The 54863-nt window shown below is 39.3% G+C and carries 45 protein-coding genes, 2 tRNA genes, 2 rRNA genes and 1 pseudogene; 26 read left to right on the top strand and 24 right to left on the bottom strand.

Features of this window, described 5'->3' with window-relative positions; translation table 11 throughout:
• Positions 1-185: 185 nt before the first annotated feature.
• From F886_RS17405 to F886_RS17380, 6 genes are all read right to left on the bottom strand, one after another.
• Positions 186-3078, bottom strand: a 23S ribosomal RNA gene (locus tag F886_RS17405).
• A 352-nt stretch (positions 3079-3430) separates the two neighbouring features.
• Positions 3431-3506 (bottom strand) — tRNA-Ala (locus F886_RS17400).
• A 55-nt stretch (positions 3507-3561) separates the two neighbouring features.
• Positions 3562-3638, bottom strand: a tRNA-Ile gene (locus F886_RS17395).
• A gap of 59 nt (positions 3639-3697) precedes the next feature.
• A 16S ribosomal RNA gene (locus F886_RS17390) occupies positions 3698-5235 on the bottom strand.
• Together the 16S and 23S rRNA genes with 2 tRNA genes alongside form the textbook arrangement of a ribosomal RNA operon.
• Positions 5236-5654: 419 nt before the next feature.
• Positions 5655-6206 (bottom strand): peptidylprolyl isomerase, encoded by a 552-nt coding sequence (locus F886_RS17385; RefSeq protein ID WP_005308437.1) that lies wholly within the window; start codon positions 6204-6206, stop codon positions 5655-5657.
• Between the two features lie 149 nt (positions 6207-6355).
• A complete protein-coding gene (locus tag F886_RS17380; RefSeq protein WP_034591530.1) occupies positions 6356-7426 on the bottom strand; it encodes an alpha/beta hydrolase in 1071 nt (356 codons plus the stop codon).
• Between the two features lie 211 nt (positions 7427-7637).
• On the opposite strand from F886_RS17380, the gene F886_RS17375 reads away from it, so the two are divergent.
• Complete coding sequence (locus F886_RS17375) at positions 7638-8006, top strand: hypothetical protein (protein ID WP_005308431.1); 369 nt, start codon at positions 7638-7640, stop codon at positions 8004-8006.
• Positions 8007-8172: 166 nt separating this feature from the next.
• Here F886_RS17375 and F886_RS17370 read toward each other — a convergent pair whose 3' ends face one another.
• Positions 8173-8403, bottom strand: coding sequence for a hypothetical protein (locus F886_RS17370; RefSeq protein WP_000733015.1), 231 nt, complete (start codon positions 8401-8403; stop codon positions 8173-8175).
• Between the two features lie 391 nt (positions 8404-8794).
• Positions 8795-9661 carry an MBL fold metallo-hydrolase gene (locus tag F886_RS17365; protein ID WP_005308428.1) on the bottom strand — a complete coding sequence of 289 codons (867 nt, stop codon included), beginning with the start codon at positions 9659-9661 and terminating at the stop codon, positions 8795-8797.
• A gap of 107 nt (positions 9662-9768) precedes the next feature.
• Here F886_RS17365 and F886_RS17360 point away from each other — a divergent pair, with 107 nt between their 5' ends.
• The 6 genes and pseudogenes from F886_RS17360 (at position 9769) to F886_RS17335 (ending at position 16254) form a co-directional block, all read left to right on the top strand.
• A complete protein-coding gene (locus tag F886_RS17360; RefSeq protein ID WP_005308426.1) occupies positions 9769-10662 on the top strand; it encodes a LysR family transcriptional regulator in 894 nt (297 codons plus the stop codon).
• Between the two features lie 162 nt (positions 10663-10824).
• Positions 10825-11379 carry a nucleotide exchange factor GrpE gene (gene grpE / locus F886_RS17355; protein WP_004795539.1) on the top strand — a complete coding sequence of 185 codons (555 nt, stop codon included), beginning with the start codon at positions 10825-10827 and terminating at the stop codon, positions 11377-11379.
• A gap of 118 nt (positions 11380-11497) precedes the next feature.
• Positions 11498-13438: a molecular chaperone DnaK gene (dnaK, locus tag F886_RS17350; protein WP_004795542.1), complete on the top strand. Its 1941-nt coding sequence runs from the start codon at positions 11498-11500 to the stop codon at positions 13436-13438.
• A gap of 330 nt (positions 13439-13768) precedes the next feature.
• Positions 13769-14686: a matrixin family metalloprotease gene (locus tag F886_RS17345; RefSeq protein ID WP_005308420.1), complete on the top strand. Its 918-nt coding sequence runs from the start codon at positions 13769-13771 to the stop codon at positions 14684-14686.
• Positions 14687-14797: 111 nt separating this feature from the next.
• Positions 14798-15778: pseudogene (locus F886_RS17340) on the top strand (M57 family metalloprotease).
• Between the two features lie 101 nt (positions 15779-15879).
• Positions 15880-16254, top strand: a complete 375-nt coding sequence (locus F886_RS17335; protein WP_003656007.1) for a hypothetical protein — start codon at positions 15880-15882, stop codon at positions 16252-16254.
• A gap of 61 nt (positions 16255-16315) precedes the next feature.
• On the opposite strand, the gene F886_RS17330 is transcribed toward F886_RS17335, so the two are convergent.
• The 4 genes from F886_RS17330 to F886_RS17315 form a co-directional block, all read right to left on the bottom strand.
• The gene (locus tag F886_RS17330) at positions 16316-17608 is read right to left on the bottom strand and encodes a lytic murein transglycosylase (protein WP_005308415.1); all 1293 of its coding nucleotides are present in this window, start codon (positions 17606-17608) and stop codon (positions 16316-16318) included.
• A gap of 701 nt (positions 17609-18309) precedes the next feature.
• Complete coding sequence (locus F886_RS17325) at positions 18310-19431, bottom strand: 5-(carboxyamino)imidazole ribonucleotide synthase (protein WP_004795549.1); 1122 nt, start codon at positions 19429-19431, stop codon at positions 18310-18312.
• A gap of 9 nt (positions 19432-19440) precedes the next feature.
• Positions 19441-19956: a 5-(carboxyamino)imidazole ribonucleotide mutase gene (purE, locus tag F886_RS17320; RefSeq protein WP_002115451.1), complete on the bottom strand. Its 516-nt coding sequence runs from the start codon at positions 19954-19956 to the stop codon at positions 19441-19443.
• Positions 19957-20242: 286 nt separating this feature from the next.
• On the bottom strand, positions 20243-20605 hold the full coding sequence (locus F886_RS17315; RefSeq protein WP_014207671.1) for a DMT family protein: 363 nt from the start codon (positions 20603-20605) through the stop codon (positions 20243-20245).
• Positions 20606-20845: 240 nt separating this feature from the next.
• Between F886_RS17315 and mpl the strand changes: the two genes are divergently transcribed.
• Positions 20846-22219 (top strand): UDP-N-acetylmuramate:L-alanyl-gamma-D-glutamyl-meso-diaminopimelate ligase, encoded by a 1374-nt coding sequence (gene mpl / locus F886_RS17310; protein ID WP_005308409.1) that lies wholly within the window; start codon positions 20846-20848, stop codon positions 22217-22219.
• Positions 22220-22289: 70 nt separating this feature from the next.
• Here mpl and F886_RS17305 read toward each other — a convergent pair whose 3' ends face one another.
• On the bottom strand, positions 22290-23540 hold the full coding sequence (locus tag F886_RS17305; protein WP_005308406.1) for a low temperature requirement protein A: 1251 nt from the start codon (positions 23538-23540) through the stop codon (positions 22290-22292).
• A 135-nt stretch (positions 23541-23675) separates the two neighbouring features.
• Between F886_RS17305 and F886_RS17300 the strand changes: the two genes are divergently transcribed.
• A complete protein-coding gene (locus tag F886_RS17300) occupies positions 23676-24272 on the top strand; it encodes a phosphatase PAP2 family protein (protein WP_005308403.1) in 597 nt (198 codons plus the stop codon).
• A 320-nt stretch (positions 24273-24592) separates the two neighbouring features.
• A complete protein-coding gene (locus tag F886_RS17295) occupies positions 24593-25546 on the top strand; it encodes a TerC family protein (protein WP_005308400.1) in 954 nt (317 codons plus the stop codon).
• Positions 25547-25597: 51 nt separating this feature from the next.
• On the opposite strand, the gene F886_RS17290 is transcribed toward F886_RS17295, so the two are convergent.
• Complete coding sequence (locus F886_RS17290) at positions 25598-26221, bottom strand: nucleotidyltransferase family protein (protein ID WP_005308397.1); 624 nt, start codon at positions 26219-26221, stop codon at positions 25598-25600.
• A 334-nt stretch (positions 26222-26555) separates the two neighbouring features.
• On the opposite strand from F886_RS17290, the gene F886_RS17285 reads away from it, so the two are divergent.
• The 4 genes from F886_RS17285 to F886_RS17270 all read left to right on the top strand — a co-directional run bounded on the left by F886_RS17285 (position 26556) and on the right by F886_RS17270 (position 30158).
• A complete protein-coding gene (locus tag F886_RS17285) occupies positions 26556-27611 on the top strand; it encodes an aromatic ring-hydroxylating oxygenase subunit alpha (protein WP_005308394.1) in 1056 nt (351 codons plus the stop codon).
• 56 nt (positions 27612-27667) lie between these two features.
• Complete coding sequence (guaD, locus tag F886_RS17280) at positions 27668-28990, top strand: guanine deaminase (RefSeq protein ID WP_005308391.1); 1323 nt, start codon at positions 27668-27670, stop codon at positions 28988-28990.
• A gap of 216 nt (positions 28991-29206) precedes the next feature.
• The gene (gene hpt, locus F886_RS17275; protein ID WP_004795560.1) at positions 29207-29734 is read left to right on the top strand and encodes a hypoxanthine phosphoribosyltransferase; all 528 of its coding nucleotides are present in this window, start codon (positions 29207-29209) and stop codon (positions 29732-29734) included.
• 172 nt (positions 29735-29906) lie between these two features.
• A complete protein-coding gene (locus F886_RS17270) occupies positions 29907-30158 on the top strand; it encodes a GlsB/YeaQ/YmgE family stress response membrane protein (RefSeq protein WP_000269732.1) in 252 nt (83 codons plus the stop codon).
• 50 nt (positions 30159-30208) lie between these two features.
• Here the strand turns inward: F886_RS17270 and F886_RS17265 are convergent, their stop codons facing one another.
• Both F886_RS17265 and dmeF read right to left on the bottom strand, forming a co-directional pair.
• On the bottom strand, positions 30209-30907 hold the full coding sequence (locus F886_RS17265) for a DsbC family protein (RefSeq protein WP_005308385.1): 699 nt from the start codon (positions 30905-30907) through the stop codon (positions 30209-30211).
• Between the two features lie 95 nt (positions 30908-31002).
• Entirely contained in the window at positions 31003-32010 is a 1008-nt protein-coding gene (gene dmeF / locus F886_RS17260) for a CDF family Co(II)/Ni(II) efflux transporter DmeF (protein ID WP_005308382.1), read from the bottom strand.
• A gap of 57 nt (positions 32011-32067) precedes the next feature.
• On the opposite strand from dmeF, the gene F886_RS17255 reads away from it, so the two are divergent.
• Positions 32068-32331, top strand: coding sequence for a metal/formaldehyde-sensitive transcriptional repressor (locus tag F886_RS17255; RefSeq protein WP_004795563.1), 264 nt, complete (start codon positions 32068-32070; stop codon positions 32329-32331).
• A 49-nt stretch (positions 32332-32380) separates the two neighbouring features.
• On the opposite strand, the gene mnmE is transcribed toward F886_RS17255, so the two are convergent.
• The 5 genes from mnmE to rpmH form a co-directional block, all read right to left on the bottom strand.
• Positions 32381-33736 (bottom strand): tRNA uridine-5-carboxymethylaminomethyl(34) synthesis GTPase MnmE, encoded by a 1356-nt coding sequence (gene mnmE / locus F886_RS17250; RefSeq protein ID WP_005308379.1) that lies wholly within the window; start codon positions 33734-33736, stop codon positions 32381-32383.
• Between the two features lie 90 nt (positions 33737-33826).
• Complete coding sequence (yidC, locus tag F886_RS17245; protein WP_004795565.1) at positions 33827-35587, bottom strand: membrane protein insertase YidC; 1761 nt, start codon at positions 35585-35587, stop codon at positions 33827-33829.
• 5 nt (positions 35588-35592) lie between these two features.
• The gene (gene yidD, locus F886_RS17240; RefSeq protein ID WP_003656027.1) at positions 35593-35913 is read right to left on the bottom strand and encodes a membrane protein insertion efficiency factor YidD; all 321 of its coding nucleotides are present in this window, start codon (positions 35911-35913) and stop codon (positions 35593-35595) included.
• 10 nt (positions 35914-35923) lie between these two features.
• Positions 35924-36316, bottom strand: coding sequence for a ribonuclease P protein component (rnpA, locus tag F886_RS17235; protein WP_005308375.1), 393 nt, complete (start codon positions 36314-36316; stop codon positions 35924-35926).
• A 29-nt stretch (positions 36317-36345) separates the two neighbouring features.
• On the bottom strand, positions 36346-36480 hold the full coding sequence (gene rpmH / locus F886_RS17230; protein ID WP_000831329.1) for a 50S ribosomal protein L34: 135 nt from the start codon (positions 36478-36480) through the stop codon (positions 36346-36348).
• 681 nt (positions 36481-37161) lie between these two features.
• On the opposite strand from rpmH, the gene dnaA reads away from it, so the two are divergent.
• The 6 genes from dnaA (at position 37162) to F886_RS17200 (ending at position 44924) form a co-directional block, all read left to right on the top strand.
• Positions 37162-38568, top strand: coding sequence for a chromosomal replication initiator protein DnaA (dnaA, locus tag F886_RS17225; RefSeq protein WP_005308372.1), 1407 nt, complete (start codon positions 37162-37164; stop codon positions 38566-38568).
• Positions 38569-38665: 97 nt separating this feature from the next.
• The gene (gene dnaN, locus F886_RS20630; RefSeq protein ID WP_005308370.1) at positions 38666-39814 is read left to right on the top strand and encodes a DNA polymerase III subunit beta; all 1149 of its coding nucleotides are present in this window, start codon (positions 38666-38668) and stop codon (positions 39812-39814) included.
• 14 nt (positions 39815-39828) lie between these two features.
• On the top strand, positions 39829-40911 hold the full coding sequence (recF, locus tag F886_RS17215; RefSeq protein WP_005308367.1) for a DNA replication/repair protein RecF: 1083 nt from the start codon (positions 39829-39831) through the stop codon (positions 40909-40911).
• Positions 40912-40963: 52 nt separating this feature from the next.
• The gene (gyrB, locus tag F886_RS17210; RefSeq protein WP_004795574.1) at positions 40964-43432 is read left to right on the top strand and encodes a DNA topoisomerase (ATP-hydrolyzing) subunit B; all 2469 of its coding nucleotides are present in this window, start codon (positions 40964-40966) and stop codon (positions 43430-43432) included.
• Positions 43433-43469: 37 nt separating this feature from the next.
• A complete protein-coding gene (cybC, locus tag F886_RS17205) occupies positions 43470-43862 on the top strand; it encodes a cytochrome b562 (protein WP_005308364.1) in 393 nt (130 codons plus the stop codon).
• A gap of 135 nt (positions 43863-43997) precedes the next feature.
• Positions 43998-44924: a TolB-like translocation protein gene (locus tag F886_RS17200; RefSeq protein ID WP_005308361.1), complete on the top strand. Its 927-nt coding sequence runs from the start codon at positions 43998-44000 to the stop codon at positions 44922-44924.
• 50 nt (positions 44925-44974) lie between these two features.
• Here F886_RS17200 and F886_RS17195 read toward each other — a convergent pair whose 3' ends face one another.
• Positions 44975-46906 (bottom strand): ATP-binding cassette domain-containing protein, encoded by a 1932-nt coding sequence (locus tag F886_RS17195; RefSeq protein WP_005308358.1) that lies wholly within the window; start codon positions 46904-46906, stop codon positions 44975-44977.
• A 253-nt stretch (positions 46907-47159) separates the two neighbouring features.
• Here F886_RS17195 and F886_RS17190 point away from each other — a divergent pair, with 253 nt between their 5' ends.
• From F886_RS17190 to erpA, 4 genes are all read left to right on the top strand, one after another.
• Complete coding sequence (locus F886_RS17190; RefSeq protein ID WP_005308355.1) at positions 47160-48164, top strand: putative solute-binding protein; 1005 nt, start codon at positions 47160-47162, stop codon at positions 48162-48164.
• Positions 48165-48419: 255 nt separating this feature from the next.
• Positions 48420-49427 (top strand): putative solute-binding protein, encoded by a 1008-nt coding sequence (locus F886_RS20295; protein WP_003656045.1) that lies wholly within the window; start codon positions 48420-48422, stop codon positions 49425-49427.
• Between the two features lie 352 nt (positions 49428-49779).
• Positions 49780-50784 carry a putative solute-binding protein gene (locus F886_RS17180; protein ID WP_005308352.1) on the top strand — a complete coding sequence of 335 codons (1005 nt, stop codon included), beginning with the start codon at positions 49780-49782 and terminating at the stop codon, positions 50782-50784.
• Positions 50785-50908: 124 nt separating this feature from the next.
• Entirely contained in the window at positions 50909-51244 is a 336-nt protein-coding gene (gene erpA, locus F886_RS17175; protein ID WP_003656048.1) for an iron-sulfur cluster insertion protein ErpA, read from the top strand.
• Positions 51245-51305: 61 nt separating this feature from the next.
• Here the strand turns inward: erpA and F886_RS17170 are convergent, their stop codons facing one another.
• On the bottom strand, positions 51306-52148 hold the full coding sequence (locus tag F886_RS17170) for an alpha/beta fold hydrolase (RefSeq protein WP_005308349.1): 843 nt from the start codon (positions 52146-52148) through the stop codon (positions 51306-51308).
• 128 nt (positions 52149-52276) lie between these two features.
• Positions 52277-53404, bottom strand: coding sequence for an anhydro-N-acetylmuramic acid kinase (locus F886_RS17165; RefSeq protein ID WP_004795587.1), 1128 nt, complete (start codon positions 53402-53404; stop codon positions 52277-52279).
• Between the two features lie 61 nt (positions 53405-53465).
• Between F886_RS17165 and tyrS the strand changes: the two genes are divergently transcribed.
• Complete coding sequence (gene tyrS / locus F886_RS17160) at positions 53466-54698, top strand: tyrosine--tRNA ligase (protein WP_081402302.1); 1233 nt, start codon at positions 53466-53468, stop codon at positions 54696-54698.
• Positions 54699-54863: the final 165 nt, after the last annotated feature.

Below are 54863 nucleotides of genomic sequence, written 5' to 3'. Positions count from 1 at the left end.
GCCAGCACAACTGGTATGGATACTTGCATTGGTCTTAATGTGCCGATGCGTTTTCCAAATCTTTACAGATGGGCTGATTGAATCTTACTTTAGTTGTTCATTTTAGCTAAGCGTATAACTAAATCAAGTTGCTTTGCATATTAATGAATCGATTGATGCTTTATATACAACTGCTTGGGTGTTGTATAGTCAAGCCTCACGAGCAATTAGTATTGGTCAGCTTCACATATCACTATGCTTCCACATCCAACCTATCAACGTCCTAGTCTCGAACGGCTCTTTAGAGGACATAAAGTCCTAGGGAAATCTTATCTTGAGGTAGGCTTCCCGCTTAGATGCTTTCAGCGGTTATCCCTTCCGAACATAGCTACCCGGCGATGCGACTGGCGTCACAACCGGTACACCAGAGGTTCGTCCACTCTGGTCCTCTCGTACTAGGAGCAGATCCTCTCAAATTTCCAGCGCCCACGGTAGATAGGGACCGAACTGTCTCACGACGTTCTAAACCCAGCTCGCGTACCTCTTTAAATGGCGAACAGCCATACCCTTGGGACCTGCTTCAGCCCCAGGATGAGATGAGCCGACATCGAGGTGCCAAACACCGCCGTCGATATGAACTCTTGGGCGGTATCAGCCTGTTATCCCCAGAGTACCTTTTATCCGTTGAGCGATGGCCCTTCCATACAGAACCACCGGATCACTAAGACCTACTTTCGTACCTGCTCGACTTGTGGGTCTCGCAGTTAAGCGCGCTTTTGCCTTTATACTCTACGCGTGATTTCCGACCACGCTGAGCGCACCTTCGTACTCCTCCGTTACTCTTTAGGAGGAGACCGCCCCAGTCAAACTACCCACCAGACATGGTCCTCGCCCCGGATTACGGGGCAGAGTTAGAACCTCAACATTACCAGGGTGGTATTTCAAGGACGGCTCCATTGGAACTAGCGTTCCAACTTCAAAGCCTCCCACCTATCCTACACAAGTAAGGTCAAAGTTCAATGTCAAGCTGCAGTAAAGGTTCACGGGGTCTTTCCGTCTAGCCGCGGGTACACTGCATCTTCACAGCGATTTCGATTTCACTGAGCCTCTGCTGGAGACAGCGCCGCCATCATTATGCCATTCGTGCAGGTCGGAACTTACCCGACAAGGAATTTCGCTACCTTAGGACCGTTATAGTTACGGCCGCCGTTTACTGGGGCTTCGATCAAGAGCTTCGCTTACGCTAACCCCATCAATTAACCTTCCAGCACCGGGCAGGCATCACACCCTATACGTCCACTTTCGTGTTTGCAGAGTGCTATGTTTTTAATAAACAGTTGCAGCGGCCTGGTTTCTGTGGCTGCCAATAGCTCAGACCGCAAGGGTCATCACCGTCAGCAGCGTACCTTCTCCCGAAGTTACGGTACCATTTTGCCTAGTTCCTTCAGCAGAGTTCTCTCAAGCGCCTTGGTCTACTCGACCTGACCACCTGTGTCGGTTTCGGGTACGATTCCTGTGTAACTGAAGCTTAGAGACTTTTCCTGGAAGCATGGTATCAGCCACTTCGCTGTACAAGTACAGCTTGCTATCAGATCTCAGCATAGAGCACCCCGGATTTGCCTAAGATGCATGCCTACTTCCTTCCACCTGGACAACCAACGCCAGGCTGACTTAACCTTCTCCGTCCTCTCATCGCATTACACAGAAGTATTGGAATATTAACCAATTTCCCATCGACTACGCCTTTCGGCCTCGCCTTAGGGGTCGACTCACCCAGCCCCGATTAACGTTGGACTGGAACCCTTGGTCTTTCGGCGAACGGGTTTTTCACCCGTTTTGTCGTTACTCACGTCAGCATTCGCACTTCTGATACCTCCAGCATACTTCTCAATACACCTTCATCGGCTTACAGAACGCTCCCCTACCACTTGACTAAAAGTCAAATCCGCAGCTTCGGCACATAGTTTTAGCCCCGTTACATCTTCCGCGCAGGCCGACTCGACTAGTGAGCTATTACGCTTTCTTTAAAGGGTGGCTGCTTCTAAGCCAACCTCCTAGCTGTCTATGCCTTCCCACATCGTTTCCCACTTAACTATGATTTTGGGGCCTTAGCTGGCGGTCTGGATTGTTTTCCTCTTGACTACGGACGTTAGCACCCGCAGTCTGTCTCCCGGATAGTACTCATAGGTATTCGGAGTTTGCATCGGTTTGGTAAGTCGGGATGACCCCCTAGCCGAAACAGTGCTCTACCCCCTATGGTATTCGTCCGAGGCGCTACCTAAATAGCTTTCGGGGAGAACCAGCTATCACCAGGCTTGATTAGCCTTTCACCCCTATCCACAAGTCATCCCCTGGCTTTTCAACGACAGTGGGTTCGGTCCTCCAGTTAGTGTTACCCAACCTTCAACCTGCTCATGGATAGATCGCCTGGTTTCGGGTCTATACCCAGCAACTAAACGCCCTATTAAGACTCGATTTCTCTACGGCTCCCCTATACGGTTAACCTCGCTACTGAATATAAGTCGCTGACCCATTATACAAAAGGTACGCAGTCACCGAACAAGTCGGCTCCCACTGCTTGTATGCATGCGGTTTCAGGATCTATTTCACTCCCCTCACAGGGGTTCTTTTCGCCTTTCCCTCACGGTACTGGTTCACTATCGGTCAGTCAGGAGTATTTAGCCTTGGAGGATGGTCCCCCCATATTCAGACAAGGTTTCACGTGCCTCGCCCTACTCGTCATCATTATGTGTGCCCTTTCGTGTACGGGAATATCACCCTCTACGTTCGCACTTCCCAGAGCGTTCCACTAAAACACACATAACTTAATGGGCTGATCCCCGTTCGCTCGCCGCTACTAAGGGAATCTCAATTGATTTCTTTTCCTAAGGGTACTGAGATGTTTCACTTCCCCTCGTTCGCCTTGCAACACTATGTATTCATGTTGCAATACCTACCTTAAAGTAGGTGGGTTCCCCCATTCAGAAATCTCCGGATCAAAGGATATTTGCCGCCTCCCCGGAGCTTATCGCAGGCTATTACGTCTTTCATCGCCTCTGACTGCCAAGGCATCCACCACATGCACTTAATTACTTGACTATACAACCCCAAACAGTCGTCAACACTTACAAGTGAGTGTTGTCCGTGCGATTCTTCATCGCTACTATCTGTTGCCTGTGTATTTAAACACTGTACAGCTTCAATCTAAATTCATATACCAAAACGCTTGATTCAGTTAATTTGCTAGTTCTCAATTCATCTAGATTAATTGCTTAATCTAAATTCTTGAGTGAACAATTTATTTCAGACTCAATTTTGCCAATCTGTTAATGAATAAACATGCCTTCGTCAGGTCATGCTTAATACCGTGATACTTAAATCACAGAAGTTAATAAACCAAGATCTAAATCTCTATTTACTAATTTCTGTAATCCGAACTTCTCTTAAGTTCTGGTGGAGACTAGGAGAGTCGAACTCCTGACCTCCTGCGTGCAAAGCAGGCGCTCTACCAACTAAGCTAAGTCCCCAGCTTACATCATCAGTCATGTATCTTTTATCTATAACTTCAACCAGTCAAAGTCATGGTGGGTCTGACAAGACTTGAACTTGTGACCCCACGCTTATCAAGCGTGTGCTCTAACCAACTGAGCTACAGACCCTCAGATACATCTATGAAGAACAACTTGTTGTGGATTCTTACCAATCGTCAATCTTTCGTTAAGGAGGTGATCCAGCCGCAGGTTCCCCTACGGCTACCTTGTTACGACTTCACCCCAGTCATCGGCCACACCGTGGTAACCGCCCTCTTTGCAGTTAGGCTAGCTACTTCTGGTGCAACAAACTCCCATGGTGTGACGGGCGGTGTGTACAAGGCCCGGGAACGTATTCACCGCGGCATTCTGATCCGCGATTACTAGCGATTCCGACTTCATGGAGTCGAGTTGCAGACTCCAATCCGGACTACGATCGGCTTTTTGAGATTAGCATCCTATCGCTAGGTAGCAACCCTTTGTACCGACCATTGTAGCACGTGTGTAGCCCTGGCCGTAAGGGCCATGATGACTTGACGTCGTCCCCGCCTTCCTCCAGTTTGTCACTGGCAGTATCCTTAAAGTTCCCGACATTACTCGCTGGCAAATAAGGAAAAGGGTTGCGCTCGTTGCGGGACTTAACCCAACATCTCACGACACGAGCTGACGACAGCCATGCAGCACCTGTATGTAAGTTCCCGAAGGCACCAATCCATCTCTGGAAAGTTCTTACTATGTCAAGGCCAGGTAAGGTTCTTCGCGTTGCATCGAATTAAACCACATGCTCCACCGCTTGTGCGGGCCCCCGTCAATTCATTTGAGTTTTAGTCTTGCGACCGTACTCCCCAGGCGGTCTACTTATCGCGTTAGCTGCGCCACTAAAGCCTCAAAGGCCCCAACGGCTAGTAGACATCGTTTACGGCATGGACTACCAGGGTATCTAATCCTGTTTGCTCCCCATGCTTTCGCACCTCAGCGTCAGTGTTAGGCCAGATGGCTGCCTTCGCCATCGGTATTCCTCCAGATCTCTACGCATTTCACCGCTACACCTGGAATTCTACCATCCTCTCCCACACTCTAGCTAACCAGTATCGAATGCAATTCCCAAGTTAAGCTCGGGGATTTCACATTTGACTTAATTAGCCGCCTACGCGCGCTTTACGCCCAGTAAATCCGATTAACGCTTGCACCCTCTGTATTACCGCGGCTGCTGGCACAGAGTTAGCCGGTGCTTATTCTGCGAGTAACGTCCACTATCTCTAGGTATTAACTAAAGTAGCCTCCTCCTCGCTTAAAGTGCTTTACAACCATAAGGCCTTCTTCACACACGCGGCATGGCTGGATCAGGCTTCCGCCCATTGTCCAATATTCCCCACTGCTGCCTCCCGTAGGAGTCTGGGCCGTGTCTCAGTCCCAGTGTGGCGGATCATCCTCTCAGACCCGCTACAGATCGTCGCCTTGGTAGGCCTTTACCCCACCAACTAGCTAATCCGACTTAGGCTCATCTATTAGCGCAAGGTCCGAAGATCCCCTGCTTTCTCCCGTAGGACGTATGCGGTATTAGCATTCCTTTCGAAATGTTGTCCCCCACTAATAGGCAGATTCCTAAGCATTACTCACCCGTCCGCCGCTAAGTGATAGTGCAAGCACCATCACTCCGCTCGACTTGCATGTGTTAAGCCTGCCGCCAGCGTTCAATCTGAGCCATGATCAAACTCTTCAGTTAAAAATCATTTTGCACCTTATTAAAGACAAGGTGCCAATTCTGGCTCATCAATTTTCTGACTTAAATTTCGCTCAAATAAACTTCGAGTAATTTAAACCAATCAATCAATGATAATATTTCGATCGATCAATCAGTAAAAATCCACACAAGTTGTTCTTCAATTCTCTTAATGATTTTTCCGCTCTTCGTCAGAGACAGAATTCAACGCAATACCAAGTTTTCATCTTAACCCTGTAAGCTAAGATATTCTCGTGTATCGCGTCGGGATGAGTGCATTATAGGGAAAAAAAACTGGTACGCAAGCACTTTTCTAAATATATGTGTTTGACCGACTCTTTTTTACCCAACCAAAAATATAAAAAGCCAAAATAATTAACTAACTTATTAATAATTAACAATAAATATTAAATCATTTATTTTCATTCTTTTTTGATTTTCACTTCTAGTATCTTAATAGGTTGTTTAGGAACGTTCTGATGCATGCCATCATTGGTTGTAGGTACCTTTACAATACGGTCAACCACATCCATTCCTTTAGTTACTTTTCCGAAAACTGCATAACCTGGGTTACCAGCCGAACGATTTAGAAAATTGTTATCTGCGACATTAATAAAGAATTGACTAGTAGCAGAGTCAGGATTTGCAGTACGAGCCATTGCTAAAGTTCCGCGGGTGTTAGCAATTCCATTTCCGGCTTCGTTTTTGATTGGTGCTCGGGTTGTCTTTTCCTGCATATTTGCAGTAAGTCCACCGCCCTGCACCATGAAACCAGGAATTACGCGATGGAAGATCGTATCTTTATAAAAGTTCGACTTTATATAGGTTTTAAAATTCTTTACGCTGATTGGGGCTTTCTCGTCATAAAGTTGTATTTCTATGTTGCCTAAATTTGTTTGCATTTCAACTAAAGTGTCAGCCCAAACTGAATGACTGCTTAGACCTAAGCAACATAGCATTAATAATTTTTTCATATCTTCCTACAGTAAAATGCAAAACTTAATAGAGGTTAAATTTAATCGTCTATATAAAAGAATTCTAGTGAGTATTTATTATCTTTTATTTAAGGCCTAATATTTTGGATGTGCCCATGTTCCACGTGAAACATGGACCAAACTTTTATTTAGCTATTTTTATCCCAAAATTTTCTAAAGTTTTTACTGAACTCAATGGTGTACCGTTTGGCTTTTTTGGAAATAGGCGTCAAATTTATAAAACCATGAGTTTGATCTGAATATTCTTCATAATGCATTTTGACACCATTTTGGCGTAGCTTATAGCTATAGATTTTTCCTTCATCATGTAATACATCATGCCCAGCAGTAATCACAAAAGCCGGAGGATTCTTCTTCAAGTTGCCATAAGTTGGAGAAATAATTGGATCATCTAGTTCTACGTTATGCTGGGTTGCATAATATTGAGTGACATTATTGATATCGTTATCCGTCAAAACTAATCCTTCGTTATATGCATAGAAGGAAGGATGTCGACTCTTGAAATCGACGGCAGGATAAATAAGAAGTTGGGCCTGAGGAGCATAAGGTTTATTTACTGATCTTTGAGCCACGACTGTACTAATGTTTCCACCAGCACTATCCCCGGCTACCGCAATTCGACCTTTTAATATTTTTAACTGTCTACGATTTTGATATACCCAAGCTAAAGCATCTTCACAAGATTGGATTAAATGCTGAGGAGAAACCTCAGGTGCTAGGGGGTAATCAATACTGAGTACTTGTACTTTTGCATATTTTGCCAATATACGACAAACCTCATCATGAGTATCTAAACCACCAACAACAAATCCTCCTCCATGATAGAAAACAATAAGAGGTAGTTTTTTATTCGGTGCTGGATGATAGTGTCTCGCAAAAACGGTTCCACTTTGGAGAGGTAAACGGATATCTTCTACTAAATCGATCTCTGTTGACTTGTGGCGTATAGCCAGCATTTGCGTATCGAACTGCCTTCTAGATTCAATTGGGTCTGAACCAATGAAACCGATATGACCCTGTTTAATTTGTACAGCCATCATACATTTAGTAAATGAGTCTAGATCGGGATATTGATAAGAATATCCAAGAATTTTAGCAAGTGATTCTTGAGCTAATCGAGGTAACTTATCAAGAGCTCGAGCAGCAGGCCCTTGGCCCTTATCTAGCAATGTTTGAATTTTTTGATTAAATGCTGTCATGCCTATCTCCATGAATCCCTCTTATCCTTCATATTTTCTACAGAATTTTGTTGTTATTTGACTATATTCGCATACAACTCATGTAATCAAGATACAAAGGTAAAACCCAAATTACGCTAATCTGATTTCAAGCAAATGTCATTAACAAATCTGTCACTTAAAACAGGACTTTTTTGCCAATTATTGTTAACAGACAAAAAGAGGTACGATTATGTCAACAAAACTAGTTGTTACTTTATTAGCAACCAGTCTTTTAACTGTAGGCTGTGTGGCTTATACGGATGACCCTTCTTATCGTGGTGGTTATGGTTACCATGATCATGATAGTAATCGCTATGATCGCAATGATGGACGTCGATATAACGATTGGGAACGAAGACGCTGGGAAGAACGTCAAAGAATATATGAACAACAACGAAGAGTTGCTCGCGAACAGGATCGAAATCGTCATGAATGGGATAAAAGACGCCATGACGAGGATAAGAAACGCTGGGATGACGATAAAAGACGCCACGAGTGGGATAAAAAACGGGTAGAAGATCGTGATCATAATCGTCGAGATTCTCGTCATGATGACTAAATTCATTACTATATAAAAAGCCCCAATAAGCTACGTCTTTTGGGGCTTTTTTGAGAATTCTAAACTCTCTTAATTATAGAGTAATGAGTAGCAGCTCACTTCATACATAAATCGGCATCTTAAATATATGACTCTATAATCTTTTAACTATTCTTATCACTAAGAATTACTGAGCTGTTGCAGAACCAGAAACAGAACCAGAAGCGCCAGCATCAACTTGACCTGGTTGTGCTTGGCCAGAAACGCCCGCATCAACACCTACACCAGCTTGTACGCCAGATGGGCTAGCACTTGTTTGAGCAGAACCTGATGCGTTTAAACCAGCTTCAGATGCACAACCAACAGCTGTAAAAGCAACACCAGCAAGTACTACAGAGATAAGACCTAATTTTTTCATAATCGCTTTCCTTTCATTACGACAAACACTTAAATGCAAAGATCATCTTCGCGCTGCCTATAATTCACAATTTTTTTTTCTGGCGTGCGTATCATTGGTTGTCTTTTGTAGTAATAGAAGTACAAATTGTGCAATTTTTTATTAAATTCGCTTCCTTACTCTTAGCTCTATCTTTTATATAAAACTAGCAACTTAAGCTTTTGTTTAATTTTATCAATTTTTAATTTTTATCTTAGCCTTTTGCTCTACTCAAAAAAATTCTCTTTATAGAAACGCTATATAAGGTGCGTAGAATGTTACAGAGGTTTTTTGCTTAAAAACTCCTATTCTCATTAAAAAAGCCGGGTATAAACCACGGCTTCTCTAAAAATTTACGATATTTCGATTTAAATTACGGCCACTGCATCTCGCCTTTTACAACTTTTGCACCCAGCTCTAGGCTATCCACACTTTTTAATGTTGGATATTGTTTTTGCATGAGCTGACTTAGCTCACTTGCATTTTTACTTACTTTAACGGCTTTCTCATAGCTCTTGAGATAGTCAATCGAAAAGTTAACCGCATCCAAACCTTGTGGAGCTCCCTCAACCATATGGGCAGGAACAACTGTCTGAGGTTGAAGTGCTTTAATGTTTTCTAGCGTTTGAATTACTTCATTGCGGTCTTTAACTTTTGGTGTATCTGCCATCCATAAATGAATACCTGAAGATACAGGAATACCACCTACTACTGCCTTAGAAGAAGGAATCCATAAATAAGTAAGTTCTTTCTTACCTTTAATCTCGATTGACTCATTCTCAAGCTTTAAAGTTTTAGCAGTATAAGCTTGAGGCACAATAATTTGGCTAGGCGCATTTGCACCCATTTGTGGCCCCCAATACTTCACTTTGAGTGCTTGGGTATCTTGAATATGTTTAACAGTTTCCGGCGTTGCGATGATTTGTACATTTGGGAAGTATTGCTTAAATACATCTAAACCAAAGTAATAGTCCGGATCGCCATAACTTACGAAAATTGTCTTTAATGTTTTACCACTATCCAAAATATCCGCAGCAATACGTAATGCTTCAGATTTTGAGAATTGCGCATTTACCAACAGAACTTCTTTATCGCCTTCAATTAAAGTAGAAGTCACACCAAAATGTTCGGGTTTAGCCAAGAAACTTTGGATTTTCAAATCTTGCGCAAAAGCTGAGGAAGTTACTGTTAAAGCGGTAGCAGTTGCTAGGGCTGAAGCAGTTAATTTAAAAAATTTCATTATGTATTCTCCAATTTCATGAGAAATACTTTAAATTGCAATTCCTGTAAGGTAAATGCACTAAATTAAGATAAACTGTTGCATATATTGTAATAATGATAATGCATATGGACACATTAAAAGCCATACAAGTCTTTGTTTCTATTGCTCAGCATGGCAATTTAACCAAAGCCGCAGAACACCTGAATTATTCCCGCGCGATGGTTTCCCGTTATCTTGAGCATCTTGAACACACATTCTCAACTCGACTATTTCAAAGAAATACACGAAAAATATCACTCACACCAGCAGGTGAAAAAGCCCTCCTCTACTGCGAAAATATTTTACAACAACAGCAACTTCTACAAGAGCTGGCAGCACCCGAGCAACATAACGGTACGATTCGCTTTACCTGCGGTTTGTTTTTATTTCAATTAGGGGTTGGAGAATGTATTCGCCAATTTAAACAGCAACATCCACATATTCAATTTGATGTATATCTGACTGAAAATACGATGGACTTAATTGATGCTCAGGTCGATTTAGCTTTACGTATAACGCAAAAAGTTGCAGATGGATTAATTGCACGACCTGTTTGCCAAATCGAGTCCGTTTTCTGTGCACATCCTGATTATTTAAAACAGCACAGCCCCCTCTCCCATCCAAGGCAACTTATTCAACATGAATGTTTAGCTCACCATAGCCAACATCAATTTTGGACACTTTTTGATGAAGAGCAACAACCGCAGAATTACCCTTTAAACGTGACCTTTAAAAGTAATGATGTAAATGCTGTTTATGATATGTGTTTACATGCCCAAGGTGTGGCAATGTTGCCTTCACTATTAATTAAAAAAGATTTAAAAGAAAAAAGATTAGTTCCTTTATTTAAAAACTTTTCAGCTCCGGAATTAAGTTTGTCAGTGGTATATGCATCGAGACAACATTTACCCAAAATAACGCAGGAATTTATTGCTTTTATGATCGAAAATTTAAATTTTTACTTAAAACCGCAAAATTAAAAGTTTTAAATTGCCGTGTACGCTTGAATTTTTAGGCAATGCCCATACTTCATCCCTATTAATGAATTACAGCATATGCATGGCAGTTCAGGTTTTACCCAGTAAATGCTGATGCCAAAAGGACTGTACATGTTTAAAAACCCATTTAAACGGAGATCATCAATGGCTAATGAGCAAAACGAGCAAGCTCAAGACATTCAACACGAGCAAGCAGAGCAATCTAATGAGCAAACTCAGGCTGAAGGTGTAGAGCAAGCAAACGACGTTACCGTTGAATCTTTACAAGCGCAAATCACCAAATTAGAAGAAAGCCTGAAACTTGAAAAGGCACGTACAGCAAATGCTGTTTACGAAGCACAAAAAAGTGTAGAGCGTATTCAACGTGAGTCTGACAAGCATAAAGAAACTGTGCTTGAAAAATTTGCCAAAGAATTACTTGATTCTGTAGACAATCTAGAGCGCGCAATTCAAGCAGCGGGTGATGAAGAAACACCAGTACTTGAAGGTATCAAATTAACCTTAAAGTCACTGTTAACTGCGCTTGAAAAATTTGGCGTTGTAGAAGCTGATACTAAAAATGGTTTCAATGCAGATTTACATCAAGCAGTAGGTATTGATCCTAATGCTAAAGCAAATGAAATCGGTACTGTTTTACAAAAAGGCTATACGTTAAATGGCCGCTTATTGCGCCCTGCTATGGTTATGGTTGGTCAATAAGTAAATTTTTGAGAGTTTTTAGATTTTTTTTAGCTAAAACGCTTGAAAAAAATAGATTCACTCTCATATCGGATAACAAGCAAAAACATTGCAAAAGAATTTTTGAGGAAAACGTCACATGGCAAAAATTATTGGTATTGACTTAGGTACTACCAACTCATGCGTTGCTGTACTTGAAGGCGATAAAGTAAAAGTAATCGAAAACGCTGAAGGCGCACGTACAACTCCATCGATCATCGCTTATAAAGATGGTGAGATCTTAGTAGGTCAAAGCGCTAAGCGTCAGGCAGTAACTAACCCGAAAAATACATTATTCGCTATTAAGCGTTTAATTGGTCGTCGTTATGAAGATCAAGCGGTACAAAAAGATATCGGTCTTGTACCTTACAAAATCATCAAAGCTGACAATGGTGATGCTTGGGTTGAAGTAAACGACAAAAAATTAGCACCTCAACAGATCTCTGCTGAAATCTTGAAAAAGATGAAAAAAACTGCAGAAGACTATTTAGGTGAAACAGTTACAGAAGCGGTTATTACTGTTCCTGCTTACTTTAACGATGCTCAACGTCAAGCAACTAAAGATGCGGGTAAAATCGCTGGCTTAGACGTTAAACGTATCATTAACGAACCAACGGCTGCTGCACTTGCGTTCGGTATGGACAAAAAAGAAGGCGACCGTAAAGTTGCAGTTTACGACTTAGGTGGTGGTACTTTTGACGTATCAATCATTGAAATCGCAGACCTTGATGGCGACCAACAAATCGAAGTGTTATCAACAAACGGTGATACTTTCCTTGGTGGTGAAGACTTTGATAATGCATTGATTGAATTCTTGGTTGAAGAATTCAAGAAAGAACAAAGTGTGAACTTGAAAAATGATCCACTTGCGTTACAACGTTTGAAAGAAGCTGCTGAAAAAGCAAAAATTGAGCTTTCTTCATCAAATGCAACTGAAATTAACCTTCCATATATCACTGCCGATGCAACTGGTCCTAAACACTTAGTGATCAACGTAACTCGTGCAAAACTTGAAGGTTTAGTTGCTGATTTAGTTGCTCGTACAATTGAGCCTTGCCGTATTGCGCTTAAAGATGCTGGTCTTTCGACTTCTGACATCTCTGACGTAATCTTGGTTGGTGGTCAGTCTCGTATGCCACTTGTACAACAAAAAGTACAAGAATTCTTTGGTAAAGAGCCACGTAAAGACGTGAACCCTGACGAAGCAGTTGCAATCGGTGCTGCGATTCAAGGTGCGGTATTGTCTGGTGACAAAACTGACGTTCTTTTATTAGACGTAACGCCATTAACTTTAGGTATTGAAACAATGGGTGGTGTATTAACACCAATCATTGAGAAAAACACGACGATTCCTGCGAAGAAATCACAAGTGTTCTCTACTGCTGCTGACAACCAGCCTGCTGTAGACATTTCTGTTTACCAAGGTGAACGTAAGATGGCTCAACAAAACAAATTGTTGGGTAACTTCCAATTAGGTGACATTCCGCCTGCTCCACGCGGTGTGCCACAAATTGAAGTATCTTTCGACATCAATGCTGATGGTATCTTGAAAGTATCTGCTAAAGATAAGAGCACTGGTAAAGAGCAATCGATCCAGATTAAAGCAAACTCAGGTTTGTCTGATGCTGAAATCGAAGCAATGATTAAAGATGCAGAAGCGAATGCTGAAGAAGATCGTAAGTTTGAAGAACTTGCAAAAGCTCGTAACGAAGCTGATGCATTAATTTCAAGCTCGAACAAAGCTGTTAAAGATCTTGGTGACAAAGTTACTGAAGATGAAAAAACCGCTGTAAGCACTGCCGTTTCTGAACTTGAAGCAGCAACAAAAGAAAATGATGTAGAAGATATCAAAGCTAAAACTGAAGCTTTACAAAACATCTTGATGCCTATCACTCAACGTGCTTATGAACAAGCGCAACAAGCTGGTGGTGCAGAAGGCTTTGATCCAAATGCATTCCAAGGTGGCGATGCTGGTCAACAAAAAGCTGATGATGGCGTTGTAGATGCTGAGTTCACTGAAGTTAAAGATGACAAAAAATAATTTGTTTCTTTAATAAGAAACCGCGCTTAGGCGCGGTTTCTTATTAGTTACAAAAAATAACAATACGTTTTTTCATATATTTTTAAATTATTTAATGTCAAAAAGGTCAACTATAAAAACTAATCTATTCATTATAAAAAAGATTTTCTAAACTAAAATACATTGTTACTTATTACATTAATTATTCCATTATTGCCAAGTCTAAAAACATCTTTTTAAATTTTTTTACCCAGATCACAAAGCTCTCCCACTCTCCTGTACTTTTTATCATTTTGACGAATTAAATTAAGTAGCTAACAATAAGATTTTATTTATATTTTTTATTTTGCCATGAAAAAAATTCTATGGTGGGGATTAAGCTTATGTTTATGCATAGGCTTTCAAACGACAAGCTTTGCTCAAAATAATCTAGCAATAGGTTCCTCTAATCAACCTTTAAAGTATCGAATTGCTTTTATTGATCCACGGTTTCAATTAACTCGAGAAAAATTAGTTGAGATTAGCCAACAAGCTGCTGAAATCTGGCATAAAGAGACTGGAAAAACCTATTTTATCTATGATTCAGAAGCTCAGTTGGTAATTAACTTAATTTATGATGATCATCAGCTGATGAAAAGCGAGCAACAGGTAAATTTGGATGCACTTTTGCAAAAGCAGGAAGTATGGCGTCTTAAAAATGAAGAAATTATTTTAAATAAACAAGAGATTGATCAGCTATCGTCTGATTTAAACAAAAGAAAGATCAATCTGAAAGCTGAGTTTGAGCAATATGAACAAGACGTAATACGCTTTAACCAAGGAGAACATCGATACTATCGTGCCGATGAGCTAAAAGAGCAGCAAAATCAACTCCAGCAAAAATCTAGAAATCTACAAAACGAATCAAATAGTTTAAATTATAAAATTCAACTACTTAATCTAAAAATTAGGGAGCTCAATCAAGAGCAAAATGATTTAAGCTCTCTAAAAACACGATTCAAACTTGAACAAAAAGCCAGTATTCAACCCTTCCATAAAGGCTTATTCAGCCAAAACCAAATTCAAATTTACGGTTACGCTTCTTTAAATGATTTACGTTTAACCCTTGCTCATGAGTTTGGCCATGCATTAGGACTAAAACATACTACTGATCCTAAATCATTAATGTATCCACGATTAAAAGAGCAAGATATCCATAATTTCAAATTAACAAATTCAGATTTAGAGTTATTAGGCTCAATTTATAGTTCAATTAAGGAAAATCATTAAAGTTAAATAATTAAAAAAACTAAATAAAACAAAACTAAATGAATTTTTTCTAAAAAATAATTTGGCATTTGGTAAAAAATAATGAGACTAAAGTCTCATTTATTTATTTGAATCGTACGTTTTTTGATTGATTTTTCACTTTATATTCTTATAATACGTTTTTTTTAAAATCTCCCCCCTTCAATTATGCGTTTAACATCTTTGTTATTAGGCGTAGCCTTTGCTTTTTCTAATTTTCAGGCTAATGCTAATCTTGCTACTCCAGCTCACACTCAAATTCAGCAAAAAGCAGGTCAACATTTGACTTACAAAATTGCTGATATTGATCCACGTTTTGGTTTAAGCCAAGACCAATTAATTCAAATTAGCCAACAAGCTGCGGACATTTGGAAGCAAGGTACTGGACAGGATTATTTTACTTATGATCCAAATGCAAAGTTAGAAATTCGTTTAGTTTACGATAATAGCCAGAGTCGTTCTGAACAGCGTCAAAAAATTGCTGCTCAGTTTCAGCAAGAACAGCAACGTGTAATTGATGAACAGCAACAAATTAAGCAATTGAAACAAACTCTTGGCCAAACTCAATCTGACCTTGAAAATAAGAAGCAGATTTTGAATGGCAAATTGAAAAATCTTGACGAGCAAATGATGCAGCTTAACCAAGGCAAATTAGCACCTGAATACAGTGCTAAATCTTTGGCTAAAACTCAGAAAGATTTGCAAAAACAAACTGTTGCTTTAAAGAAAGAAATTGCTGCATATAATGAGCAAGCTAAAGATTTAAATGTCAAAGTTACTCACTTTAATCAGATTAACAATGAGTTCAACAATTCATTGACCCAATTTAAGCAAAATGCCCAAGCTGATGTCTTTAAAAAAGGTATCTATAATGGCAAGCAAATTGTGATTTATGAGTTTAAGTCTATTGATGATTTACGTTTAACAATTGCTCATGAGTTAGGACATGCGCTTGGTTTAAAACATAGCGATCAACCAAATGCATTAATGTACTCAGTACGTAAAGATGGTGATAGAAAAGTCACTGGTCTTACAGATGCTGATCGTGATCTATTAAGTGCTTTACCTCAATAATTAAGGACTTCATATAAAATGATGTATCTATTTCTAGGTAGATACATCGAAATTCATATCAAAGTCATGTTATTGTGATCATAAGAGCTAACTAAAATAGAATGGAGATCAAGATGAGTTACTATCATATCCTGATTGAAGTAAATGATCATATCAGCACAATTGAACAAACACGTGATATTGAACTGTTTGATATTATTGAAATTAAACCATACCTCCATTCTATTCTAATTCCCTTTTTCAATGAGCATGAAATCGAGCTTGAAGATGAAAATATCGAATATAAAGATATTCTACATCTTGAAGTGAAACAGACTCTGTTACCGATTGAACATTTAATTGAAGAAGAACAAAAACAATTACCAAGTGATACAGATGTTACGATCACTGCGTATGAAATCTTTAATGATCGAGATTTAAGCCAAGATGTCACTTCAGTTATTTTTGATATTTTGGAAGCGGTAAAATTAGATTAGCAATCTAATACAAGTACTTATAAAAAAGGTCTGCATGTGCAGACCTTTTTATTATTTCAGTTTATTGCATCATTTTTTGGGCTTGTTCTTGGCGAAATGCGCGTAAGATTTGTTGCCCTGCCCGTCCTGTTGGATTTAAACCTAAACGAGTTTGCTCCTGACGAATAGCTACACGGGTTTTATCCCCAATAAGACCATCAACTGCACCAATATCGTAGCCGCGATTAATCAAAAACTGTTGAATTTCACGACGTTCCGCGCGTGAAGTTCCTGGATCATCAGTTGGCCAAGTTGTTGCAAAAGGACGAGCGCCTTTTAAACGATCAGATAGATGGGCAATTGCCAGACCATAACTTTCCGCTGCGTTATAACTATAGATAGCATCAAAATTCTTAAATACTAAAAATACTGGACCATTTACACCTGCTGGTGCCATTAAACCTGCTGAAGTACTGCCAGATAAAGCTCCTTGAACAAGTGGAGAGCCGTCAATTCGAGTTACCCCTCGTGCACTCCAGCTGCTTAATGCTTTCTTTGAGCGTCGCCCTTCTCCATCAATTGACATGCCTTGAGGAACTTTTACTTCAAAACCCCATGGCATTCCTGTTTGCCAACCAGCTTTATTTAAGAAATTAGCCGTTGATGCTAATGCATCTGCAGTACTTGATACTAAATCGCGACGACCATCTCCATCAAAATCAACAGCTAAACGTTCATAGGTCGATGGCATAAATTGCGTATGTCCAAATGCCCCAGCCCAAGAACCTTTCAGTTGATCTTCGGTTAAGTCACCACGCTGCAAAATACGCATGGTGGCAAAAAATTCAGTACGGAAATAACTTTGTCGACGACCTTCACAACTTAAAGTTCCGAGCGCTTGTAATAAAGGATATTTTCCAGAAATATCACCAAAATTACTTTCTACACCCCACACTGCCACAATTGTTTCTGGTGGCACGCCGTAGGTTTGAGAAGCTCGATTTAAAACATCGCGATATTGCGCCAGTTTTTGTTTTCCAAGCTCAACACGCTCTTCATCGACTAAGCCAGAAAGATAATCCCAAATTGGTGTCGAAAATTCTGGTTGATAGTTTAATTTATCAATAACTGAATAATCTGGAGTTAAGTTTTGAGTATAACGGTCATAAGTTGTTCCCGAGACTCCCGCAGCAATTGCTTGAGAACGTAAATTTGCCAAACAACTTTGGAAATTATTATTAGGCGTATAATCTTCGCTAGTTACTACTGGAACAGTAGCATTGCTAGATATTGTAGAACCATTAATTACGAGCTCTGCTTGAGCCTGAGTCATTGCTAAAAATACAGAGCCAACAATACAAGAAAAACGTCGCATATTATCCCAGTTTCAATTTTTGAATTTAAATTTTTAAGTACCATACCATTATGAGTCTAAAATTTCAGAGAGAAAACGTAAATTTGAATTCATAATCTCTTCTTTAAATTCATTTCTAGTGTTTTAAATTCAAATTTCCCACTTTATTTTGAATTTAAAACTTTCCCCATGTGCATCGCCAGTTTTGAATTCAAAATAATAGCGCATAGTTTAAATTCAAAAGTCTTACTTTAAATTTAAACTATAACGTAGGTGTTTCTGTGGATAAACTTATCCACAATCAAGCAAAAACAGCCATGCCTATTAATTTAATACTATATTTCATCAGCCTTTATGACCCAGGAAGACCAATCAATCGAATAATCTATATTTTTAAATTCAAAAATCACGCAATAATTTAAATTCAAACTTACCGCGTTATTTTAAATTTAAAACACTTCAGCAAACACCATTAGTTTTGAATTCAAAAACCATGAGCTCTATGATCAGCAACAAATCAAACTCTCTTGTGGATAACTAAATTTAAATTCAAAACAATTAAGCTTCACTTTTTAAATTTAAAAATATCATCAATATTTAAATTTAAAAATTTCCACAAAAAGTTATCCACAAACAAGAAATTACTCAGGATTTATTATTTTTTAAATTTAAAAGATAAAAAAAGCGATCCGAAGATCGCTTTTTAGAGAATTAGAAATGCTTTAGAGGGTCATATCTGCTGTTAAAGCGAGTGGTTCTGGCAAAATTTCTGCTAATTGACGGCATAAATTCGTCAATTCATTACTATCCACAGGCATTAAAGTGATATGGCCTAACTTACGACCAGCACGTTCAGACTTATTATAAAGATGTAAATGAGCACCATTTAAGGCAAGTACATCTTCAGTTTTAGGATGTTGACCAATAATATTGATCATAACCGTTGGGCGAACAACATCTGTTGAACCTAATGGTAGACCTGCAACAGCTCGAATATGGTTTTCAAACTGTGAACAAACAGCGCCTTCAATTGACCAGTGACCTGAGTTATGCACACGTGGGGCCATCTCATTTGCACACAAACCTTGTTCTGTTACAAACAGCTCTAGAGTCAGCACGCCAACATAGTTAAGGTGATTCAACAACCGAGTAATGTAGTCTTGAGCCACAGGTTGCAAAGCTTCGCTATTCGGTGCCGGAACAATTGAATGCGATAAAATGCCATTGTGGTGGTGATTTTCAGCCAGTGGCCAAGTTTTTACTTCACCATTTTGGCCGCGCACCGCAATAATTGAAACTTCACGAGAGAATTTAACAAAGCTTTCGGCAACTAGACTTTTTGCAGGCCCAAGTTCAGCCCAAGCAGTATCAATCTGGTCTTCTGAACGAAGTACAAACTGACCTTTACCGTCATATCCACCAGTTGCAGTCTTAAGCACAATCGGTAAACCAAGCTCAGCAACAGCCTTTTTCAAGCTTTCTAGACTATCTACAGCACGATACGGCGCAACAGGAATAGTAAGCTCATCAAACAACGCTTTTTCTGACAAACGATTTTGCGCAGTTGCTAAAGCAACACGGGGAGGGTGCAATGCTTTGGTTTGTGTTAAAACATCCACATCTTCAACGGGCGTATTTTCAAACTCAAGACTAAAAACATCAGCACTTTCAATAAACTGCTTTAAGCCTTGCTCATCTTGGCTAGAAAAGACTTGGCCTAGAACACCTGCAGGACAATCTGTATTTGCTTCAAAAAAAGTACACTGAATATTTAATGGTAACGCTGCTTGAGCCATCATTCGGCCCAGTTGCCCACCACCAAAAATACCGATAGTTTTATCCATCTCAGCCTCTTACACCTGACCCGGAATATTTTTGCTTGCAACTTTATCAGTTTGCGCAGCACGGAAATCAGCAACATTTTTTGCGATTTCAGGACGAGTTAAACCTAAGATTTGTGCCGCCATGATTGCAGCATTCGTCGCACCAGCTGGACCAATTGCTAAAGTACCAACGGCGATACCAGCTGGCATTTGTACGATTGAAAGCAAAGAATCTACGCCATTTAAAATTGATGATTTAACTGGCACACCCAAAACTGGTAAATCAGTTTTTGCGGCACACATTCCAGGTAAATGCGCTGCACCACCTGCACCAGCAATAATCACTTGAATACCGCGATCACGCGCAGTTTCTGCGTATTCAAATAAACGGTCTGGAGTACGATGAGCAGATACCACTTCCGCTTCAAATGGGACACCAAGCTGTTTAAGCATATTGGCTGTGTTTTCGAGAGTTGCCCAATCAGATTGAGAACCCATAATAATTCCAACGAGAGGTTGAGCGTCTTGTGCTGCGGCCGCATTCATTGCTAATGTTCCAGAGACAAAAGTAAAAGAAGATAAATCTCGACGAGAGCCAAGTTTTAAATGGTTCGGAAGCCCATTATTATAGACTGATTTTTCATCTCACGAAAATTTAACTGACCAGCTCTGCGAATATTTTTAATCTCACCAAAAAATGTCATGGTTTAACAATGACACATTCTCAAATTTTATTAATATTATTTAAACATCCTGCAAGATAAACAGGCATTTGGAAGAGCAATGGCTTATTGCAAAGTAGAATAAATCATTCAATGCAAGCCATTGCAGCTTACTGGCTTCTAAATACGAAGTAGACACAGCCAAATAAACATACCATCGCCCACAAATAATCCAGTTTAAATGGTTGTTTAAACAAGAAAAGCATAAACGGTACAAACACAATCAGTGTGACCACTTCCTGGGTAATTTTCATTTCACCAAGTAACCAGCCTTGCGCACTCAGCATACGAGTTGCTGGAATCATAAAACTATATTCAAGCAGGGCTATAATCCAACCGAATAAAATCGCTTGCCAAAGTGGAGCATGGTGCAAAAATTTAAGATGCCCATACCATGCAAGTGTCATGAAGCAGTTAGAAATAATTAATAGCGTAAAAGCTAAAACCGTTGGGCTCAAAGGCACATCCTTCATCTTTACGATGATTTAAGTATTTTAAAGATATAAAACATTATAAAAGATAAAACTGTAATTCAGCTTAAATCGAAAAAATAAAGATGTGCTTTTCTCAGGGCCTCAAACACATAGAACAACAACGATTTTTGACTATCTTTTCGAGTTTAGCCTTGCTATCGTTGCTGGCAAATTTATCAATAATGCACACACAGTCATTCATACGAATATTGTGTACAAAAGCAGTGGAGAAGGCGAGCAATGCATCTGCATATCTTGGGTATTTGTGGCACTTTTATGGGCTCTTTAGCACTTTTAGCTCGTGATTTAGGACATAAGGTAACCGGTTCCGATTCAAACGTTTACCCACCAATGTCTACCCAGTTAGAAAACGCAGGCATTACCCTCATGCAAGGCTACGATCGTAGTCATTTACAGCCTCACCCAGATTTAGTCATTGTCGGAAATGCCATGAAACGTGGTATTGATGCCGTGGAATATATGCTTAACGAAGGTTTGCCATATATTTCTGGTCCTCAGTTCCTTGCCGATCACGTTTTACAAGGTAAACATGTGCTTGGTGTAGCAGGAACTCATGGTAAAACCACGACTACTACCATGCTGGCTTGGGTACTTGATCAAGCTGGTTTAAATCCGGGCTTTTTAATTGGTGGTGTCCCACTTGGTTTTAGCGAAAGCGCTCGTTTAGGTGGTGGAAAATACTTCTGCGTTGAAGCTGATGAATATGACTCAGCTTTCTTTGATAAACGTTCTAAGTTTGTTCACTATCACCCAAAAACGGCGATTTTAAACAACCTTGAATTTGACCATGCCGATATTTTTGATGACCTAGCAGCGATTCAAAAGCAATTCCATCATCTTGTTCGTACCATTCCAAGTGAAGGCCGCATTATTGCGCCCATTACTGAAACTCATATTGATGAAGTGCTTGAAATGGGTTGCTGGACACCAGTAATTCGTACAAGTTTAGAAGCGAATGAAAAAGCTGCACTGTCTGCCGAATTAATCTCAATTGATGGCAGCCATTTTAAAGTACTGGAAAATGGCAATGCCGTTGGTGAAGTAAAATGGACCATGACAGGGCAACATAGCGTAGCGAATGCTTTGGCAACGATTGCAGCCGCTCAACATGTAGGTGTTGCACTTGAAACGGCTTGTGAAGCTTTGTCTAACTTTGGCGGTGTAAAACGTCGTATGGAGTTACTCGGTACAGTCAATGGTATTGAGGTTTATGATGACTTTGCTCACCACCCAACAGCAATTGACACCACTTTAGATGGCGCACGTAAACGCTTAGGTGAACGCCGTTTATGGGCCATTATTGAACCACGTTCAAATACAATGCGTATGGGCAGTCATAAAGATGGCTTGGCACATTCAGCACGCTTAGCAGACGATGTCATCTGGTACCAGCCAGAAGGTTTAGATTGGGATTTACAACCCGTGATTGCAGCTGCCTCTAACCATGCTCAAGTGAGCCGTTCTCTTGATGAAATTATTGAACGTATTGTCAATGAAGCAGGTGAGGGCGATGCCGTTGTGATTATGTCTAACGGTGGCTTTGGTGGCTTACATCAAAAACTTATGAGCGCATTAAAAGCGAAAGCTGCTTAACTTCCGCTTTATATGATTCAATAAAAAAACGGGTTTCAAATTGAAACCCGTTTTTTTATATCAATTATTTTTAAACTTTTTCTGGCTCTATATTGGCCATAAATTTATTAGAAACGATTAAACGTAAACTATAGACAATACCCATCGCAAAAACGCTATATCCCACGTTATTACAAATAAACGGAATACATAAAATAATGAGCGCGGTGATCGGATAAAACCATTTCGTGATTCCAGATAAACATTGGAACTCGTAAAGTATCCAAATACAGGTGGTATAGAGCACCACACTCACCGCAACGACTATTCCCATATATAAATCAGAAATATGCGCGTGATGGGTTGTGACATCCACAGCGGCGGCAAGCGCTGCACCCACCGCAGCAATACTGACAAAAACAAAATAATGGCCGTATCCCCATACAAATGGGCGTACACCTTTAACATGATGGTGTTGCTCACTACGGTCAAAATAAGCCCACCACATTGCGAACATCAACATCAATCCACCGATCATTAAGAAAACGGCTGGGATATTCATTGACTGAGCGGCTAAGGCGTCACGTATGGCATTAAAACTACCGACGATTGACTCACCCAGAACAATAATCGTGAGTAAGGCATAGCGTTCTACAATGTGATGGGGATGCCACGGCGTTGGTGAATATTTTTCTGCATAGATAGGAATAAATAACTCCATCGCAACCAGAAATAAAAATAAAGGAACTGAAAGTATGTGCGCAAAATTAGCAACGAGCCAACCCACCTGAACCAAGACAATACCTACCGCATAGCGGTAAGCGGTAATTCGCCGCTCTGGATCATGTTTTGCTGCACGTAACCACTGGGTAACGAGTGCCATGCGCATGATCACATAACCAATAATGATGATGTCAAAATCCTGACTACGAAATACATCAGGAATACCGGCGGCCATCACCAATGACCCCACAATCTGTACAAAGGTAAGGCATCGATACAATGCATCATCGTTATCGTAAGCTGAAGCAAACCACGAAAAATTCATCCATGCCCACCACAGCGCAAAAAATACCATCAGGTAACTTGGTAATGCATGCCAGAGGTGATTTTCAATAATTGCGTGATGTAACTGCTGACCTGCTGTTGCAATCGCGACTACAAAAATTAAATCGAACAATAATTCGAGGGGAGTTGCTGCTCTATGCGGCTGTTTTGGATCTCTTGGAGTTAGGGGCCTCAAACTTAATTTTTTCTGTTTTTCTTGAGTAGTCATAAAATAACGTTCTCGAATAAAGTGCCAACACGTTAACACTTTAATATTAACGCCCAGAACACGCATTAAAAAATATCTAGATCTGCTGTTTAATCTTTACTCACAAACAAACTATATTTCATTTTTGTGACAATTCTTTATCAAGACAATAGGCTTAATTCTTTATCATAGCCCACGTTTTTGTTCTTGTTTGGAATATGAATGTCTTTAGAAACACTCAACCTTAGCTTATTCCATGTGATTAATGGGGCTCAGGATGCGAGTCAATTTATCATTCGTCTTGCTATCTTTTTTGCTAATGATCTCCTCTATATTCTTTTATTCATCCTTACATTTTTATGGTTCTATGGTGATCAAGATTTAAAAAATAGAGTCATTAAATCTGTCTTTTTAACCTGCATATCCCTTTTAGTAGGTTACGTTATTTCTCTGTTTTATCATCACGCAAGACCGTTTGTCATGGGTGTTGGCACCACGTTTATTGAGCATGCGCCAACAGCATCTTTTCCAAGTAATCATATGCTGATTTTCAGTACCATTGCTCTGTCTTATTTGTTTGCTCAGCGCAAAATGATTGGAATCATTCTTTTATTCTTATCATTTGTGGTGGCATGGTCACGTATTTATTTAGGTGTGCATTTCCCGTTAGACATGTTGGGGGCTTTTATTGTTGCGCTACTGGTCAATACGGCAGGTTATTACTTCTGGAATGCTTACGGTACAAGTTTGACCGCATTCTTTATTCACCTTTACCAAATTATATGCAAACCGCTTTTAGACCGCGGTTTGATTAAATAATCCGTAGATCTTTTTTTATATTAAAACCACGAGATTAAGTTCAGTTGCGTAATATATAAAAATCTGCCATTCTATGTGAAATTGGATATGTTTTATCCAAAACAGAATTTAGTTTGACAAGGGGAGTAGCCTCCTCCAAACATAACAGCAATGTTATGTGTCAGATATCGTCAATACACTTTTATTAAAAAGTCGGTATCTGAGCATCGTGAAATTCATGATGTAGGCAAGACCTTGATCATGTTGATACAGATGTTTTAATTCATCTGGCAACTGGTCGAGGTTTTTTTATGCCCAATTGCCGGATGTGAGGAGGATTTATGGAAACAATCGGCAATCTATGGCTGTACATAGCATTCTTTGGCATTGTCATTGTCATGCTTTTAGTGGACTTTTTAGGCTTTAAGCAAAAGCAAGGTCAGGATGTCTCAATTAAGCAAGCTGCTTACTGGAGCGTGGCGTGGGTAAGCGTCGCGGTCTTATTTGGTGGTGGTTTATGGTTGTATCTACAGCAAACTGCTGGTGTGACCTTAGCAAATCAAAAAACCATGGAATACTTCGCAGGTTACTTACTTGAAAAGTCCCTCGCAATTGACAACGTTTTCGTCTGGTTAATGATTTTTGCGGCATTTGCTATTCCAGCTGCGCTACAACGTAAAATTTTGCTCTACGGCGTATTAGGCGCAATCGTACTGCGTACTCTGTTTATCTTTATTGGCGCATGGTTTGTTCAAGAGTTTTCATGGGTGCTTTATATCTTTGGTGCGTTCTTGGTATATACAGGCTTCAAATTCTTAAAGGGCCAAGAAGAAGAAACCAATATTGAAGATATTAAGGCTCTAAAATGGTTACGTAAGCACATGCGTATTACGCCACAGCTAGAAGGTGACAAATTCTTTGTTCGTCAAAATGGTTTATTGTTGGCAACGCCGTTATTTTTAGTATTGATTTTAGTTGAAGCTTCAGATGTGATTTTCGCAGTAGACTCTATTCCTGCTATTTTCGCGGTAACCAGTGATCCATTTATTGTTTTAACAGCGAACTTAATGGCAATTTTAGGCTTACGCGCAATGTTCTTCTTGCTTGCTGGCGCTGCATCTAAATTGCATTACTTGCCATACGGTTTAGGCATCATCTTATTGTTCATTGGCGCGAAAATGTTGTTGCTTGATGTATTCCACATGCCAATCTGGATTTCGTTAAGCTTTATCGTAATAGTGTTAGCAATTACCGCTTATCTCTCTTTACGTCATAATAAGCGACAAATCTCATAGAATCTTTATTTACATAATATTAAAGGGCTTTCATAGAAAGCCCTTTTTAAATTAAGAATTGACTATTTTTAATTTTGGCCATTGTTGTAACCAATTTTTGCTTTCTACACGATTTTTGAAAGTCTGATAACTAACTAGAGCTGAATTCCAACGTAAATTTAATTCAAATAAATCTGATAAGCCAAAAGGTGCAATTATTTCTAAATTACCGAAAGTGTCGAAACGTATCGCTATAGCTGTGGCTGTTTCTGACCATAATGATAATGCTTCCTCAATCGAAGTTAATGGTTGAATTTTTTCACCATTATCTTTACGGTACCATGTATGTACCAAAGCCTGATTAACAACATCCCAATCTTGATTTGGAAATTTGCTTTTTAAATCACTTTGCAATTCTTTTTGATAACTATCATCACATTCATTAGCATTATAATAAATCACATCCATATCACTTTTAGTTAAATCATAAGTTTTGCCATGTAAATATGACCAAACAGTGTTTCTCACAGCACCAGCACTTAAATAAACTTTTGGATGCAATTGAGAAATAATAGCTAATGTCTTTAATAAACAAGGAGATTTCATCACCAAATCAATAAAGTCTTGTTGATAATTATCATATATATTTGTCATATTTGGAAAAATACTAAAGTCATCCACCATGTAATAGTACATAGAAGCTCTGCACGTTAAAAGCGCTGATCAATATCATATGACTATGCTCAGGAGCAGCACATTATTTTGTTGAGTACTGAACGTATAGATCTACATAAAAAAGCACTTTAAAAGTGCATTTTAAGTACTTAACAAATAATAAGCTTTCATGTTTAAAGCTAAATTAGAACAAAAATTCAAAAATATAATTAAATAAGTTTATGTATTTTAATAATTTTACTCTTGATTTCCTCATTAAAAATCAATATTGGCAAGCTCTTTGCATTTCCTAAAAAGAAAAAAGCCTAGATTTTAAGGGCTCGCGAGAGCCCTGATTTTTTTAAGGAGTGATGCCATGAATGCGATTCCAACTTTAACGCCCCTTGCAATGCCGTGTAACAGCAGTTTTGATGCAAAAGATTGGGAAATTTTATCTACTCACTGGTATCCCGTCGCACGTATTCAAGATGTCTCTACTGCACCACAAAGAGTGACGTTATTAGACGTCAATATGGCCCTATATAAGACAGAAAGTGGCGAAATTCATCTGGTCCGAGACATTTGTCCACATCGTGGCGTACCATTAACCCAAGGGTGGGTAGATGGTGAAGAAATTGTGTGTCCCTATCATGGTCTACGCTATAACACCGAAGGGAAGTGTACCCAAATACCAGCTCAACCTGATTTAACCAAAATTTCTGATCGTTTTTCTCTTACCAAATTTCCAGTTGTTGAACGATATGGCTTGATTTGGACCAGTATTCACAGTCGGGATATTACTCGAGCTAATATTCCAGTATTAGATACTTGGGAGCATGCAGAACATCAATCAATTTTACCGCCTTTTGTCGATATTGGCGGTTCTAGCGGACGTCAACTCGAAGGGTTTATCGATGTCGCTCATTTTGCATGGGTACATCACAACGCCTTTGCGAATCGAGAGAACCCTGTTGTACCCAAATATCACACAGAACGTACCAGCTACGGCCTAAAAACAGTCTATATCAGCAATGTCAGTAACTATCCACACGAACTAAAACATCTCGAACCAGAAGGCTTTTTGTGGAAGCGCACCTTCGATGTCTATCCACCTTTTTCAGCAGTACTTACTGTTGATTTTCCAGAAGGTGGGGTTTTAAAAATCTTGAATGCCTGCTGTCCTATCTCAAGCAATAAAACCCGTTTATTTGTTCCACTTACCCGTAACTTTGACCAAACAGGTGATTTAGAAAAAGTATATGCATTCAATGCGCAAATTTTTGCTGAAGACCAAGACATGGTCGAATCACAAAAGCCAGAAGACCTTCCGCTTGATTTAATGATGGAAGCACATTTTGAAGCAGACCGTTCATCAACGACTTATCGACGGATTTTGGCAGAATGGGGACTAAGTAAACGTTATACCGTTTAAATCTTGGCTAAGTGGGGTACAATCAATCGAAAAAAGTGAAAATATAAAGGCTTTCCATGTCATTGATCGCAAATACCACCGTTGTGCGTGGTCGTTTTTTAGATATCCAGCAAACCGTCTCTGAGCCAACTGATATTCCAAATCAAGTGCGTTATTTAGAAGATGGTGTATTGATTAGTGAACATGGAAAAATCAAATGGTTTGGTGCCTGGGAAGAAGCTCAAGCGCACCTTCCTGCTGGGGTTGAGGTTCAACATTACCCAGAACAATTGATTGTACCTGGCTTTATTGATACCCATATTCACTTTCCACAAACCGAAATGGTAGGAGCTTACGGCGAACAACTTTTAAGCTGGCTCAATACCTATACATTTCCAACTGAAATCCAGTTTCAAGACAAAGCATATGCAAATGAAATTGCCCAGTTCTTTGTTCAGGAACTCTTAAAACACGGTACAACCACGGCCCTCGTTTTCTGTACGGTTCATCCTGAGTCTGTTGATGCCTTATTTGAAGCCGCAGAACGCGTTCAGATGCGTTTAATCGCTGGTAAGGTACTCATGGACCGCAATGCCCCTGAAGCGCTTTGTGATACCCCAGAAACGGCTTACAGTGACACTAAGGCACTCATTGAAAAATGGCATGGCAAGGGTCGTGCTCTGTATGCGATTACACCACGTTTCGCACCAACCTCTACACCTGAACAATTAGAAAGAGCAGGGCAGTTAAAACAAGAATTTCCAGATGTTTATGTACATACCCATTTAAGCGAAAACAAAGATGAAATTGCTTGGGTGAAATCTTTATTTCCAGAACAAGCGGGCTATTTAGATGTTTATCAACATTATGGCCTAACTGGTAAACGTTCTGTTTTTGCTCATTGTGTTCACTTAGAAGATGAAGAATGGCAATGTATGCATGATACGCAGTCGGCTATCGCATTTTGTCCAACGTCGAACCTGTTCTTAGGTAGTGGTTTATTCCCATTGAAAAAAACTTGGGAAAAACAAGTGAAAGTAGGTTTAGGGACAGATATCGGTGCTGGTACATCGTTTAGTTTGCTTCAAACTGTTAACGAGGCTTATAAGGTTCAACAGTTACAAGGCGATAAACTTTCAGCTTATGAAGCGCTCTATCACGCGACGTTAGGCGGAGCAAAAGCGCTTGATTTGCAGGACAAGTTAGGCAATTTCAACATCGGTAAAGAAGCAGACTTTGTGGTACTCAACCTTAAGCCAACTGCACTACAGCAACTTCGCCAGTCTAAATCTAAATCTGTTGAAGATTCGTTGTTTGCATTATTCACTTTAGGTGATGACCGTAATATTGAGGCGACTTATATTTATGGAAACCGTGCTTATCAAAAAGAAACAGCCTAATAAAAATCGGGCCGTTAAGTTTTTGTTATTATTTGGAATATGTGCTCTTGTATTAAAGCGGGATCGACATATTGCTCAAAATGATAAAACTTCAGAGTCATCAAAGGGTGCATGAAACATCATTTTGCTTTAAAATTTTACCATTAACTCAGATTTTAGAGGTGTTGCAGGTCAACACCTTTTTTATTTTTCTTTTATATCTTGTAGGAATCTGACATGACTGTTGCAATGAGCATCATGATTTCAACCGAAGAAATTCAAGCAAAAGTCAAAGAGCTCGGCGAGCAAATTAATGCTCACTATGCAAATAGCGACAAAGAGTTAGTCCTGATTGGGCTACTGCGTGGTTCTGTTATTTTCATGGCAGACTTGTGCCGAACGATTACCAAACCGCATGAACTCGACTTTATGACAGTGTCTAGCTACGGCGGCGGTACGACTTCAAGTCGAGATGTTAAAATCTTAAAAGATCTTGATGGTGAAATTCGCGGTAAAGATGTACTGGTCGTTGAAGATATTATCGACTCAGGTAATACCTTAAGCAAAGTTATGGAAATGCTGCAAACTCGCGAACCAAATTCGATTCAATTGTGTACGTTAGTGAGTAAACCATCTCGCCGTGAAATTGATCTCGAAGTGAAATTCTTAGGTTTTGAAGTTGAAGACAAGTTTATTGTGGGTTATGGATTAGACTACGATCAAAAATATCGCCACTTACCATTTATTGGCGAAATTGGTTTATAAATTTCAAAAAAATAGCACCGCGAGGTGCTATTTTTTTATATAAAACTTTAGCTTCGAACAAAAAAGACACAAAAAGTCGCAATCTGCTACAGACAAAATAGATGACTCTGCCGCACGATAGAATATGAAGCAAAATCATTAACTTCATCAAAAAAACAACTGGAGAACAAATATGTGGTCACTCATTGTCGCTATTGTAGTTGGTTTCTTTGCTGGCTTAATCGCTCGTGCCTTACATCCAGGGGATGATAAAGCAGGTTTCATCGTAACCACCCTAATTGGTATTGCAGGTTCACTTCTAGCCACTTATGGTGGTCGTTTACTTGGCCTTTATGGAGAAAATTCAGCTGCGGGCTTTATCGCATCTGTAATTGGTGCAGTCATTATTCTCTTTATTTACAATTTAATTGCACGAAAAAGTTAATGACTTTTAGGCAATAAAAAAGCACCTGATGGTGCTTTTTTTAATTCATTTTATAGACCTAATTCTTTCCAAACGGCTTGAATTTCTTCGGCAGATCGAGCGCCTACCAGTTTAAATCCATTTGCAAAAATTAAGGTAGGGGTACCATTAAAACCTAGTTTCTTTCCAAGCTCTAAATTACGATCAATTGGATTAGCACAGCTTGTAACTGTTGGTTTGACACCTTGCTGAATCAGTTTTTTCCATGAATAGGATTGATTTGGTGCACACCAAACCTGTCTAGAAACAACAATAGACTGAGGTTTTAAAGGATAGATGAACGTGTAAATGGTCACATCTTTCAGCTTATCGAGCTCAGGTTCAAGCTGCTTACAATAAGGACAGTTTGGATCAGAAAATACGGCTAAAACATGCTGTCCATTACCTTTAACCGTTTTAATCGCATCTTTTAAAGGTAATTGTTTCCAATCAATTGAGTTCTGTCCTAACACCAGATCTTTGGTTAAGTTTTTCTGGTCTTTTAAACGAATCATAGAGCCTACAAACATATGCTGCCCATCTTCACCAATATAAATAATTTGCTGATCGAGATTAGCGCTATATAGCCCAGGCATTTCGGTTTTCTGAATATTGCTAATTTTCAAATTAGGATATTGTTTTTTAATATTTTCCCTAACAGTATCGACATTAGCGAAACTTAAACTCGCCGTTAAGCTAAATAACGCCAATATTCCTAATTTTTTAAGCATAAATCAAACTCATAGGTAGGAGAGGAGATCATTTTAATCAGTTCAGCTTTTGAAAACAGAACTGATTACCGAGTTATAACCAAACTGCCACTTATTTATGCCAATGTTTCACGTGGAACATAAGCAGGTTTTAGAATATTAATTTCTACCGATATATGCACAATTTCATCATGAATTGATAAAGCCTGACGAATCTGATCTGCGGTTAAAGAAATATCATCAGTTTCGAGCGCTAAAATACAAGAAAACTTACCTTTTGCGACTTTCCAGACATGAATATCCGTAATTTCAATATTTTTAGGAAATTCAGCAATCACTTCACGAATTTCTTCAACTACCGGATGATCCATTTCAGCATCTAAAAGGGTTTTTCCTGTCTCTTTCATTAATCCAAGAGACCATTTTGCAACCAAAATAGCACCTAAAATTCCTAAAAGTGCATCTAAAAAATCCCATCCAAAATATTTACCCGCACAAAGCGCAATAATTGCAAAAACGGAGGTCACAGCATCTGCAACTACATGTAAAAATGCAGCTTTTTGGTTTAAATCGTGATGATGCCCATGATCATGCTCGTGATGGTGATGGTGATGGTGATGGTGATGGTGATGGTGATGGTGATGGTGATGGTGATGGTGATGGTGATGGTGTCCATCATCGTGAAGTAACCATGCGCAAATCAAGTTAATGACCAAACCTAAAATTGCAATGGGAATCGCTTCATTATAAAAAATTTCAACTGGATTAAATAACCGTTGTATCGACTGAAAAGCCATAAAAAAGGCAACAACCATCAGCAAAATTGCACTGCTATAACCCGCTAAAATCTCGATTTTCCAAGTTCCAAAACTAAACCGATGATCTTTGGAATAATGACGAGCTGCACGATAAGCAAAATAGGCTAAACCGAGTGCCAACATATGTGAACTCATATGCCAACCATCAGCCAGAAGGGCCATTGAATTGAAAAACCATCCACCAAATATTTCTAACACCATCATGGATGCCGTTAAAATCGTTGCAATCAAAATACGTTTTTGTGCAAGTGGATTTCCTTCATCAAACTGATGTTGATGATGACGTGATACACTATGATCCTGCATAAAATTTAAACCCAATATACTCCCTACCAGTATATTGAATTATACAAGAGAACACAGATGAGTCACATTGGTCAGGATAAAAAAATAGTTAATCGTGTAAAACGACTAAAAGGGCAAATTAATAGTATTGAGCATGCCGTTGAACAGCCTGATATTTCATGCATAGAAATACTGCAACAAGTTGCTGCAATTAAAGGTGCGATAAACGGTTTAATGAGTGAATTAATGGAACAACACTTACATCACCATGTGCTCAAAGAAGCACAAGTTGATCAGAATGAGTTAGATGAGTTTTTAAAGGTTCTAAAAAGATACGGCTAACGAGGTGACTGAATGACACAGCCATTGTGCATCAGTCAGATTTTTTTAATTATTTTCCAATACAAAACGAACCAAAGATTTTGCCTAATAGATCATCGGCGCTAAAGTCACCGGTAATTTCACCTAAAGCATTTTGAGCAAGACGTAATGATTCAGCAACCAGTTCACCTGCGTTAAACACAACAAGTTGCTCGCGTGCTTCTGAAAGATAGAGCTGTGTGCGCTTCATTGCGTCTAAATGACGTGTTCTTGCAATAAAGGTGTCTTCCTCAGGGTGGAAGCCTGCATGCGCTGTAATCGCTTCTACGAGGCCTTGTACGCCCATCTCTTGTTTTGCAGAAACGGTTATATGACGGAACCCTTGAAAATCGTTTATTTCAGCTAATTGACCTGTTAAATCGCATTTATTGCCAATTAACATTAGGCGACGAGGTTCGATGTGTTCAGCAAAATATTCTTGAGCAAGTTTTAATGGGTCATCACCTTGATTTAAATCATAAACCAGCAATAACAAATCAGCTTGTTCAATTTCTTTAATTGCTCTGCGAATCCCTTCTTTTTCAACAATGTCACCTGTTTCACGTAGGCCAGCTGTGTCTGTTAAGGTGATTGGTAGGCCATTTAAGCTAATTTTTTCATGTAAAACATCGCGAGTTGTACCAGCAATATCGGTTACAATTGCGCGCTCAACGCCAGCTAGCGCATTCAACAAGCTCGACTTACCTGCATTTGGTTTACCCGCAATAACGACTTGTAATCCTTCACGGAGTAATTGACCTTGTCGTGCAGATGTTTGAACGGCATGTACTGACTGCTGAACATCTTCAAGTAAAGCTAAAATCTTACCGTCTGCTAAGAAATCGATTTCTTCTTCAGGAAAATCAATTGCAGCTTCAACATGTAAGCGTAAATGAATCAGTTTTTCTAAAACCGTATTAATTTTTGTTGAAAAAGCGCCTTGTAGAGAACGAACGGCAGAGCGTGCTGCAGCTTGCGAAGTCGCATCAATCAAGTCGGCAATCGCTTCTGCTTGCACCAAGTCCATTTTGCCATTTTCAAAAGCGCGCATGGAGAATTCACCAGCTTTTGCAGCAATTGCACCAAGCTCAAATAGACGTCCCAGCAAGGCATTTTGGATGACTGGACCACCGTGACCTTGTAGCTCTACAACATTTTCACCTGTAAACGAGTGGGGATTGGGAAAGCATAGAACAATCCCTTCATCCATAATGCTGCCATCAGCATCATAAAACTTACGAAAACCCGCCATACGTGCTTCAGGCAAGTTTTTCTGTGTCAGGTTTTGAGCAATCTCATAAGCTTTAGGTCCCGATAGGCGAATCACGCCCACACCACCACGCCCTGGTGGCGTTGCAATTGCGGCAATCGTGGTTTGACTTTGCATATTATTCACCTAAAAACCTAAAATCCAGCCAAAGAAAAATCCGCCTAAGATTACCATCTTAAGCGGATTTATTCAGCAAAAGTTCAACGATTAAGAAGCTGATTCAGTCTTATTTATACGACTTTTTTCAACACTCTTATTAATAAACGACTGCTGTAAAATAGTAATACTGTTGTTCACAATCCAGTACAGCACGAGACCTGCTGGGAAGAACAACATAAATACCGTGAACATAATCGGCATAATGCGGAACACTTTTGCCTGCATAGGATCAGCGGGTTGTGGGTTCAACATTTGCTGCGCAAACATGGTAGCACCCATGATCAACGGCAAGATGAACCAAGGATCCATTGCTGACAAGTCTTGAATCCAGCCTAACCACGGTGCGTGACGTAATTCCACACTTTCCATGAGTACCCAGTACAAAGCAAGGAAAATTGGCATTTGTAGCAACAATGGTAAACAACCTGAAAGTGGATTCACTTGTTCACGTTTGTATAAAGCCATCATTTCTTGCGAGAAGCGCATACGGTCTTCACCGAACTCTTCTTTCATGCGTTGCATTTCTGGTGCAATCACACGCATTTTCGCCATAGAACGATAACTTTTTGAAGATAAAGGCCATAAAATCATCTTCACCATCACGGTAAGTAAGATGATTGACCATCCCCAGTTGCCCACAATGCTATGGAAGAATTGAAGACCTAAGAACAATAACTTGGCAATCGGCCATAACCAGCCATAATCAACAGTCTGATTTAAGCCAACCGCTAAATCTTTTAATTCAGATTGTACTTTCGGACCTGAATAAAGTTTTGCGTCCACTTCCATTGAAGTGCCTGCTGGAACATTAATCACTGGTGAGGTAAAACCAATGATATTCATATGATCAGCAGATTGACGAGATTCAAGTTTAGCTACATAAGGCTGACCATTCGCTTGAGTCAGTTTAAGATTCCCAGGAATCCAAGCACTTACAAAATAATGCTGAACAATCGCAACCCATCCACCTTTCGCTTCAGTATTTACTTTTTCTTCTGAGAAATTAGCAAACTTAAGCTTGTTGTAGTGTGAATCAGGTGTTCCCCAAGCTCCACCTAAGAAAGTTCCTAGAGTGAAAATACCTTGAGAAGATTTACCAGGATCATCAGAGTTATCACGCTTTAATTGTCCAAACATCTGACCTTGCCAGCTTTGTTGGCTACGGTTAATCACTTGATGTCTTACAACAATTGGATATTGCCCTTGAGTAAAGGTGAAAGTTTTAATAATTTCAACGCCTTCAGGTGTTTTAAATACCATCGGAACGTTTAAAACTTTTTCAGATTGACCCTTTTGATCCTGTACACCCTTAGCATCAGCCAAAGTATATGATGTTTTTTCAACCGCATATAATGGACGACCACCACGACTGCTATCTGGTCCATTCAAACCAATTAAGCCAGATTGAGCAACATATGTACGCTTGGCATCATTTTCAAGCATAACAAATGGCTGATCGCTGTCTTTGCTTTTGTCGTGTGAGAGTAATTCAATACGAACAATATCACCACCTTTTGGATTGATCCAAATATGGTAAAGGTCAGTTTGTACTGAAATAAGCTGTTGATTCACAGGTGCAGTTGCATCTGTGGTTTGTGACTGCGCAATATTTGCTTGTGGCACATCGGAAGCCACTGTTGCATTTTTAGCATTTGGCAAATCAGCAGATACTTCATGTGAACTTACAGCCGCCGCTTGTTTTTGCGGTGCAGTTGCAGCATTTCCATAATCTTTTTGCCAAGCCAAAATGAGCAAATATGCGGTGACAAACATGGCCCCGAGAATTGCAAACCTGGCCCATTGTTGCATATCTATTACCCCAAATGGTTAGAGAGATTTTGCTTCAGTAAACGATCACGAAAGGGTACAGCAACATGATGCGTTTGAGAATCTATTTGATGAAACGAAATAAAACGAATTGCTTTTGGCGGTACCGGATCATATCCAGATCCGCCCCAGGGATGACAACGACAAATTCGTTTAGAAGATAACCAAACGCCTTTGATTGCACCATGAGTTTGCAATGCTTCTATCGCATATTGGGAACAGGTCGGGATATAACGACAACGGGGTCCAAGAAGCGGACTAATCGCAATTTGATACAGTCGAATCAACCAACGTAGAAAACGAACCATTGGCTATCTCTTAATTCTGCGAGGTTGTGCCAACTTTAGAATGTTTTTTTGCTAAGCGTTGTAATTTTTGCCAAGCAAAATCTAATTGTTGATATAGCTCAGCATTCGTAATCGCTTCTATACCGACTTTCGGCATTACCACAATATCTATATCTGATCCAAAATTCGGCTGATGTAGACGAAAGCTCTCACGAGCAAGACGTTTTATTCGATTTCTTTCATGCGCACGGCGCACTTTTTTCTTAGCAACAACAATACCCAAACGGCTATGAGGCTGTTCGGTTAATTTTGCAAGAAATAAAAAATGGGGTTGATGCACTTTAAAAAGCGCACCATCGAATACACTTTTATAATCTGCAGCACAGCGTATTCGCACATCTGTGCTAAAATTGTAAAGTGTCATCACACCCAAGTCTGGTCAGCGTAACAGTATTAAACAGTTAAGCTATGACGACCTTTTGCACGACGACGAGCTAATACTTGACGACCAGCTTTAGTTGCCATACGAGCACGGAAACCATGAACGCGTTTACGCTTTAATTCAGATGGCTGGAAAGTACGTTTCATATCGAAACTCCCAAAAATGATCTTTCTATAAAGGTCCGCGATTTTATTGTGCAATGTTTACGCTGTCAATGAAAAACCAAGAAAGTTTTGTATTTAACCCAAATTTTTAATCTCTCTACTTCTTTTTATGATTGTCATAATTCAGTGCAATATATAGCTTTTAAAGTTATACACAAAGTAATTGTCTATTTTTATTAGAACTTTTATTATATACACACCTTATATACATATTTATCAACAAAACAAGATATCATCTTGGCTTTGATTTGCTGCATTTGAATTTAAATTCATATTTTGTAGTTATCCACAAAAGATCACACCCCTATTAAATAAATTCAAATTTTAAAATTTATATTTATTCTTATTAGGAGCGGTTTTTTCTGTGGATTTCGCACTTTTAAATTTAAAAAACATATAATTGGGTTGTTGATAACTCTGTTTTTATTATATTTATGGATTGTGGATAAGTTTGTGTGATAATTTATCCACAGGTTGTGCGAAAAGTTATACACAAGTGGTTTTGAATTTAAATTTATTCACAAGAGTTTTCTTTTTAGACAAAATCACTCGAATTCGTCATGACAGATGTGGATAACTTGGTTAGAATGGCGACCCCTTCTCATATGGAAGGGTGAATCTTTAGATTGTTTGAATTTAAAAACGCAAAAATAGGGGATACACATGCTTTGGACAGACTGCTTAACTCGCTTGCGACAAGAGCTCTCTGATAACGTCTTTGCGATGTGGATTCGCCCATTAGTTGCTGAAGAAGTAGAAGGGATACTACGTCTCTATGCTCCTAACCCTTATTGGACGCGTTACATTCAAGAGAATCATTTAGAATTAATTTCTATATTGGCTGAGCAGTTGTCAGAAGGGCGTGTCCGTCAGGTTGAGATTTTAGTTGATTCTCGTCCTGGTAGTATTTTGTCATCGAGCGAACAACCAGCCACCACTACAGCTGCTTTGCAAACTGCGCCACCACAAAGTATTAAAGTAAAAAAAGAGCCTGAGTCTGTTTCTAGCCCACATGCGAATAGTGTGGTTAATCCGAAAACATCGAAAAAGAAACTACTGAATCCTCAGTTTACTTTTTCTTTATTTGTTGAAGGCCGTTCGAACCAGATGGCTGCTGAAACATGTAGAAAAGTATTAACTCAATTAGGTGCTTCCCAGCATAACCCTTTGTTTTTATACGGTCCTACAGGATTAGGTAAGACACACTTAATGCAAGCAGTTGGTAATGCTTTATTACAAGCCAAACCAAATGCTCGTGTGATGTATATGACTTCTGAGAGTTTTGTTCAGGATTTTGTGAGTTCTTTACAAAAAGGCAAAGTAGAAGAATTTAAGAAGAACTGCCGTTCTTTGGATTTATTGTTGGTCGATGATATTCATCTCTTAGCAGGTAAAGAGGCGAGTCTAGTTGAGTTCTTCTATACATTTAATGCCTTACTTGATGAATCTAAACAAATTATTTTAACTTCAGACCGTTATCCAAAAGAGTTAACAGAGTTAGATCCGCGTTTAGTTTCTCGTTTTTCTTGGGGGCTTTCAGTAGGCGTTGAACCACCAGATATTGAAACTCGTATCGAAATTTTATTAAAGAAAGCGGAAAATAGCGGCGTTGATTTACCTCGAAATTGTGCACTATTTATTGCACAACAAGTGGTTGCTAACGTACGTGAACTAGAAGGGGCACTTAATAAAGTCGTTGCAATTTCTCGTTTTAAAGGTGCGCCAATCGATCTTGATGTTGTGCGTGAGTCTTTAAAAGATGTATTGGCTATCCGTGCACGAACAATTAGTGTAGAAAATATTCAGCGCGTGGTGAGTGAGTATTTCCGTATCCCATTAAAAGAATTAGTAGGACCCAAACGTACGCGAATTTATGCTCGACCACGTCAGTTAGCAATGGGACTTGCTCGTGAATTGACCGGTGATAGTTTTCCTGAAATTGGAATGGCTTTTGGTGGACGCGACCACAGTACTGTGATGCATGCTTGTGAAAAAGTAACCAGTCTGCGCGGAGAAGATCCAATTTTTGACGAAGATTATAAAAATCTACTGCGTCTACTTCAGAGTTAATGAAATAATAAGACATTGTTGCAAAGTCTACGTAAGTGCAGCATAGTACACAGCTAAAAAATGAAATATTTGCTCCAAGTTGCTAGAGGAATGAATCGTGCGTTTGAAAATCGCTAAAGAAAGTTTACTCAATGTTTTATCGCATGTTGTCGGTGCGGTAGAACGTCGTCATACATTGAATATTCTTTCAAACGTCAAAATTCAGACTAATGCTCAGGCGCTCACCATTACTGGTTCCGATTTAGAGGTCGAACTGGTTGCGAGCACTGTTTTAACAGAAGGGGCATGCCTTGAAGCAGGGGAAACCACAGTCCCTGCGCGTAAATTAATGGAAATTTGTAAATCATTGCCTACAGCTGCATTAATTGATTTACAAATTACTGAAGATCAAAGATGTATCTTAAAATCTGGTAATAGCCGTTTCGTATTAGGAACTTTACCAGCAGAAGATTATCCATTATTGACGACTGAAAATAGTCAAGGTACTCAAGTACAGGTAACTCAACGTGAGTTAAAGCGTTTATTTGAAAAAACTGCTTTTGCAATGGCTGTACAAGATGTACGTTTCTATTTAACAGGTACTTTATTGGAAATTGATGAAAATCAATTACGTGCAGTAACAACAGATGGACACCGTTTAGCACTTTGTGAAATTACGGCTTCTTCTACATCATCTCAATTGGTTCAGGCCATTGTACCTCGTAAAGCTGTTGGTGAATTACAGCGCTTATTGAGTATTGAAGATGAACAATTAACATTGTTGATTGGTCGTGAGTTGTTAAATGTAACCATCAATACGCCAAGTCGTGACAAAGAGCAGGGTGATATTACTGTTCGTTTTACAACAAAATTAATTGATGGAAAATTCCCTGATTATCGTCGTGTAATTCCACGTGGTGGCGATAAACATGTATTAATTAGCCATGATGTATTTAAGCAATCATTACAACGTGTTGCAATTTTGAGTAATGAGAAATTGCGTGGTGTTTTCTTGAATTTTAATCAAGATTCTTTACAGCTTCGTGCGAATAACCCTGAGCAAGATGAGGCTATTGAAGATTTAGCTATCCAATATCAAAACGTACCGCTTGAAATGTCATTTAATGCGCAATATTTACTTGAAGTATTGGGTGTACTTGATGGCGATGACGTAAACATGAGTATGAGTGAAGCGAATCAGTCTGTTTTAGTTCAAGACCCAGCCCATACTGATCAAACTTATGTAGTTATGCCGATGCGTGTATAGTCTGGCTATCTAATATGCATCTTACGCGCTTAAACATTGAACGTGTGCGTAATTTAAAAACGGTTGCACTCCAAGGGTTGCAACCGTTTAATATATTTTATGGCGCTAATGGTTCAGGGAAAACTTCAATTCTGGAAGCAATTCATTTGCTTGCAACTGGACGATCATTTCGTACTCATATTCCTAAAAATTATATTCAGTATGCTGCCGAAGATGCGATTGTCTTTGCACAGTCTAGTACTGAAAAAATTGGCATGCAAAAGTTAGCATCTGGTGAGCAGTTGATGAAGGTCAATGGCGATACCGTAGCTACTCAAGGACAACTTGCTAAATTACTTCCTTTGCAGCATCTTGATCCACAAAGTACCGATATTATTGACCATGGTGCAAAACCACGACGCCAACTTTTAGATTGGCTGATGTTCCACGTGGAACCTGAATTTTATTTTGCATGGCAATATTATTCGCGTGCATTAAAACAGCGAAATACGTTACTTAAAACCCGAAGAAATTTGTCGTTGGCTGATTTAGAGCCTTGGAACAAAATGCTGAGTGATTATGGTGAAATTTTGCACTCTCAGCGCTTGGGTATTGTGGAACAATGGAATGTGTTTTTTCAAAACGATTTGAGCCAATTACTCCCTGATCTTGAAATTGAACTGGAATACAGTCCAGGTTTTCATACAGAGCAGGGACTCATGCAAGACCTGCTAAATCAACACCAAAAAGATATTGAAAGACGGTATACCGAATATGGTCCGCATCGTGCAGATTTGCGCTTAAAAACCCCGTTTGGACATGCTGATGTGGTTTTATCAAGAGGTCAGAAAAAACTGCTGATTATTGCTTTAAAACTGTCACAAATTGCAATGTTACATGCGAGTAATAAGGAAACTGTGGTATTATTAGATGATCTGACAGCAGAATTAGACTTAACCGCACAACAACGTTTAATTGAACGATTAAGCCAACTTGGTAGCCAGGTTTTTATGACAACTTTAGATCATGCATCGGTAAAAAAACACTTACATGATCTGTCTATTTCATATCAATTATTCAATGTTGAGTCCGGTCAAGTTAGTCTTGCTTCACCATAATTTTTTGATGTTAACCATCTTTGAATAAACCTATATTTGCTAGGGAGAAACCATGAGTTCAGAGTCTCAATCAGCCTCTCAAACAGAACAAACCAATGAAAAGGCTTATGATTCCTCTAGTATTAAAGTATTACGTGGATTAGATGCAGTTCGTAAACGTCCGGGTATGTATATTGGGGATACAGACGACGGTACCGGTTTACACCATATGGTATTCGAGGTAGTCGATAACGCAATCGATGAAGCTTTAGCTGGGCATTGTGATGAAATTATTGTCACTATTCATGAAGATGAGTCAGTAAGCGTTTCTGATAATGGCCGTGGTATTCCAACCGATATTCACCCCGAAGAAGGTGTTTCTGCAGCGGAAGTAATTCTTACCATTCTGCACGCAGGTGGTAAGTTTGATGACAACAGCTATAAAGTTTCAGGTGGTTTGCACGGCGTAGGTGTTTCTGTAGTAAACGCACTTTCACGCAAATTACATTTAATGATTTCTCGTGCTGGTCAAGTGCATGAGCAAGAATATCAACACGGCGATCCGCAATATCCATTACGTGTGATTGGTGAAACAGATAAAAGCGGTACAACAGTACGTTTTTGGCCAAGTGCAGAAACTTTTAGTCAAACTATCTTTAACGTAGAAATTCTAGCGCGTCGTTTACGTGAGCTTTCATTCTTAAACGCGGGCGTGCGTATTGTTTTACGTGATGAACGAATTAACCTTGAACATGTGTATGACTACGAAGGTGGCTTATCTGAGTTCGTAAAATACATTAACGAAGGTAAAACTCATCTGAATGAGATTTTCCATTTCACTGCGGATACAGATAACGGCATTGTTGTAGAAGTAGCCTTACAGTGGAACGAAAGTTATCAAGAAAACGTTCGTTGTTTTACCAATAACATTCCTCAAAAAGATGGTGGTACGCATTTAGCAGGTTTTCGTGCAGCGTTGACACGTGGTCTTAACCAATATCTTGAAAATGAAAATATTATCAAGAAAGAAAAAGTCAATGTAACCGGTGACGATGCGCGTGAAGGTTTAACTGCTATTATTTCGGTAAAAGTACCTGATCCGAAGTTCTCATCTCAAACCAAAGAAAAACTGGTATCGAGTGAAGTAAAACCAGCAGTTGAGCAAGCAATGAACAAAGAGTTCTCTGCTTACTTACTTGAAAACCCGCAAGCTGCAAAATCGATTGCAGGCAAAATTATTGATGCTGCACGTGCACGTGATGCTGCACGTAAAGCACGTGAAATGACGCGTCGTAAGAGCGCGCTTGATATCGCAGGTTTACCAGGTAAATTGGCAGATTGTCAGGAAAAAGATCCAGCACTTTCTGAACTATATCTTGTCGAGGGTGACTCTGCAGGTGGTAGTGCCAAGCAAGGCCGTAACCGTAAAATGCAGGCTATTTTGCCGTTGAAAGGTAAAATCCTGAACGTTGAACGTGCGCGCTTTGACAAAATGATTTCTAGTCAGGAAGTTGGTACTTTAATTACTGCACTTGGCTGTGGTATTGGTCGTGAAGAATATAATCCCGATAAGCTACGCTATCATAAAATCATTATCATGACCGATGCCGACGTTGATGGTTCGCACATTCGTACCTTGTTATTAACGTTCTTCTTCCGTCAAATGCCAGAATTGGTTGAGCGTGGGCATATTTATATTGCACAGCCACCTTTGTATAAATTGAAAAAAGGTAAGCAGGAACAATACATCAAAGATAATGATGCGTTGGAAACTTATTTAATTTCAAATGCGATTGATGAGCTGTCTTTGCATACTAATGCTGAAGCACCTGCTATTACGGGTGAAGCACTTGCAAAAGTCATTCAAGACTATCAAGTTTCACAAAAGAGCTTGCAGCGCTTAACTTTACGTTATCCAGCTAGCTTATTGGATGCTTTACTTGAAGTAGAAGCATTCAAGAGCGATCAAAATCATGATCAGGCTTATGTACAACAATGGGCTGATCAAGTAAAAGCTATCATTACAAGATTACAGCCAAGTTTACGCCCAGAAATTACACTAGAGTCATTTGAGCGTGAAAATGCTCAAGGTGAAAAATCTGCGCATTATTGGCCGCGTATTACAGTATATGTTCATAACTTGCCACATGCATATTTGCTTGATGCAGCTTTATTGAATTCAGCTGAGTATGCACGTTTGTTGAAAAACTCGAAGAGTTGGTTCAGTTTGCTTGAAGATGGTGCTTATTTACAAAAAGGTGATCGCCGTATTCAAGTGGCTAACTTCCATCAAGTTTGGCAGCATATTTTGCAAGATTCGCGCCGTGGTATGATGATTCAGCGCTATAAAGGTCTTGGCGAGATGAACGCTGAACAGCTTTGGGAAACGACAATGGACCCTGAAAACCGTAATATGTTGCAGGTAACTATTGACGATGCGATTGAAGCAGATCGTATGTTCTCTTGCTTGATGGGTGATGATGTGGAACCACGTCGTGCATTCATTGAAGAAAATGCTTTAAATGCGGATATTGATGCTTAATTGATAACACGATTCTAAATCAGTCTAGGGAGAGAAGATGATGGGTCAGAAAGTATTAGCTAGTTTGTTAATCTCATGTGCGTTTCTAGGAAGCTCTGCTGTTTGGGCAGCTGATTTAGAAACAAATATGAAAACTTTAGCTAAGAGCACTAAAGCATTTGCTGAAGCGAAAGATGCTGCTAATGCGAAACAACAACTTGTTGTAATGCGTGAAGCAGCAGTTTCTTCTAAGCAATATTTGCCGCATAAACTCGAAGGTTTACCTTCAGGAAATGTACAGGTAAAAGAGTACCAAGCTGGTTTAGATCAGCTTGTTACTGAGATTGATAAAGTAACTGCATTAGTTGAGCAAGGACAATTAGACCAAGCAAAAACTGAAGCAATCAATTTAGTCAAAATTCGAAATGAAAATCATAAAAAATTTAGATAATTGATTTTTTATGGGAAAGGGCTAATCATCATTAGCCCTTTTTTTGTATCCAGAAAAGCATTTTGTTTAACACCTAAACTATTGAAAGTTATATTCTCTAGGCGGTACTTACTAATAACAATAGGCAATATAATTATGAAAAAGATTTATAAACTCATATTGTGTAGCATTGTTTTTGTCACTAGTGTGTTTCAATTGCATGCTGCTACAGTCCCGACCTTTTATGGCAAATTAGTATTTCATCGTTATAGTGATTATGACGCATGGGACAGTAAGCTTTATCTTTATAACTTCACAACGCAGCAGACTACATTGCTGGGTACAAACTGGAAAATCGACCATATGATGAATGGCCATTTTTCCCCAGATGGTAAATGGTTAACTTTTATGGGGGTTAACTCTGGGCAGCATTATGGCGATGCATGGGATGTGTATGCTTGGAAAGTGGGTAGTAGTGAGTTACCCATTAATTTAACTCAGGGAAATAATAAACGCGATGAAGATCCAAAATTCATAGATAACCAGCGTATTATTTTTAAACAAAATGGCGATTTAAAAATCGTTAAAATGACGGATCGTACGATTACTTCTGTCACTCAAAATGGTTGGGACATAGAAGAGTCGATGCCTTATCCGATGGTAAATACTACCCAAATCTTGTATGCGAAAGGTGCTGGAAATAATTCTAGAGTTTTCAGTATTGATCAGTCGGGTGCCTATGATACACAACTGACCAATATTGCCTCATATTATCCAGTATGGTGGCAAGGCAGTCAGTTTTTATATGTGCGCTGGTATAGCTCAACAAATGCCCATGATCAGATTTATGCTTATGATATGGCTAATAAACAAACCACACGTTTGCCATTCAACAGCATTAATTATGATACTTCAGATCCAGCGCCTTTAGATCAGCGTTACATGGTGGTGTCTCTTGCCGGACAAACAGGCAGTCGAGGCGGTTATGATCTATATATCGCAGATAGCCAATCAAGCAATGTTTGGCCTTTACCTGTAAATAGCAATTTAAATGAATTAGGGGCTTTTTATACCCCTTATTAATTAATAAAAAAGCCGATTAAGAAATCGGCTTTTTTATTTTAGAAAACAGATTAATCAAAAGAAGCTTCCATTTCTTCTAACTCCATCATGAGTTCTAAAAGCTGCTCTTCGTGTTGCTCAAGTTTAGCCTTCAGCTCAGTCTGTTCATTCATAAGTTTGAGTAAATCGTCTTTACGTGCAGCCTCATATAGAGATGTGTCTGCTAGAGATTCTTCAATTTTGGCAAGCTGCGGTTGAAGCTTCTCAATTTGAGACTCAACTTTTTCAATGTTTTTACGAATAGGTCGAGTCTGTTCACGACGGCGAGCTGCTTCTTTACGCTGAGCTTCTTTATCAACTTTAGCTGGGACAGCAGTAGTGGTAGAGGACGAATTATTCTGTGCTACAGCAGTTTGAGCATTGATGAGTTGCTGTCGTGCTTCACGTAGCCATTTTGCATAATCCTGTAAATCACCTTCGAATTCGGTACATTTACCGCCGTGTACCAAAAGAAGCTCGTCACAAACACTTGCAATGAGTTGACGTTCGTGGGAAACCAGTACAACAGCACCCTCAAAGTCTTGTAATGCCATGCTCAGTGAATGACGCATATCTAGATCTAAATGGTTCGTCGGTTCATCGAGAATTAAAACGTTTGGACGCTGCCATACAATGAGTGCGAGGGCTAAACGAGCGCGCTCTCCACCAGAAAAGGTTTCACATGGCGTATCCATGCGTTCACCACTAAAGCCAAAACTACCTAAGAAAGAACGTAGGGTGGCTTCACTAATTTTTTTATCTGCTATACGAGCAAGCTGTAACATTGGAGTAGCATGGCCATCTAATGCATCCATTTGGTGCTGCGCAAAGTAACCAATGTTAAGCAGTTCGGAAGCTTTACGTTCACCCGCTAAGAGAGGTAAATCACCAACCAAGCTCTTAATCAATGTTGATTTACCTGCGCCGTTCATACCAAGTAAACCAATACGTGAGGTTGGTGTAATTTGTAATCTGATTTTTTCGGCTATTTGTTTATCACCATAACCAATGCTGGCATTGTCTAAAGTTAGCAAAGGAGAACTCATTTTGGTGGGTTCACGGAAACTAAACGTAAACGGCGTATCTACATGAGCGGGTGCAAGTTGCTGCATGCGCTCAAGTTGTTTGATACGACTCTGCGCTTGACGAGCTTTCGTCGCTTTTGCTTTAAAACGGTCAATAAACTTTTGTAAGTGAGCACGTGTTTCTTCTTGTTTCTCAAAAGCTTGTTGTTGTTGGGCAAGACGTTCACTACGCGTAGTTTCAAATGTAGAGTAGTTTCCGGTGTAAAGCGTGAGTTCCTGATTTTCGATGTGAAGAATATGATCTGTAATCGCATCTAAAAAGTCGCGGTCATGCGAAATGAGGATGAGTGTACCTTCATAGGCTTTAAGCCAATCTTCTAACCACAGAATTGCATCCAAGTCTAAATGGTTGGTTGGTTCATCTAGTAATAATAAATCTGAACGACTCATAAGGGTACGCGCCAAATTTAAGCGCATACGCCATCCCCCTGAGAAACTCTCAACGTTTAAGCGCAATTGATTTTCTAGAAAACCAAGACCAGCCATGAGTTGGGCTGCTTTTGATGGTGCTGAATAACCATGAATTTCATCAAAGCGGCCATGTAATTTAGCTAATTCAAAATCAGTCAGTTGATCTGGTTGAGCAAGCTTATTTTGAATATCCCAAAATTCTTCATCACCCGAAAGAACAAAATCAATTGCAGGCATATCTAAGGCTTTTATTTCTTGAGCCATATGCGCTACAGTCCAGCCTGTAGGACGAGTAAGTGAACCTTCATCGGCACCTAAACTTCCAAGTAATGCAGCAAATAATGTTGACTTACCTGCACCATTTACACCAGTTAGACCAATCTTCCAACCTGGGTGTAATTGCATAGACGCTTTTTGAAATAGAACACGTCCACCGCGGCGTAAAGAAACTTGGTCAAATTGAATCATCTTATTGTATCGAGGTGAGTGAGGGATGCTGTATTTTAAAGAGAACTGCCGATGAAAACAAAACTTTCCGGATTTTAGTGAGTAGCTATTAATAATTACATATATCAAGACATTCTAAATTTCGCTATTCATCCGAAATTCTCAAAATATTGAACAAGATAGAACACATTTAAAAAAATATGGCTAAAATAAAAACAGTTTAAAATTTGGTTGATTAATGAGCTACTAATAAAACTAGACTAAGGAAAGTCAAATGAAAAAAAGATTGGGGATAATTGGCACAGCATTTTGCTGTGCGATGGGAACAGCACATGCGGGACAAAATGTGTGTGTGTTTGATTTATTAGGAAAGTCAGGTGAATCCTATAAACTGATGGAAGAGTGGGCGCTTGCAGCGAAAGAGTGGCAAGCAGATATCACTTTAATTCCATTTCAAGATGAAGCTTTGGTTGACCGTAGGCTGCGTGAAGGCAAATGTGATGCAGCTTATATGACTTCCATGCGGGCGAGAAATTACAATAAATTTGCAGGTTCGATTGATGCGATTGGTGGAGTAACCAGTAATGCCATTGCCCAAAAAGCAATTAGCTACGTTTTAGATAAGCGTAATAAACATCGTATGGTAACTGTACAAAATGGAGTCAATTACGAAGTCGTCGGGATTGTTCAGATTGGATTGGCTTATTTATTTGTAAGAGATAAAAACTTGAATTCAATTGAAAAAGTACGCGGTACTAAATTTGCTATTTTGCAATATGACGCAGCACAGAAGATTATGGTGGAAAGTGTAGGTGCCCAGCCTATTCCATCAGAAATTACCGATTTTGTGAAAAAGTTTAATAGTGGACAAGTCGATGCAATTGCTGCACCAGCTTATGCTTATAAACCTTTAGAGATTGGTAAAGGGGTTGCAGGGAAAGGGGCAATGTTTACTTTCCCTGTGGTTAACGTTACGGGAGATTTAGTTGCTCGAAGTGATAAGTTCCCCGCAGATTTCGGTATAAAGTCACGTGCTTGGTTTCTACAGCAATTACCTCAGAACTTTGCCATGATAAAACGGCTAGAAATGGGCGTACCATCAAAAATTAAAATGAATTTTTCAGTCGAAGACAAAATTAAATATCAAAAAATTTTACGTGATGGTCGCCTCAGCTTAACAAAACAAGGGGTATACGATGCAACAATGATGAGTGTGCTGAAGCGTGCTCGCTGTACGGTTGAAAGAACTAATTTTGAATGTACCCTTAATGGAGAATAGTTTATTTTTTAAACACAAAAACGCTACATATATTTCAAAGCTGAATATGGGTATGAAAATTGTGAATATAAAAAGTAACTTACGGAAACTTAGTGATTTTTACCACTAATAAATAATTTAAATTGAACAAACAATGGTTCAATGAGATAAAAATATTTGAGTAAAAGCTCTATTTTTTTCTAAAAAACATGATTAATATCTGTCTTTGAAAGGAAACTTCAAACAAAAAATCTGTTCCGTGGAAGGATGAAGAAAATGAAAAAAATCGTACTTGCTATGGCTGCCGCTTCTGTTGTTGGTTTTTCTGCTTCAGCGCAAGCAGCGAGTACCGTATGTGTATTCGACCTCTTAGGAAAAGCAGGCGACTCATATAAAATGATGGAAGAATGGGCTCTAGCTGCAAAAGGCTGGGGTACTGAAATTAACTTAGTTCCTCGTCAGGACGAGGCTGTTGCTGATAATGATTTTAAAGCAGGCAAATGTGATGCTGTAGCAATGACAGCAATGCGTGCACGCCAATATAACAAATTCGCAGGATCTATCGACTCACTCGGTGGTGTTCCAAATAACCAAATCGCTCAACGTGCAATTACCTATGTATTAGATGCGCGTAATGCAGCAAAAATGACCACTAATATGGGTGGTAAAAAATACGAAGTTGCTGGTATTTCTCCGCTAGGTTCAGCATTCATTTTCGTACGTGACAAAAACATCAACTCTGTTGAAAAAGCTGCGGGTAAAAAATTCGCCGTGTTAGGTTATGACGATGCACAAAAAATTATGGTGCAACGTGTAGGTGCTCAAGCGGTTCTTTCTGATATTTCAAACTTTGCCGCGAAATTTAACAATGGTCAGGTAGATATGGTAGGTGCGCCTGCTTATGCTTACAAACCATTAGAGTTAAATAAAGGTTTAGGTGCAAACGGTGTAATGTGGAATTTCCCTGTATTACACGTTACAGCAGATCTAGTATTACGTTCTGATAAATTCCCAGCTGGTTTTGGTCAAAAATCTCGTGACTGGTTCGTTAAACAGTTACCTAAGAACTTTGCAATGATCAACCGTTTAGAAGCGCAAATTCCTGGCAAATACAAAATGAACTTAAGTGCAGAAGACAAACTTAAGTATCAAAAAATGTTGCGTGATGGCCGTATGGACTTAACTAAACGCGGTGTTTACGATGCAGGAATGATGTCTGTATTGAAAAAAGCACGTTGTTCTGTAGACAAGGCTAACTTTGAATGTTCAATGCCTGGTGAATAATTCTAATTTCTCTCAAAAAGCCTAGACTTAGTTCTAGGCTTTTTGTTTTATATGTGCTGTCAATTCTGCCATTGTGGTTAATTAGAAAGACGTTAAGCTAAATTTAGATAAAAACTTCATAAGGAAACATAAAGGTATAAAAATGGATCAAGGACTTGAGTGATTAAAATAATTGCTAATAGATAGGTCAATCGCTATCTATTTTTCATGGAAATAAAATCATAAAAGCAAATAGGGTCTATACAAATATTCCATCATGATTTTTATATGAGGCCTATCCGATTCATACCTGATCGGTGTGAAATTTCTTGGTATCGAAAAACAAAAACTCCACAAGGAAAGGAAAAAGAATATGCAATTTTCCAAAATGTTATTACTTGCGATGGGACTTACTACAGTTTCTTTTGTAGCTCAGGCTAAACAAACAGTATGTGTTTTTGACTTCGTTGGTAAAAATGGCGATGTCTATGCACTAATGAAGGATTATCAACTTGCCGCTAAAAACTGGGGAGCTGATATTGAACTTAAAGTAAACCAAAATGAAGCCGTGATTGCTGAAGATTTTAAAGCAGGCAAATGTGATGGTATTAGTGTGTCAGGGATGCGTGGCCGTCAATTTAACTCATTTACTGGGTCATTAGATGCAATCGGAGCCATTCCTGACCTCAAGCTTGCTGTAAAAATAATGCAAGGTTTAGCGAGTCCAACTTTTAGTAAATATATGGTTAATGGTCGTTATGAGGTTGTCGGTGTTATTCCAGTTGGTGATGCTTACCTTCTAGTAAACGATCGCAGCATCAATACAGTAGCGAAAGCCGCAGGTAAGAAAATTGCTGTTCTTGACTATGATGAAGCACAAAAAATTATGGTTCAGCAGGTCGGGGCACAGGCGGTTAGTGCAGACGTCACAAATTTCGGTGCGAAATTTAATAACCATCAAGTTGATATTATTGGTGCGCCAGCAGCAGCATTTAAGCCTTTAGAGCTACAAAAAGGTTTAGGAACAAAAGGTGCAATCGTGAACTATCCGATCTTACAGGTCACAGGAAATATTATTATCCGTCCTGATAAGTTCCCAGCTGGTTTTGGTCAGAAATCTAGAGAATGGGTTTCAGGTCAGCTACCACGTGCCTTTACCATCTTGGGTAAAATGAAAGCTGATATTCCACAAAAATACTGGATGGATGTTCCAGCAGCCGATAAACCAGGCTACCAAAAGCTTATGCGTGAGTCTCGAATTAACCTTACACAACGTGGTGTATACGATAAACGCATGATGAAACTCCTTTGGCAATTCCGCTGTAAGCAAGATGCTAAAAACTTCGAATGTGCTTTACAGGACGAGAATTACAAATAATCTTGATAAAAATACTCAAGATTCGCTTTAAACTTCGAAGACAGACCCTATATTGATTATGCTATACTCAATATAGGGTCTTTTTTATTTTGAAAGGCACAGCAAAATCCGAGGAACAATCATCATGAATGCCCAAGCTCTAGTTTTGACAGATAATGCTGCCAATAAGGTACGCCAACTCCGTGATAGTGAAGGGAATGACGATCTCATGTTACGTGTATATGTAACAGGAGGCGGGTGTTCAGGGTTTTCGTATGGCTTCAATTTTGCTGAAAGCGTAAATGAAGATGATGCAGAATTCGTAAATGGCGATGTAAAAATGCTTGTTGACTCACTTAGCTATCAATATTTAATTGGCTCAGTGGTTGACTATGTAGAAGGTCTTGAAGGGTCACGTTTTATTATCCAAAACCCGAATGCAACAACAACATGTGGTTGTGGTTCTTCGTTCTCGATTTAAATAGAATTTTAAAATTAAAAAAACCTCTCTATTTTGAGAGGTTTTTTTATTGGTCAGATCATTATTTTTTACGGACAGATTCTAAAAAATATTGCACCAGTTCAGGTGCATTCTGATATGGAATCCAATGCGATGCATCCATAAAAACTGCGTTATAACTATTTTTAAAATACTTTGAGTTTAGCTCGGCACTTTTTTCTGTAACGGCAATATCATGTTTACCCCAAATAAAAAGAGTAGGAACATCTATTGCTTTAAAAGGATTTTGAGGCTTGTCCCAAAAAAAGCCACGATACCAATTGAATGCCGTAGTTAATCTATTTTCTTCTATAAACTCAACCTCGAATATCGCAATTTGTTGCTCGGTCATACCTGATGACTTAAGAAACTTACGGCCCAATTTAGGTATCTTTTTAAATAAAAGTTCGGGCAGAATCGGTAGCTGAAAAATTGCAAAATAATAAGATTTAAAAAGTTGTCTGCTGCTTAAACAGGCTTTTAGAAAAGCAGCTTGGTGAGGCACAGAAACTAAAGTGAGATGCTGAATATTTTGTGGATACTTCATCGCAACGCCCGAGGCAATTGCCGAGCCCCAGTCGTGCCCAATTAAATAAACTGGCTGACCAAGCTGCTCAATTAAACTTGCCACATCCTCTACAAGTTCACTCAGTGAATATTGAAATCGGCTTTGAGGCCTAGCATTTAAACTATAACCACGTTGATGAATCGCAAGCGTTCTAAATTGATGCTGATGCAATAATTCAGAGGTTTGCTCCCAACTATGAGCAGTTTCTGGAAAACCATGTAATAGAACAACGAGTGGACCATCTATAGGGCCTGAATCAATCACATCGAATGTCCAAGCCCCACGTGTGTATTGAGAAATACGTTTAGTCAGATCCATACAAACATGCCTTAAATTATTTTTGTCGGCATTTATCATGAGTTTTTATGCTCATTTAAATAACAGCATTTCGGGTCAGTAAATGTGCTATGAGGTCGAATCTAACCAATCAAATCAATAAGTAGTTTTTATACTACTGTGATTGTACCTAGAATTCTGAAATCCGAAGCACCTGTTACTGCGGGCAAATTACCACTTAAACCATTTACAAAGCGCATTGCTAACCATGCAAATGCTGTAGCCTCAACCCAAGTAGGGGAGAGCCCTAAAACATCTGTAGGTTGAACAGACCAATTGTGCTTACGAAGACGCCAGCGTAATTGTTCTAATAAATAAGAGTTATAAGCCCCACCACCACATACATATACTTCACCTGTTTCCATCTCAGAACGATAAATCGCTTTTTGAATGGCACGCACAGTAAGCTTTAATAGGGTAGCTTGGATGTTTTCAGGTGTATCTTCTAACTCATCGTAAGTTAAATCATTTCGCCAATCGATTAACTGATCATCTAACCAGTCAATATTAAAGTCTTCACGACCTGTGCTTTTAGGGGGTTCTTTAGAAAAATATTCATGGGCGTGAAGGCGGTCGAGTAAAGAGCGAATAGGATGACCATAAGCTGCCCAGTCACCATTTTCATCATATGGATGACCTGTATGGCGATGACACCACGCATCCATCAAAATATTTGCAGGTCCTGTATCAAAACCAAATACGCCGTCAGCATTATTGGCAGGCAACATACTCACATTGGCAATACCACCCAAATTCAAAATCACACGATGAATACTGGGATGTTGAAATAGTGCTTGATGGAAAGCTGGGACCAATGGTGCGCCTTGACCGCCTGCTGCCATATCTCTACGACGAAAATCTGAAACAACCGGAATCTGAGTGATTTCAGTAATGATGTTGGGATCGCCAATTTGTAGCGTAAATCCATGTTCTGGACGGTGGCGAATGGTTTGTCCATGCGACCCAATTGCTTTAATTTGACTACGATCTAACTGGTTTTTTTCAATGAGAGTATTAATGCCATGACCAATCATTTTGGCTAAAGCAACATCAGCTTTACCCATGCGGTCAATTTCATTGTCATCAGGCAAAGTTAACGCCATAAGCTCATCACGTAACTCGGGTTCAAATGGAACTGTAAGAGTGGCATGAAGCTGTAGTGGCTCAAATGAAGCCGCAACAATATCCACACCATCCATACTAGTGCCAGTCATTACGCCGATATAGATTGCGCTCATATGCAACTTCCCCTGCAAGACGCTGAAAAAATGTTAGTATATCGCACAAATTGAATAACTGATGTGTTTAGGTTTTGTGATGTCAAATTTCTTGCCCGCCGAAGAACAGCTTGCCCTCATCCAACGAGGCACGCACGAAATTATTTCAGAAGAAGATTTACTGAAAAAGCTCAAAGAGAATCGTCCTCTTAAAATTAAAGCTGGTTTCGATCCTACAGCACCAGATTTACATTTAGGACATACGGTTCTTATTAATAAATTAAAAACTTTCCAAGATTTGGGCCATGAAGTTACCTTCTTAATTGGTGACTATACAGCCATGATCGGTGACCCAACTGGTAAAAGTGCAACTCGTCCGCCGTTGTCACGTGAACAAGTAGAAGCCAACGCTAAAACTTATCAAGAACAAGTTTTCAAAATATTAGACCCGAATAAAACAAAAGTACGTTTTAACTCAGAATGGTTTAATCAAAAGTCTGCTGCTGACCTTATTCAGTTAGCAAGTCAGCAAACTGTATCTCGTATGTTAGAGCGTGATGACTTTACTAAGCGCTATAGCAACCATCAGCCAATTGCAATTCATGAGTTTTTATATCCTTTAGTTCAAGGTTATGACTCAATTGCGCTTGAAGCTGACGTTGAGTTGGGTGGTACAGACCAGACCTTTAACTTACTCATGGGTCGTACCTTACAAAGCCGTTATGGCCAAGAATCGCAAGTGTGTATCACTGTACCGATTCTAGAAGGTTTAGATGGCGTAAATAAAATGTCTAAATCTTTAGGTAACTATATTGGTGTATTTGATACACCAGGGGCAATGTACCAAAAAGTTTTATCAATGCCAGACTCTTTAATTGAACGCTATTTCGATTTATTAAGTTTTAAATCTCTAGATGAGATCAAAGCTTTATTAGAAGAAATTGCTGCTGGTCGTAATCCACAGGAAGTAAAACGTATTCTTGCACTTGAGCTAGTTGAGCGCTTCCATGATGCAGAAGCTGCCGCTAATGCACATAAAAGTGCTGGCAACCTTATTACAGAAGGTGAAGTACCAGAAGACACCCCAGAGGTGACTATTTCGCGTGGTGAGTTTGGTGGAGAAATATTTATTGCCACGATTCTACGTGTAGCTGGATTAAATCCGAATGCTGCAGCTGCAAAAGATGCAGTAGCTCGCGGTGCAGTAAAAGTTGATTGGAAGGCTGTTGACGCAGGCTTCTCTGTAAAAGAAAACGGTACTTTCATTATTCAGTCAGGTAAAAAAGCAATTGCACGTGTAACGTTCACTGACTAAGAATGTTATGTAGTGATAAAAAGCAGGAGTAATCCTGCTTTTTTTTTATTTAAGGATCAAAAAAAACAATTTAACGTTCCACGTGGAACAACCTATAGATCAGTAATAATGAAAAGTAATCAAAGCAAATAACAAGATAGAGCGAAATATAGCTTGAGAGTAGAG

The sequence above is a fragment of the Acinetobacter sp. NIPH 542 genome, assembly GCF_000369825.1.
GTDB classification, from domain to species: domain Bacteria; phylum Pseudomonadota; class Gammaproteobacteria; order Pseudomonadales; family Moraxellaceae; genus Acinetobacter; species Acinetobacter oleivorans.
The sequence above is the reverse complement of the archived record's forward strand: the minus strand, read 5'-3'. Positions and strand labels throughout refer to the sequence as shown.

Excerpts from the sequence above, each read along its gene's own strand:
- F886_RS17190 (WP_005308355.1), top strand. The coding sequence starts at position 47,160 with ATGAAAAAAAGATTGGGGATAATTGGCACAGCATTTTGCTGTGCGATG.
- F886_RS17180 (WP_005308352.1), top strand. The coding sequence starts at position 49,780 with ATGCAATTTTCCAAAATGTTATTACTTGCGATGGGACTTACTACAGTT.
- yidD (WP_003656027.1), bottom strand. The coding sequence starts at position 35,913 with ATGGTTCGTTTTCTACGTTGGTTGATTCGACTGTATCAAATTGCGATT.
- F886_RS17290 (WP_005308397.1), bottom strand. The coding sequence starts at position 26,221 with ATGTACTATTACATGGTGGATGACTTTAGTATTTTTCCAAATATGACA.
- F886_RS17170 (WP_005308349.1), bottom strand. The coding sequence starts at position 52,148 with ATGGATCTGACTAAACGTATTTCTCAATACACACGTGGGGCTTGGACA.
- erpA (WP_003656048.1), top strand. The coding sequence starts at position 50,909 with ATGAATGCCCAAGCTCTAGTTTTGACAGATAATGCTGCCAATAAGGTA.
- F886_RS17165 (WP_004795587.1), bottom strand. The coding sequence starts at position 53,404 with ATGAGCGCAATCTATATCGGCGTAATGACTGGCACTAGTATGGATGGT.
- F886_RS20295 (WP_003656045.1), top strand. The coding sequence starts at position 48,420 with ATGAAAAAAATCGTACTTGCTATGGCTGCCGCTTCTGTTGTTGGTTTT.
- hpt (WP_004795560.1), top strand. The coding sequence starts at position 29,207 with ATGACTGTTGCAATGAGCATCATGATTTCAACCGAAGAAATTCAAGCA.
- guaD (WP_005308391.1), top strand. The coding sequence starts at position 27,668 with ATGTCATTGATCGCAAATACCACCGTTGTGCGTGGTCGTTTTTTAGAT.
- tyrS (WP_081402302.1), top strand. The coding sequence starts at position 53,466 with ATGTGTTTAGGTTTTGTGATGTCAAATTTCTTGCCCGCCGAAGAACAG.
- rpmH (WP_000831329.1), bottom strand. The coding sequence starts at position 36,480 with ATGAAACGTACTTTCCAGCCATCTGAATTAAAGCGTAAACGCGTTCAT.
- recF (WP_005308367.1), top strand. The coding sequence starts at position 39,829 with ATGCATCTTACGCGCTTAAACATTGAACGTGTGCGTAATTTAAAAACG.
- F886_RS17300 (WP_005308403.1), top strand. The coding sequence starts at position 23,676 with ATGTCTTTAGAAACACTCAACCTTAGCTTATTCCATGTGATTAATGGG.
- dnaA (WP_005308372.1), top strand. The coding sequence starts at position 37,162 with ATGCTTTGGACAGACTGCTTAACTCGCTTGCGACAAGAGCTCTCTGAT.
- F886_RS17385 (WP_005308437.1), bottom strand. The coding sequence starts at position 6,206 with ATGAAAAAATTATTAATGCTATGTTGCTTAGGTCTAAGCAGTCATTCA.
- F886_RS17330 (WP_005308415.1), bottom strand. The coding sequence starts at position 17,608 with ATGCGACGTTTTTCTTGTATTGTTGGCTCTGTATTTTTAGCAATGACT.
- mnmE (WP_005308379.1), bottom strand. The coding sequence starts at position 33,736 with ATGCAAAGTCAAACCACGATTGCCGCAATTGCAACGCCACCAGGGCGT.
- gyrB (WP_004795574.1), top strand. The coding sequence starts at position 40,964 with ATGAGTTCAGAGTCTCAATCAGCCTCTCAAACAGAACAAACCAATGAA.
- F886_RS17360 (WP_005308426.1), top strand. The coding sequence starts at position 9,769 with ATGGACACATTAAAAGCCATACAAGTCTTTGTTTCTATTGCTCAGCAT.
- F886_RS17345 (WP_005308420.1), top strand. The coding sequence starts at position 13,769 with ATGAAAAAAATTCTATGGTGGGGATTAAGCTTATGTTTATGCATAGGC.
- F886_RS17325 (WP_004795549.1), bottom strand. The coding sequence starts at position 19,431 with ATGGATAAAACTATCGGTATTTTTGGTGGTGGGCAACTGGGCCGAATG.
- dmeF (WP_005308382.1), bottom strand. The coding sequence starts at position 32,010 with ATGCAGGATCATAGTGTATCACGTCATCATCAACATCAGTTTGATGAA.
- F886_RS17315 (WP_014207671.1), bottom strand. The coding sequence starts at position 20,605 with ATGAAGGATGTGCCTTTGAGCCCAACGGTTTTAGCTTTTACGCTATTA.
- F886_RS17195 (WP_005308358.1), bottom strand. The coding sequence starts at position 46,906 with ATGATTCAATTTGACCAAGTTTCTTTACGCCGCGGTGGACGTGTTCTA.
- F886_RS17265 (WP_005308385.1), bottom strand. The coding sequence starts at position 30,907 with ATGCTTAAAAAATTAGGAATATTGGCGTTATTTAGCTTAACGGCGAGT.
- purE (WP_002115451.1), bottom strand. The coding sequence starts at position 19,956 with ATGAATGCGGCCGCAGCACAAGACGCTCAACCTCTCGTTGGAATTATT.
- yidC (WP_004795565.1), bottom strand. The coding sequence starts at position 35,587 with ATGCAACAATGGGCCAGGTTTGCAATTCTCGGGGCCATGTTTGTCACC.
- F886_RS17295 (WP_005308400.1), top strand. The coding sequence starts at position 24,593 with ATGGAAACAATCGGCAATCTATGGCTGTACATAGCATTCTTTGGCATT.
- rnpA (WP_005308375.1), bottom strand. The coding sequence starts at position 36,316 with ATGACACTTTACAATTTTAGCACAGATGTGCGAATACGCTGTGCTGCA.
- cybC (WP_005308364.1), top strand. The coding sequence starts at position 43,470 with ATGATGGGTCAGAAAGTATTAGCTAGTTTGTTAATCTCATGTGCGTTT.
- F886_RS17370 (WP_000733015.1), bottom strand. The coding sequence starts at position 8,403 with ATGAAAAAATTAGGTCTTATCTCTGTAGTACTTGCTGGTGTTGCTTTT.
- grpE (WP_004795539.1), top strand. The coding sequence starts at position 10,825 with ATGGCTAATGAGCAAAACGAGCAAGCTCAAGACATTCAACACGAGCAA.
- mpl (WP_005308409.1), top strand. The coding sequence starts at position 20,846 with ATGCATCTGCATATCTTGGGTATTTGTGGCACTTTTATGGGCTCTTTA.
- F886_RS17285 (WP_005308394.1), top strand. The coding sequence starts at position 26,556 with ATGAATGCGATTCCAACTTTAACGCCCCTTGCAATGCCGTGTAACAGC.
- F886_RS17365 (WP_005308428.1), bottom strand. The coding sequence starts at position 9,661 with ATGAAATTTTTTAAATTAACTGCTTCAGCCCTAGCAACTGCTACCGCT.
- F886_RS17255 (WP_004795563.1), top strand. The coding sequence starts at position 32,068 with ATGAGTCACATTGGTCAGGATAAAAAAATAGTTAATCGTGTAAAACGA.
- F886_RS17380 (WP_034591530.1), bottom strand. The coding sequence starts at position 7,426 with ATGACAGCATTTAATCAAAAAATTCAAACATTGCTAGATAAGGGCCAA.
- dnaK (WP_004795542.1), top strand. The coding sequence starts at position 11,498 with ATGGCAAAAATTATTGGTATTGACTTAGGTACTACCAACTCATGCGTT.
- F886_RS17270 (WP_000269732.1), top strand. The coding sequence starts at position 29,907 with ATGTGGTCACTCATTGTCGCTATTGTAGTTGGTTTCTTTGCTGGCTTA.
- F886_RS17200 (WP_005308361.1), top strand. The coding sequence starts at position 43,998 with ATGAAAAAGATTTATAAACTCATATTGTGTAGCATTGTTTTTGTCACT.
- F886_RS17305 (WP_005308406.1), bottom strand. The coding sequence starts at position 23,540 with ATGCGTGTTCTGGGCGTTAATATTAAAGTGTTAACGTGTTGGCACTTT.
- F886_RS17335 (WP_003656007.1), top strand. The coding sequence starts at position 15,880 with ATGGAGATCAAGATGAGTTACTATCATATCCTGATTGAAGTAAATGAT.
- F886_RS17375 (WP_005308431.1), top strand. The coding sequence starts at position 7,638 with ATGTCAACAAAACTAGTTGTTACTTTATTAGCAACCAGTCTTTTAACT.